At 58.8% G+C, this 57,671-nt stretch carries 55 protein-coding genes (2 of these 55 cut by a window edge); 28 read left to right on the top strand and 27 right to left on the bottom strand.

The annotated features are described in order from the left end of the window. Both SLH49_RS18320 and SLH49_RS18315 read right to left on the bottom strand, forming a co-directional pair. A protein-coding gene (locus tag SLH49_RS18320; RefSeq protein ID WP_320270605.1) for a calcium-binding protein crosses the window boundary here: on the bottom strand, positions 1-1,426 show its 5' portion. 794 nt of this gene lie to the left of the window's left edge; 1,426 of the gene's 2,220 nt are visible here — the first part of the coding sequence; its start codon is at positions 1,424-1,426; its stop codon lies beyond the left edge, outside the window. 36 nt (positions 1,427-1,462) lie between these two features. Further along, positions 1,463-1,606 (bottom strand): hypothetical protein, encoded by a 144-nt coding sequence (locus SLH49_RS18315; RefSeq protein ID WP_320270604.1) that lies wholly within the window; start codon positions 1,604-1,606, stop codon positions 1,463-1,465. Positions 1,607-1,624: 18 nt separating this feature from the next. On the opposite strand from SLH49_RS18315, the gene SLH49_RS18310 reads away from it, so the two are divergent. Next, entirely contained in the window at positions 1,625-3,001 is a 1,377-nt protein-coding gene (locus SLH49_RS18310; protein WP_320270603.1) for a phosphomannomutase, read from the top strand. Between the two features lie 164 nt (positions 3,002-3,165). Here the strand turns inward: SLH49_RS18310 and galE are convergent, their stop codons facing one another. The 5 genes from galE to gmd form a co-directional block, all read right to left on the bottom strand. Then, complete coding sequence (gene galE / locus SLH49_RS18305; RefSeq protein ID WP_320270602.1) at positions 3,166-4,185, bottom strand: UDP-glucose 4-epimerase GalE; 1,020 nt, start codon at positions 4,183-4,185, stop codon at positions 3,166-3,168. A gap of 65 nt (positions 4,186-4,250) precedes the next feature. Continuing rightward, positions 4,251-5,732: a M10 family metallopeptidase gene (locus SLH49_RS18300; protein WP_320270601.1), complete on the bottom strand. Its 1,482-nt coding sequence runs from the start codon at positions 5,730-5,732 to the stop codon at positions 4,251-4,253. 371 nt (positions 5,733-6,103) lie between these two features. Further along, positions 6,104-7,516 carry a mannose-1-phosphate guanylyltransferase/mannose-6-phosphate isomerase gene (locus SLH49_RS18295; RefSeq protein ID WP_320270600.1) on the bottom strand — a complete coding sequence of 471 codons (1,413 nt, stop codon included), beginning with the start codon at positions 7,514-7,516 and terminating at the stop codon, positions 6,104-6,106. 10 nt (positions 7,517-7,526) lie between these two features. Then, positions 7,527-8,495: a GDP-L-fucose synthase gene (locus SLH49_RS18290; protein WP_320270599.1), complete on the bottom strand. Its 969-nt coding sequence runs from the start codon at positions 8,493-8,495 to the stop codon at positions 7,527-7,529. 2 nt (positions 8,496-8,497) lie between these two features. Next, positions 8,498-9,619, bottom strand: a complete 1,122-nt coding sequence (gmd, locus tag SLH49_RS18285) for a GDP-mannose 4,6-dehydratase (RefSeq protein ID WP_320270598.1) — start codon at positions 9,617-9,619, stop codon at positions 8,498-8,500. 157 nt (positions 9,620-9,776) lie between these two features. On the opposite strand from gmd, the gene SLH49_RS18280 reads away from it, so the two are divergent. Then, entirely contained in the window at positions 9,777-10,538 is a 762-nt protein-coding gene (locus tag SLH49_RS18280) for a DUF2793 domain-containing protein (RefSeq protein WP_320270597.1), read from the top strand. Here the strand turns inward: SLH49_RS18280 and SLH49_RS18275 are convergent. Continuing rightward, positions 10,535-11,410 carry a LysR family transcriptional regulator gene (locus tag SLH49_RS18275; protein WP_320270596.1) on the bottom strand — a complete coding sequence of 292 codons (876 nt, stop codon included), beginning with the start codon at positions 11,408-11,410 and terminating at the stop codon, positions 10,535-10,537. The genes SLH49_RS18280 and SLH49_RS18275 overlap by 4 nt on opposite strands. Before the next feature lie 96 nt (positions 11,411-11,506). Here SLH49_RS18275 and SLH49_RS18270 point away from each other — a divergent pair, with 96 nt between their 5' ends. From SLH49_RS18270 to SLH49_RS18240, 7 genes are all read left to right on the top strand, one after another. Next, positions 11,507-11,671 (top strand): hypothetical protein, encoded by a 165-nt coding sequence (locus tag SLH49_RS18270; RefSeq protein ID WP_320270595.1) that lies wholly within the window; start codon positions 11,507-11,509, stop codon positions 11,669-11,671. 325 nt (positions 11,672-11,996) lie between these two features. After that, positions 11,997-12,557 (top strand): F0F1 ATP synthase subunit delta, encoded by a 561-nt coding sequence (locus SLH49_RS18265; RefSeq protein ID WP_320270594.1) that lies wholly within the window; start codon positions 11,997-11,999, stop codon positions 12,555-12,557. Further along, positions 12,558-14,096, top strand: coding sequence for a F0F1 ATP synthase subunit alpha (gene atpA, locus SLH49_RS18260; protein ID WP_320270593.1), 1,539 nt, complete (start codon positions 12,558-12,560; stop codon positions 14,094-14,096). It abuts the gene before it with no gap. 22 nt (positions 14,097-14,118) lie between these two features. Then, positions 14,119-14,991 carry a F0F1 ATP synthase subunit gamma gene (locus SLH49_RS18255; RefSeq protein WP_320270592.1) on the top strand — a complete coding sequence of 291 codons (873 nt, stop codon included), beginning with the start codon at positions 14,119-14,121 and terminating at the stop codon, positions 14,989-14,991. 18 nt (positions 14,992-15,009) lie between these two features. Then, positions 15,010-16,434, top strand: a complete 1,425-nt coding sequence (gene atpD, locus SLH49_RS18250; RefSeq protein ID WP_320270591.1) for a F0F1 ATP synthase subunit beta — start codon at positions 15,010-15,012, stop codon at positions 16,432-16,434. A gap of 12 nt (positions 16,435-16,446) precedes the next feature. Continuing rightward, entirely contained in the window at positions 16,447-16,854 is a 408-nt protein-coding gene (locus SLH49_RS18245; RefSeq protein ID WP_320270590.1) for a F0F1 ATP synthase subunit epsilon, read from the top strand. Between the two features lie 110 nt (positions 16,855-16,964). Further along, entirely contained in the window at positions 16,965-17,741 is a 777-nt protein-coding gene (locus tag SLH49_RS18240; RefSeq protein ID WP_320270589.1) for a class I SAM-dependent methyltransferase, read from the top strand. Between the two features lie 43 nt (positions 17,742-17,784). Here SLH49_RS18240 and SLH49_RS18235 read toward each other — a convergent pair whose 3' ends face one another. After that, a complete protein-coding gene (locus tag SLH49_RS18235) occupies positions 17,785-18,492 on the bottom strand; it encodes a hypothetical protein (protein ID WP_320270588.1) in 708 nt (235 codons plus the stop codon). Positions 18,493-18,675: 183 nt separating this feature from the next. Between SLH49_RS18235 and SLH49_RS18230 the strand changes: the two genes are divergently transcribed. Then, entirely contained in the window at positions 18,676-19,026 is a 351-nt protein-coding gene (locus SLH49_RS18230; protein ID WP_320270587.1) for an H-type lectin domain-containing protein, read from the top strand. A gap of 6 nt (positions 19,027-19,032) precedes the next feature. Here the strand turns inward: SLH49_RS18230 and SLH49_RS18225 are convergent, their stop codons facing one another. Next, positions 19,033-20,052: a ribose-phosphate pyrophosphokinase gene (locus tag SLH49_RS18225; RefSeq protein WP_320270586.1), complete on the bottom strand. Its 1,020-nt coding sequence runs from the start codon at positions 20,050-20,052 to the stop codon at positions 19,033-19,035. Positions 20,053-20,177: 125 nt separating this feature from the next. Between SLH49_RS18225 and SLH49_RS18220 the strand changes: the two genes are divergently transcribed. Next, positions 20,178-20,774: a 2-hydroxychromene-2-carboxylate isomerase gene (locus SLH49_RS18220; RefSeq protein WP_320270585.1), complete on the top strand. Its 597-nt coding sequence runs from the start codon at positions 20,178-20,180 to the stop codon at positions 20,772-20,774. After that, a complete protein-coding gene (locus tag SLH49_RS18215) occupies positions 20,774-21,559 on the top strand; it encodes an alpha/beta hydrolase (protein ID WP_320270584.1) in 786 nt (261 codons plus the stop codon). The genes SLH49_RS18220 and SLH49_RS18215 overlap by 1 nt, the downstream gene beginning before the upstream one ends. Here the strand turns inward: SLH49_RS18215 and SLH49_RS18210 are convergent. The 6 genes from SLH49_RS18210 to SLH49_RS18185 all read right to left on the bottom strand — a co-directional run bounded on the left by SLH49_RS18210 (position 21,528) and on the right by SLH49_RS18185 (position 26,443). Beyond that, a complete protein-coding gene (locus tag SLH49_RS18210; protein ID WP_320270583.1) occupies positions 21,528-22,574 on the bottom strand; it encodes a threonine aldolase family protein in 1,047 nt (348 codons plus the stop codon). The genes SLH49_RS18215 and SLH49_RS18210 overlap by 32 nt on opposite strands. Continuing rightward, complete coding sequence (locus SLH49_RS18205; RefSeq protein WP_320270582.1) at positions 22,575-23,039, bottom strand: YcgN family cysteine cluster protein; 465 nt, start codon at positions 23,037-23,039, stop codon at positions 22,575-22,577. Beyond that, positions 23,032-23,970, bottom strand: a complete 939-nt coding sequence (locus tag SLH49_RS18200; protein WP_320270581.1) for a bifunctional riboflavin kinase/FAD synthetase — start codon at positions 23,968-23,970, stop codon at positions 23,032-23,034. Before SLH49_RS18200 ends, SLH49_RS18205 begins: the two co-directional genes overlap by 8 nt. Positions 23,971-24,063: 93 nt before the next feature. Further along, positions 24,064-24,507: a MaoC family dehydratase gene (locus SLH49_RS18195; protein WP_320270580.1), complete on the bottom strand. Its 444-nt coding sequence runs from the start codon at positions 24,505-24,507 to the stop codon at positions 24,064-24,066. Positions 24,508-24,597: 90 nt separating this feature from the next. Then, the gene (locus SLH49_RS18190; protein ID WP_320270579.1) at positions 24,598-25,473 is read right to left on the bottom strand and encodes a TIGR01459 family HAD-type hydrolase; all 876 of its coding nucleotides are present in this window, start codon (positions 25,471-25,473) and stop codon (positions 24,598-24,600) included. 52 nt (positions 25,474-25,525) lie between these two features. After that, positions 25,526-26,443 carry a manganese-dependent inorganic pyrophosphatase gene (locus SLH49_RS18185; protein WP_320270578.1) on the bottom strand — a complete coding sequence of 306 codons (918 nt, stop codon included), beginning with the start codon at positions 26,441-26,443 and terminating at the stop codon, positions 25,526-25,528. A gap of 543 nt (positions 26,444-26,986) precedes the next feature. Between SLH49_RS18185 and SLH49_RS18180 the strand changes: the two genes are divergently transcribed. Further along, the gene (locus tag SLH49_RS18180; protein ID WP_320270577.1) at positions 26,987-27,640 is read left to right on the top strand and encodes a DUF2161 domain-containing phosphodiesterase; all 654 of its coding nucleotides are present in this window, start codon (positions 26,987-26,989) and stop codon (positions 27,638-27,640) included. Positions 27,641-27,665: 25 nt separating this feature from the next. Here SLH49_RS18180 and SLH49_RS18175 read toward each other — a convergent pair whose 3' ends face one another. From SLH49_RS18175 to SLH49_RS18155, 5 genes are all read right to left on the bottom strand, one after another. Next, a complete protein-coding gene (locus SLH49_RS18175; protein ID WP_320270576.1) occupies positions 27,666-28,658 on the bottom strand; it encodes a TraB/GumN family protein in 993 nt (330 codons plus the stop codon). Positions 28,659-29,016: 358 nt separating this feature from the next. Continuing rightward, positions 29,017-29,733: a Crp/Fnr family transcriptional regulator gene (locus SLH49_RS18170; RefSeq protein ID WP_320270575.1), complete on the bottom strand. Its 717-nt coding sequence runs from the start codon at positions 29,731-29,733 to the stop codon at positions 29,017-29,019. Between the two features lie 189 nt (positions 29,734-29,922). Beyond that, positions 29,923-30,903 carry a hypothetical protein gene (locus tag SLH49_RS18165; RefSeq protein ID WP_320270574.1) on the bottom strand — a complete coding sequence of 327 codons (981 nt, stop codon included), beginning with the start codon at positions 30,901-30,903 and terminating at the stop codon, positions 29,923-29,925. Positions 30,904-31,069: 166 nt separating this feature from the next. Continuing rightward, positions 31,070-32,710 (bottom strand): FAD-binding dehydrogenase, encoded by a 1,641-nt coding sequence (locus SLH49_RS18160; protein WP_320270573.1) that lies wholly within the window; start codon positions 32,708-32,710, stop codon positions 31,070-31,072. A 44-nt stretch (positions 32,711-32,754) separates the two neighbouring features. Continuing rightward, a complete protein-coding gene (locus SLH49_RS18155; protein WP_320270572.1) occupies positions 32,755-34,407 on the bottom strand; it encodes an AMP-binding protein in 1,653 nt (550 codons plus the stop codon). A 375-nt stretch (positions 34,408-34,782) separates the two neighbouring features. On the opposite strand from SLH49_RS18155, the gene SLH49_RS18150 reads away from it, so the two are divergent. The 5 genes from SLH49_RS18150 to SLH49_RS18130 all read left to right on the top strand — a co-directional run bounded on the left by SLH49_RS18150 (position 34,783) and on the right by SLH49_RS18130 (position 38,623). Then, a complete protein-coding gene (locus SLH49_RS18150; protein WP_320270571.1) occupies positions 34,783-35,028 on the top strand; it encodes a hypothetical protein in 246 nt (81 codons plus the stop codon). 143 nt (positions 35,029-35,171) lie between these two features. Next, a complete protein-coding gene (locus tag SLH49_RS18145; RefSeq protein ID WP_320270570.1) occupies positions 35,172-35,504 on the top strand; it encodes a hypothetical protein in 333 nt (110 codons plus the stop codon). Between the two features lie 63 nt (positions 35,505-35,567). Beyond that, positions 35,568-36,230 (top strand): response regulator transcription factor, encoded by a 663-nt coding sequence (locus SLH49_RS18140; RefSeq protein WP_320270569.1) that lies wholly within the window; start codon positions 35,568-35,570, stop codon positions 36,228-36,230. Further along, the gene (locus SLH49_RS18135; RefSeq protein WP_320270568.1) at positions 36,227-37,576 is read left to right on the top strand and encodes a HAMP domain-containing sensor histidine kinase; all 1,350 of its coding nucleotides are present in this window, start codon (positions 36,227-36,229) and stop codon (positions 37,574-37,576) included. Before SLH49_RS18140 ends, SLH49_RS18135 begins: the two co-directional genes overlap by 4 nt. A gap of 54 nt (positions 37,577-37,630) precedes the next feature. Then, positions 37,631-38,623 carry a DUF2125 domain-containing protein gene (locus SLH49_RS18130; protein ID WP_320270567.1) on the top strand — a complete coding sequence of 331 codons (993 nt, stop codon included), beginning with the start codon at positions 37,631-37,633 and terminating at the stop codon, positions 38,621-38,623. Here the strand turns inward: SLH49_RS18130 and SLH49_RS18125 are convergent. The 3 genes from SLH49_RS18125 to SLH49_RS18115 are packed head-to-tail and all read right to left on the bottom strand — an operon-like array spanning position 38,620 to position 41,452. Then, entirely contained in the window at positions 38,620-39,609 is a 990-nt protein-coding gene (locus SLH49_RS18125; protein ID WP_320270566.1) for a TIGR01620 family protein, read from the bottom strand. The genes SLH49_RS18130 and SLH49_RS18125 overlap by 4 nt on opposite strands. After that, entirely contained in the window at positions 39,606-40,043 is a 438-nt protein-coding gene (locus SLH49_RS18120; RefSeq protein ID WP_320270565.1) for a GNAT family N-acetyltransferase, read from the bottom strand. Before SLH49_RS18120 ends, SLH49_RS18125 begins: the two co-directional genes overlap by 4 nt. After that, entirely contained in the window at positions 40,040-41,452 is a 1,413-nt protein-coding gene (locus tag SLH49_RS18115) for a YcjX family protein (RefSeq protein ID WP_320270564.1), read from the bottom strand. The genes SLH49_RS18120 and SLH49_RS18115 overlap by 4 nt, the downstream gene beginning before the upstream one ends. Before the next feature lie 95 nt (positions 41,453-41,547). On the opposite strand from SLH49_RS18115, the gene truA reads away from it, so the two are divergent. The 4 genes from truA to SLH49_RS18095 all read left to right on the top strand — a co-directional run bounded on the left by truA (position 41,548) and on the right by SLH49_RS18095 (position 49,755). Then, on the top strand, positions 41,548-42,324 hold the full coding sequence (gene truA / locus SLH49_RS18110; protein ID WP_320270563.1) for a tRNA pseudouridine(38-40) synthase TruA: 777 nt from the start codon (positions 41,548-41,550) through the stop codon (positions 42,322-42,324). Positions 42,325-42,455: 131 nt separating this feature from the next. Then, on the top strand, positions 42,456-44,204 hold the full coding sequence (locus SLH49_RS18105) for an autotransporter assembly complex protein TamA (RefSeq protein ID WP_320270562.1): 1,749 nt from the start codon (positions 42,456-42,458) through the stop codon (positions 44,202-44,204). 44 nt (positions 44,205-44,248) lie between these two features. Continuing rightward, positions 44,249-48,457, top strand: coding sequence for a translocation/assembly module TamB domain-containing protein (locus tag SLH49_RS18100; RefSeq protein WP_320270561.1), 4,209 nt, complete (start codon positions 44,249-44,251; stop codon positions 48,455-48,457). Positions 48,458-48,633: 176 nt separating this feature from the next. Further along, entirely contained in the window at positions 48,634-49,755 is a 1,122-nt protein-coding gene (locus SLH49_RS18095) for a Hint domain-containing protein (RefSeq protein WP_320270560.1), read from the top strand. A 559-nt stretch (positions 49,756-50,314) separates the two neighbouring features. Here SLH49_RS18095 and SLH49_RS18090 read toward each other — a convergent pair. The 3 genes from SLH49_RS18090 to SLH49_RS18080 form a co-directional block, all read right to left on the bottom strand. Then, entirely contained in the window at positions 50,315-50,713 is a 399-nt protein-coding gene (locus tag SLH49_RS18090) for a hypothetical protein (RefSeq protein WP_320270559.1), read from the bottom strand. A 156-nt stretch (positions 50,714-50,869) separates the two neighbouring features. Then, the gene (locus SLH49_RS18085; protein WP_320270558.1) at positions 50,870-51,919 is read right to left on the bottom strand and encodes a Gfo/Idh/MocA family oxidoreductase; all 1,050 of its coding nucleotides are present in this window, start codon (positions 51,917-51,919) and stop codon (positions 50,870-50,872) included. Next, entirely contained in the window at positions 51,916-52,698 is a 783-nt protein-coding gene (locus SLH49_RS18080) for a ThuA domain-containing protein (RefSeq protein ID WP_320270557.1), read from the bottom strand. Before SLH49_RS18080 ends, SLH49_RS18085 begins: the two co-directional genes overlap by 4 nt. Before the next feature lie 251 nt (positions 52,699-52,949). Here SLH49_RS18080 and chlG point away from each other — a divergent pair, with 251 nt between their 5' ends. The 6 genes from chlG to SLH49_RS18050 form a co-directional block, all read left to right on the top strand. Continuing rightward, the gene (gene chlG, locus SLH49_RS18075) at positions 52,950-53,855 is read left to right on the top strand and encodes a chlorophyll synthase ChlG (protein ID WP_320270556.1); all 906 of its coding nucleotides are present in this window, start codon (positions 52,950-52,952) and stop codon (positions 53,853-53,855) included. A 2-nt stretch (positions 53,856-53,857) separates the two neighbouring features. Next, positions 53,858-55,138 carry a BCD family MFS transporter gene (locus SLH49_RS18070; RefSeq protein ID WP_320270555.1) on the top strand — a complete coding sequence of 427 codons (1,281 nt, stop codon included), beginning with the start codon at positions 53,858-53,860 and terminating at the stop codon, positions 55,136-55,138. Positions 55,139-55,141: 3 nt separating this feature from the next. Then, positions 55,142-56,323: a geranylgeranyl diphosphate reductase gene (locus SLH49_RS18065; RefSeq protein WP_320270554.1), complete on the top strand. Its 1,182-nt coding sequence runs from the start codon at positions 55,142-55,144 to the stop codon at positions 56,321-56,323. Beyond that, positions 56,320-56,853 carry an isopentenyl-diphosphate Delta-isomerase gene (idi, locus tag SLH49_RS18060; protein ID WP_320270553.1) on the top strand — a complete coding sequence of 178 codons (534 nt, stop codon included), beginning with the start codon at positions 56,320-56,322 and terminating at the stop codon, positions 56,851-56,853. Before SLH49_RS18065 ends, idi begins: the two co-directional genes overlap by 4 nt. Before the next feature lie 61 nt (positions 56,854-56,914). Beyond that, complete coding sequence (locus SLH49_RS18055) at positions 56,915-57,445, top strand: gamma-glutamylcyclotransferase (protein ID WP_320270552.1); 531 nt, start codon at positions 56,915-56,917, stop codon at positions 57,443-57,445. A gap of 155 nt (positions 57,446-57,600) precedes the next feature. After that, positions 57,601-57,671 carry the 5' portion of a biopolymer transporter ExbB gene (locus SLH49_RS18050; RefSeq protein ID WP_320270641.1) on the top strand. Its footprint extends 1,012 nt past the window's final position, so 71 of the gene's 1,083 nt are visible here — the first part of the coding sequence; the start codon lies at positions 57,601-57,603; the stop codon falls past the right edge of the window.

Genomic DNA, 57,671 nt, shown 5'->3' with positions numbered 1-57,671 from the left:
GGGTTTCGTCACCATAGCTGATCAGCATCCCATCACTGCGGATCGAAATTGTCAGTTGGCTGATATCGCGCAAAAGCGGCCAAAGGGAGAGGTCAATGCTGTCCTCGCCCACGGTAAAATCCGTGATCGTGTCGGTTTCCCCATCCTGAGACAGGATAAAGACATCGGCGCCCGCCCCACCAGAGAGCGTATCACTGCCAGCGCCGTCGCGAATGATATCGGCGCCAGCGCCCCCTTCGATCACATCGTCACCCGCAAGGCCTTGCAAAACATCGACTCCAGCCGTCCCTGCCAGCAACCCACCAACGAGCGCGGCGGTGCTCGTCACACCCGCGGGGCCGGTATCAAAGCGAAGCTGGGTGATCCCGGGCTCGCTACTGCTGGCAACAAAGATATCAAGCCCGTCGCCTCGACCACGTGCGGTTACCGCGCTGGCATTGTCGAGACCCATATCAACGGTATCCTCGATCGTGGCGCGCGCCACCAATTGCCCGCCTTCCAGCAGGACAAAGATCGTCAGGCCATCATCCGCACCGCCCGCGATGACGTAGGTTTGCCCCGCATGGGTCACGGTATCGAGCGTCGTGACCCCCGCAAAGCGCGTGTCCCGCGTGTCCAAAATATGCTCGCGGATGATCAAACTGCCATCCGTCGCGATCTCTAATACGCTGAGCGTGCCGCTACCTGCAGCGGCAAGCACGGCGTAGGTGTTGCCGCCGACTTCCGCGACGGCCATGGCGGTGGGTGCGCTGACCCAAAGCCCATCCTCTGTGCCAAGCGTAACCATTTCGGTCAGGTTGCCATCCCCGTTGACCTGCCAATTCGTCACTGCGTTGCCGCTACTGCCGGTGCTCAAGAGGTAAGTCGTGCCGCTGACCTCGGCAGAAATGATTGCGCTGACCTGCGCGGTTGCAGTACCGGAAGGTGCGGGCAAGACGACTTGCCCCGTCAAAGCGCCATCCGCATCAAAATCAAGCCGGCCAATCCCGACCGCGCCAACCACACCGCCATAGACCGCCTGCGCACCCGACCCAAGCGTGACCATCACCTCAGGCTGAAACCCACCGCGAATGGGCGCAGCCGTGCCAAGTGCCGAACTGCCAGAAAATGAACCACCAGGGGCAAGGGAGACGATTTGCAGATCGCCGCCAGCGCCGCCACCAGTCAACAGCGCGGTATCGCCCCCTTCATTCAGCGTCGTCAACGCGCCGGTCACGCCGGGCAAGAGATCTCCAGCAAAGGCGAATGTGTCGGTAGCGGCCAAGTTACCGCCCGCCAGCGCCCAGCTTTGCAACACGCCATCATAGCGCGTCGCCCCAACAAGAAATTCCGCGCCACCGATGGTGACGATATCCAGCGCCGTGATCCGTGAATAAGTCAGATCATCCGGCACCGTCAGATACGTAACAAACGTCAATTCTGTCATGAAAGCCCACCCCTGAACTTACGCTCTTAGCGTCAGTCAGGCCTGCGGCGCATCCGTGGTATGATTGTGGCGGCGCGATGTCTCTTTCATCAGAATTTCTTCAACGGCAGCCTGTATTTGCGCCGTTTTTTCTGCAATTGCTTTGGGGTAAGGTAAACGCGGCACGAGGCGTGCGCGCATTGGTCAAAAGGATCATCCATGGCTCCAAAATTTGGCACCAGCGGTCTGCGCGGACTTGTGACGGAATTGACATCGGCCTGCGTGACCGATCACGTGCGTGCCTTCGCTGCAGCTTGTCCGACGGGTACTGGACTTTTTGTTGCGCATGATCTGCGCCCGTCATCACCCGATATCGCTGAGATGGTCATGCTGGCCGGTCGCGAAGCCGACCTTCAGGTGACGATGTGCGGTGCCGTCCCAACGCCTGCGCTTGCTCTTGCGGCCATGACCGAGGGTGCGGCGGCCGTCATGGTGACGGGCAGCCACATTCCGGCGGATCGCAATGGTCTGAAATTTTACACGCCAAACGGTGAGATTACCAAGGCGCATGAAGCCGCCATTCTCGACGCTCTCGGCAAGGCCGACACAGTGCCGCCTAGCCCTGCGCCGCGGACCAATGACACCGTCAGCGCAACTTACATCGCGCGCTATGTAGAGGCCTATGGCGCTGCATTGGCGGGGCGGCACATTGGCGTTTATGGCCACAGCGCTGTTGGGCGCGACCTTTTGGTGAACCTTTTGTTGGCATTGAGCGCGCGCGTCACGAGGCTTGGGTGGTCAGACACCTTTGTACCCGTCGATACCGAGGCGGTCGCCCCCGCCTTGCGTCAACAACTGAAAGAATGGGCCAACGCGCATCATTGCGACGCCATCGTCTCAACCGATGGGGATGGTGATCGCCCGCTTGTTGCAGATGAAGCTGGCGAGGTCATTACTGGTGATATCTTGGGGCAGATTTCAGCTGCCGCATTACAGGCGGACCATGTCGTCACGCCGGTTTCGTCGAATTCCGGGGTTGAACGCGGCGGTCAGTTCCAGTCGGTCACGCGCACGCGGATCGGCTCACCTTATGTCATTGCGGGAATGGAGGCGAGCGAGGGCCGCGTTGTCGGGTATGAAGCCAATGGCGGCTTTCTTCTGGGGTTCTCTGCAGATGGTCCTGCAGGCCTCTTGGCACCCTTGATGACCCGCGACGCGGTCTTGCCCATCATCGCGACCCTTGTTGCAGCCGGGGATCAGGGTCTTTCCGCACGTGTCGCTGCAGAGCCCGCGCGCTTCACCGCCGCCGACCGCCTGCAGGAGGTACCAATACAAAAGGCGCAGGATCTTGTCGCGGAACTGTCACGCGATGCGGCACGGCGCGCACAGTTTCTTGAGCGTTTGGGCGGGACCGAAAGTGCCCACAACACCATCGACGGGCCACGCATGACACTCACCGACGGGCGGATCGTGCATGTCCGCCCTTCTGGCAATGCGCCAGAGCTGCGGCTTTATGTAGAAGCGGATAGCATCGACGCAGCGAATGACACCCTGAAACGCGGCCTAGCCGAACTGGCATCAGCGCTTGACATGTAGATTTTCCCGAAATTCTCGGTGAAATTTTCGAAAAGTCTATCAATTGTGACAAAACGCACAGAGCCGTCGGCGACTTTCCGCTACACGCTTATATAGGGGCTAAGTTTTTATAGTTTGTTTTGAGTACCAACACTCCTCGTGCGATGAGCACGGGGAGTTTTTTCTTACTCTGTGTCGCGATAGCCGCTGGGATTGGCGCTTTGCCATTCCCAGGTACTGCTGGTCATGGCGTCAAGATCGTGGGTCGCCTGCCAGCCCAGTTCTGCTTTCGCCCGATCGGCATTCGCTTGCATCTCTGCAATGTCCCCCGCACGCCGACCGGCGAGCTTTGTGGGGATTGCCCTTCCGCTTGACCGCTCAAACGCCGCCACCATGTCACGCACGCTGTAGCTTTCGCCAGTGCCAATATTGAAGGGCCGTGCGCCGGTATTTTTGACGGCATAGTCGAGTGCCGCAACATGCGCGCGCGCCAGATCAACCACGTGAATATAGTCGCGTTTGCCGGTGCCATCGGGTGTATCGTAGTCGTCACCGAACACAGTCAAGGCGTCGCGCTTGCCCACGGCGACCTGGGCGATGAACGGCATCAAATTGTTTGGGATATCCTTTGGGTCTTCGCCAATCCGGCTGGAGGCATGGGCGCCCACCGGATTGAAATAGCGCAGTAGAACGGCTGACGTGTCTGGCTGCGCGCTGGTCCATGCGGTCAGCATCTGTTCTGCGATCAATTTCGTCTGCCCGTAAACTGATGTTGGATTGGTCGGGTGGGCCTCGTCATAGGGCAGATAAACCGGGTCGCCATAGACGGTAGCGGACGACGAAAAGATGATCTTCCGGCAGCCGGCACGATCCATCGCATGCAAGAGAGCCAATGTGCCCGACACGTTCACATCGTAGTAGAGCAGAGGTTTTTCGGTGCTTTCGCCCACCGCCTTTAGCCCAGCGAAATGGATAACAGCCTCAGGCGCGAAGTTTTGCATGACCTCGTCGAGCTTGGCCGGGTCGCGCACATCGCCAGTGACATCCGAGACATTGCCATTTGACAAGGCACGCACACGCGCCAGCACCTCGGGTGTTGCGTTGCTGTAATTGTCGAACACGCAAACCTCATGGCCCTGCGCCATCAGTTCCAGCAATGTGTGGCTGCCGATATAGCCAGCGCCGCCTGTGACCAGTACACGCATTTGCGAATGTCCTTAGCTTTTGCACGTGCTTAGGGCGTCATCTGGCCGACCGCAATGCACTTATGCTAAAGGAGAAAGTCGCCCTGGCTGAGATTTGTGACGCCGGTCACAAAAATCTCCATGTCGTCTACATCATCGCCATTCACATCAATGCCGACCACTGTATTGCCGCCGCTAGTCGAGAGCGTAATGTCATCCGTAAAGTTGAGGCCAACGAAGGCGCTCAGATCGATATCATCGAGGCCGATTTCAAAATCCACGATCACATCACGATTGTCGGCGCCCACGAGGCTATCACTGATGAACTCGAAGATGAAATCGTCAGAGCCGTCACCGCCAGTCAACGTGTCCTGACCCAAACCGCCCGTTATGAAGTCGTTGCCAGCGCCACCGTCGATATCGTCGTCACCGCGTCCGCCGAAGATGGTATCGACATCTCCATTCCCATTGACAACATCGTCGCCACTGCCCGCATAGATCGTATCGCGCCCTGTGCCGCCGGTTATGTTGTCTCCGCCAGAACCGCCGTAAATTGTGTTGGTGCCATTGGATGTCTGGATTTGATCTGCGCCTGAGTCTCCGTCGACAGTATCATTACCGGAGCCTGCGTCGATCTCGTCGTCTCCAGAGCCGCCCGACGCATCATCGTTACCGCTGCCAGCGTCGATATCATCGTCGCCGGCCCCACTTTTGATGACGTCGTTGCCGCCATTGCCGGTCAGCTCATTGTCTGCGTCATTGCCAGTAAGCGTGTCGTCGCCACTGCCGCCAATTGCGTTTTCGATGACCACACCGTTGGCGATTGTGTAGCCTCCCGAAATCCCTGACGCATTTGAGATGAAGCCGCCACCGCCGGCCTCGTATTGCAGAGTAGCGGCGCGCAGATCGATAACCACATCGGCCGAGCCGCTATAGCGAATCGTGTCCGAACCGCCTGCGTCCCAAATCGATTTCCAGGCGGAACCGTCACTGTTTGACCCATCAAGCTCGTAGATATCATCGCCCGTCGCATGCGACATGTTGGCGCCGTAGATGTCCTGGAGCGCCGCAATGTCAAAAGCCATTGGCCCGGCTTCAGAACCACGGATGAAATTCGGGGTGCCATAATAGCCAGAATTGTACGACATCGTCGAATAAACGCCCTGGTTCAGGTCATTGTTACCCAAACTGTTGAAAGGGCTTGTCACACCTTGAAGAACGCTTCCCCCGTCATGGGGATGCGCAAGGCCGAGACCATGAAGCAATTCATGCACAATGGTTGTGTAGCCGGTACCACCTTCGCGTAAACCACTTGTATCCCAACCAAAACCGTCAGAGTTGAAGACACCGACGCTCTGACCCGTGAAGTTCGGCAGATAGAAATAGCCAAGGCTGCCAGCGCTTGAGAACGGATCATCGCTTTTGACAAGCTGAAAATCTGCGTTCGGATTTGACGTGATTGTAAAGGTGACATTTGCCACTGCCGCGATTGAGGCCAATGCTGCCTCGACACGTGTGCGTTCGTAGGATGACCAACCCTCGGATATTGTGTTGTCGAATGAGGCCACGGAATCTTGGCCCGCCCCAACAAAGTGGACAGAGATGTTCGTATCAGTCCGCACAGAGCCCGAAAACACCGACTCAACGGGACTGTTTGTAGGTATCTCGGCGGAGAGTGGAGTCTGGCCTGACGATTGTTGCTGATCCGCAAACACTTGTTGCGCCGACAACGCTTGGCATATTTCACACAATTGAACTGACTCCCGATCGGCAGGTGATGCCCGCGATCTTCACTACAAAACTGTGGCAGAATTCAGAACAAAAAAGGACAACCCCGGAGAGGTTGGCGCAAATTCGCCGAACATGCGCGACCCGATCGTTGGGGTGCGATCATCCTTGGCCGCATTTAAAATTCGGCTTTCGGCCCCGAATCTTAGCCCTATTCACGCGCATATATGTCTTCGTAGCGTATGATGTCATCTTCGCCCAAATAGCTGCCCGTCTGCACCTCGATCAGCACCATGGGCAGTTTGCCGGGGTTTTCCATACGGTGTTTTGCGCCGAGCGGGATGTAGATGGATTGATTCTCGGTCACCAGCCTGACCTCTTCATCAACTGTAACCTTCGCCGTGCCCTGCACGACAATCCAATGTTCGGCGCGGTGCACATGCGATTGCAGCGACAAAGCCGCGCCAGCATTCACAACAATCCGCTTGACCTGAAACCGGTCGCCGATCACGAGGCTTTCAAACCACCCCCATGGCCTGTGGTCTTTGGGAAAGCTCTCGGCCTGGATCGCTTCGGCAGATTTGAGTTGCGCGACTGCCTGTTTGACGTCTTGCGCGTGGTCCTTGTGACTGACAAGAACCGCATCCGGCATAGCGACAGCGACAATATCTTCCAGCCCGATACCTACGACGTGCTGGCCCTCGACCTCTGACCGCAGAAGGGTGTTTTTGCACGAAATCGCAGTTGTTTCAGGCGTCTGGGCCATCCCATCCGTTTCGGTTTCGCGCCAGACGGCAGCCCAATCGCCCAGATCGGACCAGCGGCCGGTATAGGGCACAACAGACAGGTTTGTCGCCTTTTCCATGACCGCGTAGTCAACCGAGATTGCGGAGGCCTCAGCCCACGGATCTGCTGCTAGACGTAGGAAACCCAGATCTGCCTTCGCATCGGCCACGGCGGCCCGTACGGCTTGAACCATATCGGGTTCGTTTTGTTCAAACGCGGCGAGGATCGCCTTGACCGAGAACAGAAAGATACCCGCATTCCAGAGATATCGCCCGGCATCCAGCATCTCCGCGGCGCGTGCACTATCTGGTTTTTCGACAAAGCTTTTGAGAGGGATCGGCTTCGCCGTCTCGTCCGGTGCGGCATCGAGTTCCAGATAACCGTAACCTGTTTCGGGCCTATCGGGCGTGATGCCAAAAGTCACCATTTGCCCGGCTTGGGCGGCGGGTAAAGCGGCCTCAACCGTGGCTGCAAAAAGTGCGTTGTCGGGGATCACATGATCAGAAGGCGCCACAAGCATCATCGCGTCAGGGTCCGCGTCCTGCAGATAAAGCGCAGCGGCGAGGATCGCTGGTGCCGTGTCACGCCCCGTGGGTTCGATCAGCACCGCAGCCGGATCAACCCCAACCTCTTGCAACTGCTGAACGGCGATAAAGCGGAAATCGTTGGCCGTCACGATCACTGGCGCCTTGAACAAAGGGCCTTGCAGCCTTTTGGCGCTGGCCTGAAACAGGCTTTCCGCGCCGATCAGCGACGAAAACTGTTTCGGGTAGCTTTTGCGCGACAATGGCCAGAGGCGGGTGCCAGACCCACCGCACAAAACAACCGGAGTAATCATCGCATTCCTCTTAACTGGCGCGGAGCGTGCTGCCTAAATCACATTGTCCAATATACCAGTCATAGGTCGCGGTGATCCCCGCGCGCAAGTCGATTTTGGGTGCCCAGCCCAGCTCACGCATCTTGCTGACGTCCAACAATTTGCGCGGCGTGCCGTCCGGCTTGCTGGGATCAAAGCGGATTTCGCCGCCAAAACCGGTCACTTCAGCGATAAGGCCCGCCAGTTCGCCAATCGCGATGTCCTTGCCGCAGCCGACATTCAGATGGCTTTGCATGGGCCTTGAGTGCCGCAGATAATCGGAGCGCCGCAAGTTCATGACGTGCAGTGCCGCCGCGGCCATGTCGTCGACATGCAGAAACTCGCGCCGGGGCGTGCCGGTACCCCAAATAGTGACATGATCTTTGCCTTGCTCTGCTGCCGCATGAAACCGTGCCAACAAGGCGGGCAGAACATGGGCGTTTTCGGGATGAAAGTTGTCACCCGGCCCATAAAGGTTGGTCGGCATGATCGATCGGTAGTCCGTGCCGTATTGCCGGTTATAGCTTTCACAGAGTTTGATCGCCGCGATTTTGGCGATGGCGTAAGGCTCGTTGGTGGGCTCCAACGCACCTGTCAGCAGCGCATCCTCGGTGATCGGCTGCGGGGCATCGCGAGGATAGATGCAGGATGATCCCAGTTGCAGGAGCTTTTCCACACCCGTGGCTTGCGCCGTCTGAATCACGTTAGTTGCAATCATCAGATTTTCGGAGATGAAGGTCGCGGGGTAGGTTTTGTTCGCCATGATCCCACCAACCTTGGCCGCAGCGAGGATCACGGCATCAGGGCGTTCGTGGCGGATAAACGTCCAAACCGCAGCCTGATCGGTCAGGTTCAACTGGCTGCGCGGGGCGGTGATGACATCATGCGTGCCCTCAGCGATCAGTTGCCGCAGGATCGCGCTGCCTACCATGCCGGTATGACCTGCAAGATAGATACGCATCGCTACGCCTCAACCGCGATTGGCAGGCTCATGCCGTGTTCTTTGAGCAGCGCCTGCCTGTGGGCATCCTTAAGGTCTTCCGCCACCATCTCTGCACACATCGCCTGCGCACTAATTCGGGGTACCCAGTTAAGATCGGTTTTGGCGCGCGTCGGGTCACCCAACAGCGTTTCTACCTCTGCGGGGCGGAAATAGCGTGGATCAACCCGCATCACGACGTCACCCGGTTTCACCGCTGGGGCGCGGTTATTGCTGACAGCTGTCACCGTCGCGATCTCGTCAACGCCCCTGCCGCTGAATTCCAAAGTCATGCCCAGCTCTGCGGCTGTCCAGATGATGAAATCCCGCACGGAATGCTGCGCGCCGGTGGCGATCACGTAGTCCTTCGGTGTGTCCTGCTGCAGCATCATCCACTGCATCCGTACGTAGTCCTTGGCATGCCCCCAATCACGCAGCGCATCGATATTGCCCATGTAAAGGCAATCCTGCAGGCCTAGCGCAATCTGCGTCAGCCCACGCGTGATCTTGCGGGTCACAAAGGTCTCACCCCGCCTTGGGCTTTCATGATTGAAAAGGATGCCGTTGCAGGCGAACATCCCGTAAGCCTCGCGGTAATTCACGCAGGTCCAATACGCGTAGAGCTTGGCCACCGCATAGGGGCTGCGGGGGTAAAACGGCGTCGTTTCGGTTTGGGGCGATTGCTGGACGAGGCCGTAAAGCTCGGATGTGGAAGCCTGATAGAACCGCGTCTTGTCCTGCAATTTCAGAAAACGGATCGCTTCAAGCAGGCGCAAGGTACCCAGGGCGTCAACGTCTGCGGTATATTCGGGTGCGTCAAAGCTGACCGCCACATGCGACTGCGCGCCGAGATTGTAGACCTCGTCAGGCTGCACCTCTGCGATAATACGGGTGAGATTCGAACTGTCGGTCAAGTCGCCGTAATGCAGCCTGAAGCGCGCATTGTCGGTCTGCGGATCCTGATAGATGTGATCCACCCGATCCGTGTTGAATGAGGATGCGCGGCGTTTGATGCCGTGCACTTCGTACCCTTTTTCCAGCAGGAATTCCGCCAGATAGGACCCGTCCTGCCCCGTCACCCCGGTGATCAATGCCCGTTTCGCCATGAAAATCCCTTACGATTCGTAAAGCTGCTGTTAACCAACAGATGCCCAGCAAATCGTTGACGATGCGTTAACCACCGCACGGCGCACAAAGGGGTCGTCAAGCAAGCGAGATGAATATTGCGCGCGATTTCACTTTAGTCCGGAAGGCGTCATTCCTATGCCAGATCAAACACCCAACCTGTCACTGCCATTCATCATGCCTGCGCAGGCGCAAAAGCATGTCACCCACAACGAGGCCATCGAATTGCTCGACATGATCGTGCAACTGACGCTTGAGGCGACGGATGCAACGGCACCGCCTGCCAGCCCCAATGAGGGCGAGGCTTGGGCAGTCGGCACCGGCGCCACCGGTGATTGGGCGGGTCAGGACGGGATGATCGCCACGTGGCGCGGCGGCGGGTGGCTCTTTGTTACGCCGCGCGACGGTTGGCTGGCCTGGGTGCGCGATGTTGCGGAGCTTCAGGTGCTGACAGGGGGGGCATGGGTTACGCAAGGCGAACCTGATCTGCAGAACCTGCCCAGCGTTGGCATCAACGCCACCGCCGACGCCACCAACCGCCTAAGCGTGAACGCGGACGCGACATTGCTTAACAATGATGGCGCTGGGCATCAGGTCAAAATCAACAAGGCGGCGGTATCCGACACGGCCTCACTTTTGTATCAGACCGGTTTTTCGGGCCGGGCTGAGATGGGCCTTGCTGGGAATGATGACTTCAGCATCAAGGTCACCGCCGACGGCGCGACATGGTTCACGGCCCTCACAGCGCGCGGCGCCGATGGGCATGTGCAGATTGATCAGGTCCTGCGCCTGGCTCCCGGGCCTGTGCCAGCCAGCCCTGCCGCGGGTGAGATCTACTTCGACGATACGGCGTCTGTCTTGCGCTGCTTTGACGGCACAGCATGGCAAGATCTGTTCTAGACAGCGTCGCAGGACAGGAGCCAGGATTTGAGCGTCTTCACACGCTCTGACAACGCGCCGGGCGGATGGATGATATAGTAGCCCAGCCCCTCAATCTGGTGCTGCATCAGGGCAACCAGCCGTCCGGTGGCGATATCATCCTCGATCAGCGCGCCCGCAATAACGCCAACCCCAGCGCCAGCCCGTATTCCTGACAATAGCATGCTGCCTGTTGCCACCTCATGCGCTTGGCAACAGGCGAGGTCTAGGCCCGATTCCTCGACCCATTTCTGCGCCTCGCGCCCATCGGTCTGAAACAGCCAGGGCAAATCGTAGAGATCGCTGAAATCCTTCACATCGCGCCCATCGACAAGGGACGGCGTCGCGGCGACCGTGTAGTTTGCCGGGACCAGATGCGTGGCCTCGACCCCCGGCCAGGACCCGCGCCCATAGCGGATCGCCAGATCGAATCCATCGCGGCGCAGGTCCACCAGTTCCATGCCCGGATGAACCGACAGGGAAAAACCGGGATACGCAGCCCAGAATCGCGTCAAGCGCGGCATCAGCCAGTTTTCGGCAAAACTGGGTGTGACGGAAATCGCCAAAGGGCGTTCAGCCACGTCCTGGCTGGCCGTCTGCACCCCCGCAACGATCTGACGAAAGCCTGCCGAGAGTTCTGCCGCCAAGGCAGCGCCAGTTTCAGTGGGCGCCATCCCGCGCCCTTCGCGCACCATCAAAACGGTATCAAGATGGGTTTCCACCGTGCGGACATGCTGTGCGATGGCGGCATGTGTGACATTCAATTCCTGCGCCGCAGCGGAATAGGAGCCCGTGCGCGCCGCAACCTCAAAAGCACGCAATGAGGCGAGAGAGGGGATCTCACGCCAATTCATTTGTAAGTTTTTCTAACATTTCAAAAATCATAAAAACTCGGCCTGTCTCGCTCATGCTGGTACTCTCAACACATCAATAGCAAGAAAGGACAAGTCATGCTAACAATCATTGCAGATGCTATGCTGACAGCAACGCGGCAGGAAAAGTGGCCCGCACCCGATCACTGGAAAGCCGGACGGCCCGCACGTGGCGAAGGGCACCACGACCGCGAGGCGGCCTATTGGCGTCGGAGACTGCAACGCGACAGCGAATTGTGGTAGCCGGCGGGCACATCGAAAACAGCAAAAAACGCGCGTGATCCCGGATGATCACGCGCGTTTTTGACGTGCATCAGTGACGTATCATCACCCCCTGACGAATGCACAAAAAGCAAGCGAAAATCCCAAGACCGATGATCGGCGGAGAGAGGTGCGAGGAATCTTGTCGCAGTCGGGCCGCAGAACGCTTGCGACCCTATAGCGCCTCTGCTACATCCGCCGAGATTTTGGCGCTCTCGCAAGTGCGAGGGCCCATCAACTTGTCCTGTCGCTGGCCTGGGGACCATAGGGGTGGCGATCTTGGACCCAAGACATCGGAAGGCGACACGTGTCCGAAACTGCTGGTATTTCAACAGGCATCGCCGCGCGCTATGCGACTGCCGTTTTCGAAATCGCCAAAGAAGGCAAGGCGATCAAATCTCTCGAATCAGATGTGGCAGCACTGGACAGTGCGATTGCAGAAAGTTCGGACCTGCGCACCCTGCTCACCTCACCGCTTTACAGCCGCGAAGAACAATCCGCCGCCATGACGGCCGTTGCGCAAAAGATGGCGCTGTCGGATACAACAAGCAATGTTCTGGCACTGCTTGCCAGCAAACGCCGCCTGTTTGTATTGCCGCAGCTTCTCGCGGTTCTTGAGGGTATGCTTGCGGATGAACGCGGTGAAGTGACCGCCGAAGTGACCACTGCCAAAAAGCTGACCAAGACTCAGGCTGACAAATTGGCAAAAACGCTCAAAGCCCAGATGGGCAATGACGTCACCATCAAAGAAACCGTCGATGAAAGCATCATCGGCGGTCTTATTGTTAAAGTGGGCTCAAAGATGATCGACACGTCGATCGCCTCCAAGCTCAACGCACTCCAGAACACTATGAAAGAGGTCGGATAAATGGCGATCCAAGCGTCTGAAATCTCTGCGATCCTGAAGGACCAGATTAAAAACTTCGGTCAGGAAGCCGAAGTGGCCGAGGTTGGCCGCGTACTCAGCGTCGGCGACGGGATCGCCCGGGTTTACGGTCTGGACAATATTCAGGCAGGCGAAATGGTCGAGTTTCCCGGTGGCATCCGGGGCATGGCCCTGAACCTCGAATCCGACAATGTGGGTGTGGTGATCTTCGGCTCTGACCGGGACATCAAGGAAGGCGATACCGTCAAGCGCACCAAGGCGATTGTGGACGTGCCTGTGGGTGATGAGCTTTTGGGCCGTGTTGTGGATGGTTTGGGCAACCCGCTGGACGGCAAGGGGCCGATAAAAACAAAAAACCGCGCCGTTGCAGACAGCAAGGCTCCTGGCATCATCCCCCGCAAATCGGTGCATGAGCCAATGGCGACCGGCCTGAAATCCGTTGACGCAATGATCCCCATTGGCCGCGGTCAGCGTGAGTTGATCATCGGCGACCGTCAGACCGGCAAAACGGCTGTGGCGCTCGACACGATCCTCAACCAGAAGTCCTACAACGACGCAGCTGGCGATGATGAATCGAAGAAGCTGTATTGTGTCTACGTGGCTGTGGGCCAGAAACGCTCTACCGTCGCACAGCTGGTGAAGCGCCTCGAAGAATCCGGTGCGATTGAGTATTCTATCGTCGTGGCTGCGACTGCCTCCGATCCTGCACCAATGCAGTATCTGGCCCCATATTCTGCGACGGCGATGGCAGAGCATTTCCGCGACAATGGTCGCCACGCGCTAATCATCTACGATGATCTGTCCAAGCAGGCCGTGTCCTATCGTCAGATGTCCCTGCTGCTGCGCCGCCCACCAGGCCGCGAAGCTTATCCGGGTGACGTTTTCTACCTTCACTCCCGCCTTTTGGAGCGTTCGGCCAAGCTGAATGAAGACAATGGCGCCGGGTCTTTGACCGCTTTGCCGGTCATCGAGACACAAGGCGGCGACGTGTCGGCCTTTATTCCGACCAACGTGATTTCGATCACCGATGGTCAGATCTTCCTTGAAACGGAACTCTTCTACCAAGGCATTCGCCCCGCCGTGAATACCGGTCTGTCGGTGAGCCGTGTGGGCTCATCCGCCCAGACGAACTCCATGAAGTCAGTGGCCGGTCCGGTCAAACTGGAGCTTGCCCAGTACCGCGAAATGGCGGCCTTTGCGCAGTTTGGTTCTGACCTTGACGCTGCCACCCAGCAGCTTCTGAACCGTGGCGCCCGACTGACCGAGCTGATGAAACAGCCACAATACTCGCCGCTGACCAACGCAGAAATCGTCTGCGTGATCTATGCGGGCACCAACGGCTATCTTGATAAGATCGACGTTAAGGATGTGGGCCGGTTCGAAGCCGGGCTCTTGAAGCACCTGCGCACCAATGCATCTGACGTGCTGGATTACATCACCAAGGAAGACCCCAAGGTCAAAGGTGAGGCCGCTGACAAGATTAAGGCCGCTATCGAAGCCTTCGCCAAAGACTTCGCCTGATACTTGGACATAGGAGACCCTTATGCCCAGTCTTAAGGACCTGAAAAACAGGATCGAGTCGGTCAAGTCGACCCGCAAGATCACCAAGGCGATGCAGATGGTCGCGGCCGCAAAACTGCGCCGCGCCCAGGATGCCGCAGAGGCGGCGCGCCCCTATTCCGAGCGTTTCAATGCGGTGATGGCCGGTTTGGCCGCGTCAGTCGGCGGATCCGATTCTGCGCCAAAACTGCTCGCCGGGACAGGCAGCGATCAGGTGCATCTGCTTGTTGTCATGACGGCGGAACGCGGCCTTTGCGGTGGCTTTAACAGCAACATCGCCAAGATTGCCCGCCAACATGCGCAAGAGCTTTTGTCCAATGGCAAGACCGTGAAGGTCATCACCGTTGGCAAGAAAGGCCGCGATGCGATCAAACGTGAGCTGAGCGACTATTTCGTCGGCCACGTGGACCTGACCGACGTCAAGCGCGTGGGCTATGCCAACGCTCAGGACATCGCCAAGGACGTGCTTGGCCGTTTCGATGCGGGCGAGTTCGATGTCGCGACGATCTTCTACGCGCGGTTCGAAAATGTCGTGACCCAGCACCCGACAGCGCAGCAGATCATTCCTGCCAAGTTCGAGATGGCCGAGGACGCAGAAGCCACGCTTTACGACTACGAGCCGGGTGAAGAGGAGATTCTCGCCGATCTGCTTCCGCGCGGTGTGGCCACAGCGATCTTCAGCGCTTTGCTCGAAAACGCGGCGTCTGAACAGGGCGCCCGCCAATCCGCGATGGACAACGCGACCCGCAACGCTGGCGAGATGATCGACAAGCTAACCATCGAGTTCAACCGCTCACGTCAGGCCGTGATCACCAACGAGCTGATTGAAATTATTTCGGGCGCGGAAGCGCTCTAGAGACCCGGAGAAACCAATATGGCAAATGCTAAAGGCAAAATCACGCAGGTCATCGGCGCTGTCGTTGACGTGCAGTTTGACGATTACCTGCCTGAAATCCTCAACGCGCTGACCACCGATAACAACGGCAAAGAGCTGGTGTTGGAAGTGGCCCAGCACCTTGGCGAAAACACCGTTCGCGCCATCGCGATGGACTCGACCGAAGGTCTGGTGCGCGGTCAGGAAGTGACCGACATGGACACCACCATCACCGTGCCCGTGGGCGATGCCACGCTGGGCCGCATCATGAACGTGGTGGGCGAGCCTGTGGACGAAAAAGGTGCGATTGGCGAGAAAGAGCGTCGCTCCATCCACGCGGATGCGCCTACATTTGAACAGCAATCAACCGCCTCTGAGGTGCTTGAGACCGGGATCAAAGTGATCGACCTGCTCGCCCCTTATGCGAAGGGCGGCAAGATCGGCCTTTTCGGCGGTGCCGGTGTGGGCAAGACGGTTCTGATCCAGGAGCTGATCAACAACATCGCGAAGGTGCATTCAGGCTTCTCCGTTTTTGCTGGTGTGGGTGAGCGGACACGTGAAGGGAACGACCTTTACTACGAATTTATCGAATCCGGCGTGATCAACGCCGAAGACCTGACGAAGTCCAAAGTGGCACTGGTCTACGGCCAGATGAACGAGCCTCCAGGTGCACGTATGCGTGTGGCGCTGTCCGGACTGACCATGGCGGAATCCTTCCGCGACCAATCGGGGACGGACGTTCTGTTCTTCGTCGACAACATCTTCCGCTTTACCCAAGCCGGTTCCGAGGTGTCCGCGCTTCTGGGTCGTATTCCATCCGCTGTGGGTTACCAGCCGACGCTGGCCACCGACATGGGTGCGATGCAGGAACGGATTACCTCCACCAAGAACGGTTCGATCACATCGGTGCAGGCCATCTACGTGCCTGCGGACGACTTGACCGACCCTGCGCCAGCGACCTCGTTCGCGCACCTTGATGCGACAACGGTTCTGAACCGGGCGATTTCGGAAAAGGGCATCTATCCTGCCGTTGACCCGCTCGATTCCACATCGCGCCTGCTTGACCCTGCTATTGTGGGTGAGGAGCATTATCAGGTTGCAGCCGACGTGCAGAACATGTTGCAGCGCTACAAGTCGCTTCAGGACATCATCGCGATCCTCGGCATGGACGAGCTCAGCGAAGAAGACAAACTGACCGTGGCCCGCGCGCGCAAGATCGAACGCTTCCTGTCGCAGCCCTTCGACGTGGCCGAGGTGTTCACAGGTTCACCTGGCGTTCAGGTTAAGCTCGAAGACACAATCGCGTCGTTCAAGGCAGTGGTTGCCGGTGAATATGATCACCTGCCCGAAGCGGCCTTCTATATGGTCGGCGGCATTGAAGAAGTGAAAGCCAAGGCCGAAAAGATGGCCGCAGAGGCCGCATAAGGAGCTGCCGATATGGCAAATCTACAATTCGATCTGGTCTCGCCCGAGCGTCGTTTGGCCTCGGTCACCGCATCCGAGGTGCAGATCCCCGGCACCGAAGGCGACATGACGGCCATGGCCGATCATGCGCCCACCATCACCACATTGCGCCCCGGTATCCTGACCGTGGTGCATGATGGCGGTGCGGATACATACGTGGTGTCTGGCGGCTTTGCCGAGATAACAGCGGCCAGCGTGTCGGTTCTGGCCGAGCAGGCGCTGCCGACGGGTGAAATGACGCAAGAAGTCTATGACCAGATGATCGCCGATGCCAAAGAGGCCGCAAGCAATGCTGCGGCGGATGTGCAGGACGATGCCGCCAAGCTTTTGTCGGATATGGAGGCGATTGGCGGACAGATCGGTCTGACGCCTAAGGGCTGAGCAACCAAATCTATTGTGACCAAAAGCCCCGCCGACGCGGGGCTTTTTGCTTTGGGAGTGTGGCCCTGTTCGATACGACATCCATACAAGCAACTGGCGGGGTCATCGACATGCACGACATTTCGGGCCGATCATTTCAGTCAGCAGAGCTGTCAGACAACTATGTTCACCGCCCACCCTATGCACCACAGATCTACGCCTGCATTGCGGAGCACGCCGCATCAACCAAGCGGCTTCTGGACCTGGGTTGTGGAGAAGGCAAACTGGCGCGTCCGCTGGCGCGCTTGTTTGACAACGTGGTCGCAGTTGACCCATCAGAAAAAATGCTCGCCCTTGGGCAATCGTTGGAAAATGGGGATGCCCCAAACATCGACTGGATCGCCGCAAATGCCGAAGATGCGCCGCTGTCAGGCCACTTCGACATGGTCACCTTTGCGTCGAGCATCCACTGGATGGATTGCGACCGCCTGTTTCCAAAGCTCAAACCGCATCTGAACCCCCAGACGCTTTTGGCATTTGTCGAGGGCGATCAGGCATTTGAACCACCTTGGGAGGCGGAATGGCGCGCGTTTCTGGCGAAATGGGTGCCAATGGTGACGGCGTGGTCACTCGATTCAGCGGAATGGCTGGCATGGCGGGACAAGCACCTTCGCCATGTCGCGATTATAGACACATTCGAATTCCTATCCCCGCCCATCCGGCAGTCCGTGGGCGATTTCATTCTATGCCAGTATTCACGAAATACGTTCTCGCCCTTGGCGCTTGGTAACCGTACCACGCAATTCGCCGACGAACTCAGGGAATTGCTGGCGGGTTATGCGAACGCGGATGGTATGCTTGAATTCCGCGTAAAAACGCATCTCACCTTCGCAAGGTCTAAGGACTAATCACCATCTCGCAGGGCAGTTTCGTGGTGCGGCCCAACTCCGCTCACTGCCGGATCGCAGAAAGCGTGCCAATCCCGACATTGCCTGACCCCGACACACCGTCAATCTCGGTTGTCATTGTCCCGTGCACGCCAGTGTTGCTGCCGATCGCATAAAGCCCTTCGGCACCATCACCGTAAAAACCGCCGATCAGGTCACCACTCACGGCGAAGTTATTCACGCCATTGTCCAGCGCGCCATCCACCTCGAACGTGATGTCGGTCGATCCGTCGTCACCTTCGACCACCCCACCCCCGAAAATGTCGATGGTGCCTTCATAGGCCACAACCTGCCGGACCATCGCCTCATCCGGGGTGACGCCCAGAAAGCCGGTGGCAAAGCCCGTGACTGGGCCACCGTCAAACCGCACTTCCAACATCGCATCGCCGATCACATTTGCGGCCACAGTCGCGTTGCCCATGATCAGTTGCATATATCCGTCATAGGTGACGGTGCCCGAAACCGCGGCCGCGTCAAAGGCCGTGGGCAAACCCGTTGTTGCAGCAGCGTTCACAGCCGAAAAGTCAGGCAGGAAGGTGTCGTAGTAAGCCAATCTTTCAGCCTCGGACACGATGTTCAGCGGGCTGACGACGGGGATGGGGTCGGGCGTGTCGCCGCCCCCACCCGTATCGCCGCCAGAGCCATCATCGCCAGAGGATGTGCCCCCACCGCCACCTCCGCCGCAGGCGGCCATGGCACATGTCGCAAGCATGCCCATCCAAACCCGTATCCGCATTCCGCCCATTGTTGCCCGTTCAACACTATTCACCTTGCGTCAACGGGTTATCAGGGATTTATTAACCAAAACTTATTTTCAAATGAGCGTGCGTTTTCACTCATCCGCCGGATTTGACATCATCATGCGCGTTAAACTGCCTTGTCGGCCAATGGGGTCATGCAGCGACTAAACAGCGGAATGATTGGGGTCGACCACGGGAATGTGGTCCTGTTCTCGGATTTCGAAGATGACGGGCAGATGTGGCGTGGCCAAGGCCCAAGGGAAGCGCGCGAGCCGGTGCGCTTTGCCGAGCCCTATCTGAACCCACCTCATGTGCAGGTCGCCCTGTCGATGTGGGACATCGCCAACACCTCAAACATGCGCGCCGATGTGCAGGCCGAAAACATCACGACTGAAGGTTTTGAGATTGTCTTTCGCACCTGGGCCGACACCCAGGTCGCCCGTGTGCGGGTGGCCTGGACCTCCTTTGGGGAACTGCCCAATGATGAGGGATGGGAGCTTTATTAGGCGAGGCTATTCAGCCGCATAGAGCCCCTCATAAATCGGACCGAGCGTCTTGTGATCAAAGAGCGATGAGACCGAGGTGCCGTTCCACGTGTTCAGGATCGCCTGCGCAAACATCGGTGCGGTCGGCACGATGCGGATATTCCTGCAGCCTTTGACGGCATCCGTGGCCTGAATTGTGTCAGTGATAACAAGACTTTTCATCAGGGATTTTGACACACGTTCCACTGCCGGGCCGGACAGGACACCGTGCGTGATGTAGGAGTGCACCTCTTTTGCGCCGTTCTCCATCAGCACTTCGGCGGCCTTGCAAAGGGTGCCAGCGGTGTCGACGATGTCGTCCACGATCACACAGACCTTGTCCTTGACCTCGCCAATAACGGTCATTTCGGCCACCTCGCCTGGTTTGCCACGGCGTTTGTCCACAATCGAAAGCGGCGCGCCGATCCGCTGGGCGAGGTCACGTGCGCGGGCTACACCACCGACATCGGGTGAGACGACCATGACCTGATCCATCCGCCCCCGGAAATTGTGCATCGCGTCCAGCGCGTAGATGGGTGAGGCATAGAGGTTATCGACGGGTATATCGAAAAAACCCTGGATCTGCGTAGCATGCAAATCCAGGGTTAAGACGCGCTCAATGCCGGCTTCGACCAGCATATTGGCCACGAGCTTCGCCGTAATCGGCGTGCGGGCCTTGGACCTGCGATCCTGTCGTGCATAGCCGAAATAGGGGATGACGCCCGTAATCCGCGCCGCTGAGGACCGGCGCAGCGCATCTGCGATAATCAATAGCTCCATCAGGTTATCGTTGGCGGGGTTCGACGTGGGCTGGACGATAAACATGTCCTCGCCACGCACATTCTCAAACACCTCGACAAAAATCTCACCGTCATTGAACCGTTCCACCCGCGCATCGCACAGGCCCACCTCCATCCCGCGATGCATCGACATGCGGCGGGCAATGGCACTGGCAAGCGGCTGATTTGCGTTGCCGGAAATCAGCTTCGGTTCAAACATCGTTGGCATGGGGGCTCGGGTCCTCTGGCAGAAGGTACGGGGCGCAACGCCTTTGTAACAGATTCGTGGCGTTGACACCTGCTAGCACAGGGTTACCGTCCGGCAAAGAATACAGTCTGTCCACGGAGCGGCAAATGCCACATATCGACTTCTACTTTGCAACTTTGTCACCCTTCACCTATCTCAGCGGCACCCGGCCAGCCGAGGTTGCGGCAAAGCACGGGGCGACGATGACGTACAAACCGCTTGATATTATGGCGCTCTTTACACGCACAGGTGGTATACCGCCGAAAGACAGACACCCGAACCGGCAGGAATACCGCCTGCAGGACCTTGTGCGTCGGGCCAAGGTTGTCGGGCTACAGTTGAACCCCAAGCCGATGTTCTGGCCGACCAATGGTGCGCCGTCGGCCTATGCGATTATTGCGGCGCAGAATAGCGGCGGTGACGTCGCCAAGCTCGTGCATGCATTCGGCTCCGCCTGCTGGGCGGAAGAGCGGGATATCAGCCTGGATGACGTGGTGCGCGATTGTCTGGAGAAGGCGGGCTTTGATCCTGCCCTTGCGGACAAGGACATGATGACGAGCGCCGATACATTCGCCAAAAACCTCGAAGACGCGGTGAGTGCAGGGGCCTTTGGCGCGCCCTTCTTTATCACCGACACTGATCAGCGTTTCTGGGGTGAGGACCGGATCGACGATCTGGATGCGTATCTTTCCGGCAAGCTCTGATGCCCGACATTTCCGGCCATGCGGTGCATGCCGTGACCGTGGGCGCCGGTGCACCGGCGGTTATGGTGCATTGCGCACTGGCGCGGCATGATCGCTTGCTGCCGCTGGCCGAGGCGATTGGCGGGCACGTCACGCTGTTCGACATGCCAGGCCATGGGAAAAGCGCCGATTGGGACGGCAAGACTGAGTATCAGGGCCTGGTGGCAGACGCTGCGGCAGCGCTTTGCGACGGCCCCACCCATTTGATCGGGCATTCCTTCGGAGCCACAGCCATGTTGCGTCTGGCGGTGACGCGTCCTGATCTGGTCAGCCGCCTGACCCTGATCGAACCGGTTTATTTCGCCGCCGCGAAGGGCACAGCGGAACATGACCAGCACGCAAAGGCCTTCCGCCCCTTCGTCATGGCAATGCTGGCGGGAGACGAAGCGCGTGCGGCGGAGGTCTTCAACAGCCTCTGGGGTGCGACGCCTTGGGAGGATGTGCCGCAACGCCTGCGCACTTACCTCACCAAGCGCATTCACCTGATCGTCGCGGGCGCTGCTGCGATTGAGGAAGATGCGGACGGCATCACCTCCTCCGAGAGGCTTGAGGCGCTGGATATCCCCGTGACACTGATCCGGGGGGCGGACAGCCAACCGGTCATTTCCGCGATCCATCAGCGTCTGGTTGAACGGATACCGCAGGCGCGCGATCACGTGGTAGCCGGTGCCGCGCACATGCTGCCGCTGACCCATATGGAAGAGGTGGCGCAGATCATCCGCGCAGCAGATCAAGGAACTGCGTAACGCCTTCCTCGGTCATCGACCAATCTGTGACCAGCCGTCCAATCAGCAGCTCATCCGAGTCACCGGTTTCTGGATCACCGCTCATCACGTAATAGACCGCACCTGCGTCGAGCATGCGTTTGTGCTCTGCACGCGACATCTGGAAGAAGATCATATTGGCCTGCGGTTCAAACAGCATCTGCACCGCATTGTGTCCCCGCAGACCCTCGGCAAGCTGAACGCAACGCGCATTAGCCGCGCGCGCCGTATCCAGCCACAGCCCATCCGCAAGGTATGCATGCATCTGGGCCGACAGATAGCGGTGCTTTGACAGCAGATGCCCGCCTCGCTTGCGGCGCAGCTCAAACTCCCAGGCAAGGTCGGGATCAAAGACCACGCAGGCCTCAACCCCCAGCGCGCCGTTCTTCGTGCCGCCAAAGCTGACCGTATCGACGCCCGCCTTCCACGTCATCTCAGCCGCTGAACAATCGAGCGCGACCAACGCATTCGCAAATCGCGCGCCATCCAGATGGGTCTTCATCCCGTATTCCCGCGCAACTCCGGTCAGCGCCCTGATCTCATCAAGGGCGTAAAGCGTGCCCTTTTCGGTCACCTGCGTGAGTGACAACGGACCGCGCTGGGGGCCATGCACACCGCGGTTTTCCTCGGCGAGCACCTTGGTACGCAGGCCATCCGCATCCATCTTGCCTTCTGCGGTCGGCACCAGCGTCAGTTTGGCCCCGGTATAGAATTCCGGCGCGTTGCACTCGTCCTCATGGATATGCGCGCAATCGCTGCAGAAGATCGTCTGCCAAGGCTGTGACATCGTGCCGAGCAAAACGGAATTGGCCGCCGTGCCGTTGATGATCAGGTAAACGGCAGCCTCCGGCGCCTCAAAAATCTCGCGAATTTGCCCGCGCACCTCCTCCATGATCGGATCAGCGCCATAGCCCATCGCGTAGCCTTGGTTCGCCTTGATCAGCGCATCGATGACATTCGGATGAGCGGGTCCTGCATTGTCAGAGGCAAAGAACATCTAAAGCGGCTCCTCGATAATATGATCTTCCCAGTCGTCTTCATCGACCTCGAATTCAGGCACCGTCATCCCCCGCACGGAAACGCCCGCGCGGTGCACGGACATGGGATCGCCTGAGATCAACGGATGCCAATCGTAAAGCGGCCGTCCCTGATAGATCAGCCGATAGGCGCAGGTTTGCGGCAACCAGTACATGTTCTTCTCAATCGTCTCAGGCGTCAGAACGATGCATTCGGGCACATATTGATGCCTGTCCCGGTAGTTGGTGCAAAGGCAGGTATCACCGTCGAGCAATCTGCACGCCACGCGGGTGAGCGCGACAGTGCCCTCTTCATCTTCGAGCTTGTTGAGACAGCATTTCCCGCAACCGTCGCAAAGCGCCTCCCACTCCCTGCGGGTCATGTTGGCCATGGGCGTGGTTTCCCAGAAGCGGGGTTTCAGGTGCTTGCGGTCGATATCAGACATGGGCGAGGATCTGGCGCGCCTGATCGCAATCGGCCTCCATCTGCGTGATCAGCGCATCCAGCCCGTCAAACTTCAACTCAGGCCGCAGGAAATCGACCAAGGCGACCGACAGGGTCGTGCCATAAAGGTCGCCCTTGAAATCAAAGAGGAATGTTTCGCAATTTGGCAGATTCTCGCCAAACATCGGGCGCACACCGATCGAGGTCGCACCATCATAAGCACCTTGATGCGGCCCATCCAGCACATCCACCTTCACTGCATAGACTCCGAATTTCGGCGGATGCAGCCCGGCAATCGACATATTGGCCGTAGGATAGCCCAGCTCGCGCCCGCGCTGATGGCCGCGAATAATCTCGCCTTCAATCCGGTGCCAATGGCCCAGCATAGCGGCGGCGTCGCGCGGTTTGCCGTCGCTGAGCGCCTGTCGGATCGCGGTGGACGATACGCTGGCCGTGTCGATGGAAACGATGGGGGCGATGGTCACGCCAAAACCCATTTCCGCGCCAAAGGCTTGCAGGTCCTGCACAGTCCCTGCGCGCCCTTTGCCGAAGCAGAAATCAGCGCCCACCACGACGTGCTTGAGACCGAGTTGGTCTGCGATGATCGTTTGCGCAAATTCGCGCGGGTTGAGACCAGCGAGGGCCTCATTAAACGGCACCTCATACAGTTTCTCGACGCCAAGCTTGGCAAGCCGGTTTGCCTTGGCTTCGGCATTCATTAAACGGAAGGGCTTGGGATCATTGGAAAAATAACTGCGCGGATGCGGCTCGAACGTCATGATCCCTAGCGGCGAGTGTGCCACTGTGGCAGCCTCACGCGTCAGGTCAATGACGGCCTGATGCCCGATATGCACACCGTCGAAATTCCCGATTGCCGCAGCTGCACCACGATCAGCGGGGTCGATAAAGGCAGTGTCTCGGATGATGCGCATGGCCTTGGGTAGCTGAGAGGGCTGACCCTTGCAAGCGGCGCTCGGCAGCCCTTTCGGGCTTTCGCGCGCAGAGAGCCGCAGGCTTGATGAGCGCTAGTCGAATTTCCGAGATGGCGCGAGAACGGTGGCATCGCCGACCAGTACCTTTTTGTCGTCGACAAGGCAGCGGGTGTTCATCGTCACGCGCCGTTTGGCATGGTCAATATCCGTCACCTCAACCTCTGCCAGCACCATATCGCCAGGGCGCACGGGGGCGAGGAATTTCAGGTTTTGGCCCAGATAAACCGTGCCGTGGCCGGGAAGCTGCTCACCAATCACCGCGCTGACAAGGCCCGCCGTGAGCATACCATGCGCAATACGACCGCCAAAGATCGTCTCTTGCGCGTAATCTTCATCCAGATGGACCGGGTTGCGGTCGGTCGAGACCTCGGCAAACAGTTGGATATCGCGATCCGTCACCACCTTGCGGAGCGACCGGACCATGCCGATTTCGATGTCTTCGATGCAGATCGTTCCGCGCGGGGCATTGTCCAGCATATCTGGCTCCATCAAGTAACAAAAATTCCAGTAGTGAATTTATATTGAAATTTTATTACTTCGCAGCTGCAGAAAAATCAAGCGATTCTTCTACCGCAGGTGGCCCATCGCATAGAGTGTGCTGATCTGGTGCGATTGCAGATAGCCCTCCAACGCGTCAGGGTCCGGTTGCCGGTCTGTCTTTGTCTCAGCCGCCGCGAGACCGCCCGAGATAAAGAGCGCGTCAATATCTTCCTGCTGCGCGCCCAGAATATCCGTACCGATCCCGTCACCGATGGCGATAATGCGCGGATCGGATGGGGCATTTGTTAACGCAGCGAGCCGACGTCGCGCCAGGTCATAGATCGGCGGGTGTGGCTTGCCGAAATAGAGGCTTTCGCCACCCATCTCAGTATAGAGCTGAGCCAAGGCCCCCGCACACCATTCACGGACATCGCCACGATCAACCACGATATCCGGATTGGCGCACAGCAGTTTCAGGCCTTTTTGCTTTGCATAAAGGAATTCCGGGCGGTTTACGGCGACATCCGCAAGCGGATCAAATGGACCGCAGCAAACGATCCCCTCCGCCTCTTCCAGCGGGACCTTTTGGATATCGGCTGGTTTTTCGATGATCTTCAGAGGCTGGAAGAAGTCATCATCCCGCGGACTTTCACCCATGAACCAGATCTTTTCACCAACAATCCCGCGATACATCGCAGCACGCGCACTGTCACCTGATGTGGCGATAGCGTCCCATGCATTGTCCGGCACGCCCAATCCATGGATTTGCCGCGCAACAGAATCCCACGGACGCGGCGAATTGGTCACAAGCACCACAAGCCCGCCATTTGCGCGATACATCTGCATCGCCCTCACCGCTTCCGGCAACGCATGCAGGCCGTTATGCATGCAGCCCCAAAGATCAACGAAAGCAGCATCATAGCTACCCGAAATCTCGGCGAAGCTCTCGATAATCTGGGTCATGCAAGAACCTGTTTGGCCAAAAAGCGTGTGCAATGACGGCCCAGTTGTGGTGTCAGACTTTGAGGGCGGGAATAATCTGCTTTTTCCGGCTCATGATGCCGGGCAGAACGACGCTGTCACCGTCCACCTGGGCTGCAAATGACTTTTGGGCAACCCCTTTGACCATGTCATTGGGGATTAGCATCGTCGCCTCTTCTTTCAGGATGTCGACAACAAAAAGCAGCACCTCGTCCACCTTGTCTTCCTTTGCGACCTTGGGCATTTCGGTCATCAGGGAGGCTTTGCGATCCAGCACGATGTTAGGCGCCGTGGTTTCCAGAACCGACACGCGGAATTTCTTGCCATCGACGCCGTATTCCTTGCTGTCCATCCGCAAGAGTTCAGCATCGGAGAAGGCAGAAACGTCCGATTTCGCCTCAAACATTTCACCGGCGTATTTCTCAATCTCAACCTTCAGATCAGCAGCAAGCTTTTCGGCCAGTTCCTTGTCCATCTCTGTGGTGGTGGGCGAGCGGAAGGCGAGCGTGTCTGACAGGATGCACGACAGCATCAGCCCCTTCACGCCTTCAGGCATATGGTCGGCATGGGTTCCCATCATCTGGTGCATGATTGTCGCGGTGCAGGCCAGCGGGCGCACGGTGATGTTGATCGGGTTCTTTGTCTCAAGCCCGCCAGCCAGCTTGTGGTGGTCGATAATCGCCAAGACGTCGGCATTGTTGATGTTGCCGGGAAGCTCGGCCGGGTTGTTGGTGTCAACGATGACGCAGGATTGGTCATCGCTCACATCCTCGATCACGTCGGGCAGTTCAAAGCCCCAGCGTTTAGCCACGAACTTCGCTTCGGTATTCGGTTCACCTAGCAGGGCCGCTTTGGCGTCAAACCCTGTGTGGTTCAGGAACCACTCCCAAATCAGGGGCGAGCCGGTGCTGTCCGTGTCGGGGGATTTGTGGCCGAAAACAAGCGTTGTCATGAGCATTACTTTCTAATGAAGCTGGATTTGCCATGTGTATACGAGGGCCGGTTGGGGCTGTCACCCCATCGTGGCGGTTTGACCATCTGTCGATAGCTGTGATATGCGAAAGCCACCAAAAGGAGGAACCTGACGATGGACCAGCACGCTTAATCCGCGCCACCTGACCCCACCCCCCTTTTGAGGAGCACCCTGACAATGGACCATATGCGTAACGCCTGAGGGCGACAACTTTGGCCGTCTCCGGCCCGAATTTCCATTTCCTACGAAGGTGCCAACCATGCCCCGTAAAACGCCCAAACCCCGCAAGCCGGGCGCAAATCTTGTGTCCAAAATCAAAAATCGTCGTGCAAACCGCCCAGATCCGTTTGGGCGCGGGACAAGTGCTTTGCCCGAAGGCCTCAACCGTGCCCGCCGCGACAGCAAACGCCCGCCCCGCTTTCCGGGCCGACAGGGCGGACGATAAATCCCGGCCCCGCCGTCCATGCGGCGGGGCTTGCCCCCGCATTGCAATTGCCATTTCTTGGCGCCAAGGGAGTTTGCATGCCGAAAGAATCCGACCTTTACCCACCCATCAAGGCCTATCTGCAAAGGCAAGGCTATCAGGTGAAAGGTGAGGTTGGGGCGGCAGATGTTGTGGCGCGACGGGGCGATGAAGACCCGGTCATCGTCGAACTGAAGCTAGGCTTCTCACTGGCCTTGTTCCATCAGGGGATTGACCGTTTGGCGATTACCGATCACGTCTATCTCGCAATCCCCGCAGGACGCAAAAGCAAAGCTCTGCAAGCCAACGTGAAGTTGGCACGGCGCGTTGGGCTGGGCGTCATGACCGTGCGGTTGCGCGACGGACATGTCGAGGTGCTAGCCGATCCGGGCGGCTACGCGCCGCGCAAATCAAAGAAGAAGGCTACCCGATTGTTGCGCGCCTTTGATCGGCTTCAGGGGGATCCAAATGAAGGCGGTGCGACCCGGCATGGGATTGTGACCGGCTACCGGCAGGACGCCCTGCGTTGCGCACGGTTTCTGGCGGTTCACGGGCCCTCCAAAGGGGCAAAGGTCAAGGCATGGGCCGAAGTCCCTGACGCCACACGCATTATGGCAGCCGACCATTACGGTTGGTTTCAGCGCGTCTCGCGCGGTGTCTATGATCTTACCGACGCCGGACGTCAGGGTATCGCCGATTTCGGCGATGTCTAAGCCCGCGCCTTGGACAAAGCGGAAGTTACTCGATCCGTGTCAGTGTCCAGCCATCATCCTGCAGGAACTGCAGAATGCCTTCCTGCCCAATCAGATGCGCGGCTCCCACTGCGACAACCAGATCATCGTGCTCGGCAACCGCATCGGCAATCACCGGCATCCAGTTGCGGTTGCGCTTGATAAGCAACGAATCCTCGATATTCGCGAACATGTCTTTCGCGGTTTGTTCATCCACACCGGGCACTTCGGTCATGGCAATGCGCGACATCTCCCACAAGGTCCCCACATCCTGCGCGAAGTAGCTGTCGAGCATGGCGACGAACATCTGCTGCTGGATAACCGGGCTTGAGAGATTGACCATCAGCATATCGATCTGCTCATCGAAAGTGCTGTCTTGGAACACCTCAAAAAGCGTCGTCATCGGCTCAAGGGCCTGCATAGGAACGCCAGCTTCAATCGCACCCTCGCTGATCATGTGATCAAGTCCCAGATCACCGGCGAGCATGTCTTGCGTCGCACAGGGCGGGATCGACAGGATCAACGACAGATACCAGGGCTGCATCTTGGCCGCCATGAAACCGGGGACGCCGCGGTCAGTCGCGGCCTTGGCAATCAGCCCCCAGGTTTCCTCGTCCAGCAGGGTCGGCAGGGTGGGCCCTTCGGTAATGAACAAAAGGTCGGGGTCGGTGATGATCAGTTCCTGTAGCTCGGCTTCTTCCTTGGGCGTGGCCTCCAGCATGATCAGGTCGGCAGCCGCGACTTCGTCGCTGATCTCATCATAGATCGGCTCAAGCCGCGGGTCGTAGATATGCATCGTACCGACCACGGTAATGGTGTCCGCACCCCTTGTGGCGGTCCACATTGTGCCCTCACTGAAAGGGAGCGCATCCGCCGCCTCGGCCAGTGCAGCGCGCCTGGCAGGATCAAGTTGGTCAAGATAACTGGCGCCCACGCATTGCGCCGCTACTGGCATGCCCAAACAAATGAGAAACGCCGCGGCGGCATGACGCAAATGCATGAATTCTCCCTCGAAACGACCTATGCGAATTCTCCCTCGAAACGACCTATGCGGCTTATGTAAGTGGTCACCGATTGGGATCAATTGCCCACAGCGGGTTCCAACAACAAAGTTACTGGGATCGCACCAGCCCTCGCCAGTCCAACTTGATTGAATACCTTGCGTGGGTCCTGACCTCTGCGGCTGCTCAGACAGGACACGCCACAATTGCGCCTTAATTCACCCTAAGATCAGGCTGATAATACCAACCGATCCGCCCATTAACATAAGCGTCACCTCGGCACCTAAAATACTGACAATTTTCATTATTTTGCTCGATACGATACCTTACCAAGCGCTTTATAGGACGAAAATGTGGCTAGGTTTTGGCCAAATCGTATTCCCTTGACATTACGTCACCCAGCTCTTCCGTGAGCGTCTCAGGATCGCAGATTTCGATGCGCTGGCGCGAGGATTTGATCGCGCCGCGTTTGGCGAATTTGCTGATTGAACGGCTCACCATCTCACGATTGGCCCCAATGGAGCCTGCGATTTCGGCATGGGTCGGTGCGTTTTCGATCACAGCCCCGGTGGTCACGCCGCCATGCTCTGCTGCAAGCCGCAAAAGATACGCGCCAACGCGCTGCTCTACGGTCAGCGTCGTCATCTCAAGGTTGCGCAAAGTCAGAATACGAATGCGTGAAACAAGTTCGAGCGCGACACGCTCTCGGATCAACGGCACTTCGTTAAAGAGCTTCAGAAAACTCTTTCGCTTCATCACCAGCACGCGCGCTTCAGTCTTGGCGACAACGGCCAATGATCGTGGGACCCCGTCAAACGCAGCCAATTCCCCGAAATAGGCGCCAATTCTGAAACGCGAGAAGACAATTTCACGGCCTTCGCTCGTCCAGAGAACTGCAAGAAGCGCGCCGGACAGCAGGAAATAGAGATCGTTCGATGCATCATCCTGGTCGAAAATGGTTTGCCAGGGTTGCAGCGATAACTCACTCAAACCAAGATCAAACCCTTCCAGGTCCGTCTCCGTAAGCCCAGCAAATAAAGGCAGATCATAGGTAAAAAGCTGGGCGGGCGTCATGGCAGTGCCCGCCTTTTTGGCCCGCATCCGGGGCTTTCAATCCATGTTTTTGGATGACGACACGCAGACAGACTCATTTCGCGCACCTCCTGACGGAGTGCGACTATAGGCCACTTTACGCAGCTTCCAAGCCGGTATTTGCAAGAGCGGCCCTCAGGTCGCCCGTACCCGGCTCGGTTATGTCGTCAGCTACATCACCTCAAACGGGCAATGCCAGGGTGCCGCAACGCTGATGGCCAGCGTCGGGTCCGCCTCTTGATGCGCGGTCATTGTCACCAGCGTATGGCGTGCGCGTCCGCCCGGTGCTTCACACCGAATGTCCATCAAATTGATGTAGGCACTGATCTCATCGCCGCCACAGGCCCGCACGCGCCGCTCAACCTCGTCATCATGTCCAAACAGATGCTTGGCCGAAAAATAAAGGTTCAGTTCCGGTGCGCCGCCAGCCTTTTTCGTGGTGTAGCTGAAACCGAGTTTTTGTGTTGGCAGCTCCGACCCTGAGGAAGCAGTTGTCATCTCGTCAATCGCCCGGGACAGCGCGTCATGAGATACCGCCGCCGGAGCCGCCAACTTGGGGAGGATGGTGCGATCTGCACCCTCGACCAACCAGTAAATCGTAATGTCTTTCGTCGTGGCATTGTAAGCCAGCATGGTTGTCTTTGCAGTTTCGCCCGCCGCTTCAAGCACCGGCTTGATCGGTGAGGGCGACATCAGGCCCAAAAGGTCACTGGCCGCAGCGGGCAATTCTGCGTAAAGGATCACCTCGCAATTGGTGCCATCATGCCGCAAACCCAGCCGCGCGCCGTAGCGTAGCTGTACATCACCTTGTGCGGCGCTGATCACATCACGCAATGCGGCCGATGGCAGTTCCGCGCCGAGATCCTGCATGATCTTGCAAACAGTATTCACGCGATTTGTCGGGTCGCTCGACGGATCGGCCACCTCAGTAATCAGTTCAAGACCCTGATCACCTTTGTGGAAAGTCAGTGTCACCGGCGCACCCGTCTCGGTCAGCGTGCTGGGCGCCCAATCCGCCCATCCGCCCGGATGCATGACGCCTATGTCGTGCAGAATCCTTTCGAGCATTTCCCCGGCTTTGCCCTGCCGACGCAGGTACCAGCACCAATCCAGGTCATTGCGCGACGGGATGGCAGGCGAAAATGCAAACATGTAAGGCTCCTGACTGGCTACGACAGATGACTTCCCGAAACGGGGTTTAAATGCGTTGCCGAGGCAGGAATGTGTGTTTTCACACATACGCCCGGAATTAGTGATTCCATTTTGAATTAATTGCTGCGGGTCGGGTTGACCGCATGGGCGGTTCCGAGGCCAGAGCCTATCCTGCTGAGCGGCCCGCTCGGCGACCGGAATGGATGCAACCGCCCAGGAACGTGCCCTCAAGCGCGTTATTGCCGTGATAGCCTCCGCCGCCAAAGCCAGCCGCCTCACCAGCGGCAAAAAGCCCATCTATTGTCCGACTGCCGGGCGCGAAGACGCGCCCGTCAAGGTCGGTATGAATACCACCCAACGTCTTGCGCGTGACGACATGCAGTTTCACCGCGATCAGCGGCCCGTTGGACGGATCGAGAATCTTATGCGGCTTGGCCGTCCGGATCAGTTTGTCCCCAAGATAGTTGCGGGCGGAATGGATCGCGGTCACTTGCGCGTCCTTCGTGAACGGATTGTCAATTTGCGCGTCCCGCGCATCAATCTGGGCACGCAGCTTTGCAGGATCAATCAGATTGCCACCCAACTGGTTCATACCGCCGACAAGCGTGTCGAAATCATTGGCAACAACAAAGTCTTCGCCCTTTTCCTTGAACGCCTCAACTGCCGCCGTTGCCCCTTTGCCGAGCCGCTCCCGTAGCACACCGCGCCATGTTCCGCCTGTCAGGTCGGGATTTTGCTCTGACCCGGATAGCGCAAATTCCTTTTCGATGATCTTTTGGGTCAGCACGAACCATGTGTGGTCGTAACCACGTCTGCAGATCTCATGCAGTGTCGACATCGTGTCGAACCCCGGCATGCAGGGTGCTGGCAGCCTATCACCGGTCGCATCAAACCACATTGATGACGGCCCCGGCAGGATGCGAATCCCATGTTTGGGCCAGATTGGGTCCCAGTTCTGCACCCCTTCGGTGTAGTGCCACATCCGATCAGTATTGATCAGTTCTCCGCCAGCCTCCTTGAGGATATCCAGCAGCAATCCGTCCACATGTTCAGGCACGCCGGACACCATCTTGTCCGGTAAAGGTCCAGATTTCGAGGCGTCCCAGTTGCGCCGGACAAGATCGAAATTCCCGCCAATCCCGCCTGATGTGACGATGACCTGATCCGCTCTGATGTCAAAACGGTCGATTACATCGCGGTTGGTTGCCGCACCGCGCACCGCATCATCGGGCGCCAGCACCTCGCCAAAGACACCAGCGACTTTTCCGTTTGTGATGTCAAAACCGGTCACGCGATGACGGAAGCCGAATTCCACCCTTCTGGCCTTCTCAGCCTCCAAAGCGCGCGCCTCAAAAGGTTTCAGCACGCCGGGCCCCGTACCCCAAGTGATGTGAAAGCGGGGGATCGAATTGCCGTGACCATTCGCAAAACTGCCGCCACGTTCGGCCCAGCCGACGATGGGAAACCAGCGCATGCCAAGGCTGTAAAGCCATGGCCGCATCTCACCTGCCGCAAAATCGAGATAGGCCTTCGCCCATTCGCGGGGCCAATGATCTTCCGGGCGGTCGAATTGCGCCGAGCCCATCCAGTCATTCGTCGCAAGCGCGTGGCTATCGTTCACGCGCATCCGCCGCTGTTCGGGCGTATCGATCATCAGGAGCCCACCCAGGGACCAGAATGCCTGCCCGCCCAGGTTCTGCCGCCCCTCCTGATCAAGGATCGTGACGGTCTTGCCGCGCAAGACCAGCTCATGCGCCGCCACAAGTCCCGCCAGACCGCCGCCAATGATCACCACATCGCTATGCATGATTTGTCCTCCCGCCGGCAGCTTTTGCCGATGCGGGGGGGTTGTCAAACGGAGGTGTCCGTTCCGTTGCGTCGCGCTTCTGCCTCGGCCCGCGCGCGCAGGTCTGCGCGAATGATCTTGCCCGTCGTGGTCAGCGGCATGTTGTCGATGAAGCGCACCACCCGCGGATATTCATATGCCGCCAGTTTCGTTTTGACATGGGCGGCGATGTCCTTGGCAAGCACGTCACATGGGGCATGACCCTTGGTCAATTGGATATAGGCCGCAACGACAGAACCCCGGATCGCGTCGGGCATCCCCACAACGCCAGCCATTTGCACGGCAGGATGGGTGATGAGACAATCCTCAATCTCCGCCGGGCCTATGCGGTAACCGCCGGAGCTGATGATATCGTCGCCGCGACCGATGAACCGGATGCGCCCAGACTCTGTCTTGGCCCCTTTGTCGCCTGTCAGCAGCCACTCATCGCCCCCAATCCGCGCGAATTTCTCGACCGTTGTGTCGGGCCGCTTCCAGTATTTCAGGAACATCACCGGGTCCGGTGCCCTGACGGCGATGCTCCCCTCTTCACCGATCTCACAAAGCCGACCCGCCGTTTCGTCGATCACGTCCACCACATGGCCCGGCACCGCAAAACCCATCACACCCGGCTCTGCAGGTTCAAGCGCCGCGCAGGATGAAACGATCATGTTACATTCGGTCTGGCCGTAGAATTCGTTGATCGTGGTGCCAAAGACCTGCTGACCCCAAGCGATCAGCTCTTTGCCCAAGGTTTCGCCGCCACTGGCCACAGACCGCATCGGTACTGGTGCATCAGGTGTCTCAAGCCGCATCAGCTTGAGCGCGGTGGGCGGCAGAAAGGCGTTGCGGATACCGTGATCGCGGATCAAATCAAACGCGGCACGTGCAGTGAACTTTTCGAACCGGCACGCAACAACCGGCACGCCGTGATGCAAGGCGGGCATGAGCACATCAAGCAATCCGCCAATCCACGCCCAATCAGCCGGGGTCCAGATACGGTCCCCTGGCTGCGGGAAGAAATCATGGCTCATCTCGACGCCGGGCAGATGGCCCAGAAGGACCCGATGGGCATGCAGGGCGCCTTTCGGTGCACCGGTTGTTCCGGAGGTATAGATCAAAAGTGCAGGATCGTCCGCACGTGTCTTGACCGGCGTGAATTGCGTTGGCTGTGCCGCACAGCGTGCGTAGAGGTTTTCCGCCCCGTCACCTTCAATCGATAGGATTGTCTGCAACGCGGGCAGCTTCTCCCGAAGCGCGGCCACTTTCTCTTGTCCCTCGGCATTGGTGATCAGAACCTTCGCGCCCGAATCCTGCAATCGGTGAAGGAGCGCGTCCGGCCCAAACAGCGTAAACAGCGGCAAGGCAATCCCGCCCATCTTGCTGATCGCGATATGGGCCACAGCCGTTTCCACACATTGCGGCAAAAGCACCGCAATCCGATCGCCCCGTTCACACTGCGCGGACAGAACATGGACCAGTTGATTGGACAGATCACGCAAAGCCGCAAAGGAGTGATTGGTCGCCGATCCGTCGGCGGCAACATCGATAATGGCAATTGCATCCGGATCGCGTGCTGCATGTCTGTCGCAGATATCGACGCCGATATTGTAGTGATCTGGGATGTCCCAGGAAAAACCGGCGCGGGTGGCAGCGATGGTCGGCATTTGACGGAGCATAGTGGCCTATCAGGACCGCTGACTTGCGCCATTGTCAATGGAGGCAGGCGAACCGATTCGGTTCAGATTCTGGTTGCTATGAAATTAAGGGCTGCATCAGATTAGTTAACACAACCTTAAACTGTGACGTGTTGCAAAAATGAGGCGCATGATACGCCACATTTACAACTCCGGAGAAGGAACAAATTCCATTTAAAATCAGAATTTTAGCATAAATACATCCACCTAAGACCAACACTTCTCCTGCATCGCGCCAAGATGAACCCAAAATGAATGGCATGTTATTACTCGGTTCATGCCTGTGTCGGCATAGTGTCAGCGGGGTTCACTGGATGTGCAGGTCAACGCACCTGTTGTTTCGGTAAAGGAGTGGAAATGTTAGACGTACGCAGGTTCTTCCAGGATGATGATGATACCTATCTGCCTTGTGCAAGCAGCGCAGGCGGCGCACCATCTTCAAAACCGCGAACTGACGACGCTGACACAAATGTCCACATGGTCGATTTTGCCCGGCCCGAGATCGCCAGATCGGATGCCCGTTTTCCGCAGGTTGACGAAATTCTGGATCGCCTTGACAACAATGCGCGTGCGGTAAATGGCGTATCGCGCCGGCCAGACTAGCGGAAAAAGGTTCTGACCGGCGATCTGTCTGTCGCTCATGAGCCAGCATATATATGAGACACAGGGTTGCTGCCACAATCATCGCGTTTTCAGCCGTTGTTTCCGCGGCAAAGGCAGATATTCAGGAACTAAACCAAGCGGAGTTGCGCCACGCAATCGCCGCCGAGCGGGCCATCGCCTCTTATCATTTGATAGCGGACGTGCAGAAACATATCGGCGGAGAAGTCCTCGATGTACGGGCGTTCGACCTGCAAGGTGCAGTGATATACCGCGTTCTCATGCGGCAAGGAGACGGGACACTCTGTCCACTCATGCTCTATGGCACCAGCGGTGAAATCATCGCGCCCACGACGGAAATCGGACGTGCAATCGTCGAATTTTCTTTAGACGCGAACGGCACAAGCGACCATGCGCAACATTCACCAGCCAGCACATTCGAAGGCAAGCTCGATATGTCGGGCGGCTCAGACAAATAGGTTGTAACGAGCCGGCCAAATTCTCGTCAAACTTCTGCCACCAGCGACTTTTACACCGTTGTCATGCGTATATTGCTTGCCGAAGACGAGCCCGTGCTCGCCGATCAGATCCGAAGTGTGATGAAGTCCGAAGGCCGCGTCGTTGACGTGGCCCCGAACGGTATCGAAGCACAATTCCTGGCTGAAACCGAACCCTATGACGTCATTATTCTGGATATCGGCCTGCCGGAGCGGGATGGCATCACCGTCCTGAAGCATTTGCGCGCGACAGGCGTTGATACGCCAGTCATTATCCTGACAGCGCGCAACGATTGGTCAGATCGCGTTGACGGGCTGGACGCCGGTGCCGATGATTACCTGACCAAGCCGTTTCACATGCCAGAGCTCTCGGCGCGTGTCCGTGCGATGATCCGGCGCAAGGCGGGGCAGACAAACCCGGTGTTCCACAAGGACGACGTGAGCTTTGACAGCCGTAACAATCAGGTGACCGTGAGCGGCATTCCCAAGAACCTTACAGCGCAGGAAGTGGCGGTGCTGTCGTATCTCTTCCACAATTCCGGGCGGCTGGTGTCGCGCACGGAACTCTCTGAGCACATCTATCAGTTCGATGGCGACAGGGATTCCAACACGATTGCCGTTTTCGTGAACCGTTTGCGCAAGAAACTCGGCAACGACTTGATCGAAACAGTACGCGGGCGCGGCTACGTTATTAAAGCGGCGGCATGATCTCCCTGCGCCGCCGTGCAGTTGCCGGCGGCATGCTATGGGCCGCGGTCACAATTGTGCTGGGCCTCGCCGGGTTATGGTCCTACACGCTCTCAGCCACAAATCAACGTTTTGCAGATCAGGTGACCAACCGGCATGTGCAGGCTCTGGTGGCGGTCGGCAATTATAGCGGCAATCCTGATGCCCTGCTGCGCCGGTTGAGCGACCCGGCCTATGCGCGGCCCTTTTCGGGGCAATATTGGCAGATTGAGAATGATCAGGGCCTGTTGCTGACATCTCCTTCGTTGGTCGAAACGCTTCTGCCACGCGCCGAAAACATCGGCGACGACACAGAAGTTGGGGAGTTTACCGCTGCAAACGGCGAAAACCTGTTTGGCATTGCGCAATGGCTGACGTTGGAGGATGGATCAAACTGGCACGTGCAGGTTGCATCAAATGTCGACGTCCTCGATGCGAATATCGCGAATTTGAGGCAAACTCTGCTGCTCGCCTTTCTGATCATCTGCACCATTGGCGTTGTCGGAGCATTGGTTCAGGTCACGGTAGTACTACAACCCCTGAATGCATTGCGGGCCGATGTGATGCGGCGGTGGGACGATGTAGACGGGATGGAGGCCTCCGCCTATCCGGTTGAAGTCGCACCATTGGTGACTGATATCAACACCTTGCTCAAGCGCAATCAGGAGATCATTGGCCGGTCGCGCAGACAGGCCGCCGACCTTGCGCATGCGATCAAGACGCCCTCCGCCATTATGCGCAACGAGCTTGGCGCGTTGCAGGCGAACGGCCAGGATGTGAGTGATGCTATGAATGCGCTGGATACGCTTGATGCGCAATTGAAGCGCTCCTTTGCCCGCATGCGCGCGGATGACACGCAGAACGCCATGCCCGTGGTCACCGAGGGGACCGAGACACTAACGCGCATGGTCCGCGCCTTTACCGCGCTGGCGCGGAATGCCGGGCGCACCTTGTCATCCGATGTTGCCCCCGGACTGCGCATCAGGATCGACAAAAGCGACCTCGAAGAGATTACCGGCAATCTGTTGGACAATGCGGTGAAGTTTTCGGGCGGCCACGTCCATCTTTCCGCGCGGCGCGACGGCGACCGAATCATGATCACCATCGAAGATGACGGACCCGGGATCGCGGAAGAGGACAAGCCGAAAGCCACCCAAAGTGGGCAGCGCCTTGATACTGCCAAACCCGGCACGGGCCTTGGCCTCGCGATTGTAGATGACCTTGTCCAGGCCTATGGCGGCAGCGTCACACTGGAGCGCTCCGCCGATCATGGGGGGCTGAGTGTCATCATTTCGCTCGAAGCAGCGGGTCGAAAGGCGACCCGGTAGCGTCGCGCCCACCATCGCGCTACATCCCTCGCAGCGCGATGATGGAGGACGCGGATGGCCCGGTTGATCATCTGGACCCTGATTTTAGTACTGCTTTACGGCGGCTACTGGTTCGGCGTGACCCGGACGCTTGATCAGGTGATCCGCAATGGCCTGACGCAAGCGCGCGCCCAGGGCTGGCAGGTTGAATTTGAAACGCTGGAGACATCTGGTTTCCCCGGCGATTTTGATCTGAAAGGCAGCGACATAGACATTGTGGCGGCCGGGAACGTATGGGCCTGGCAGGCACCCAATCTGCGCCTTTCCGCGCCGAGCCTGCAGCCAACCCGCCTTGCCGCCGAACTACCCAATACGCAGACACTGCACCTTGGTGATCAGTCCTTCCAGATTGAAAGCGATGTGCTGGAACTAACGGCAGCGACGCAATTCAACATGGCGCTGCAATTTGATGCCGCACACATCACAGCGAAAGAGACACGCATTCGCGCGGATGCCGGGTGGCAAGCCGGTCTCGACAATGCGATAGGTGCGGTCACCGCTACGCCGAACCAGGATCGCACCTATGATCTTGATGTGACAGCAAGCGGCATCACCTTCCCCATTTCCGTGGTGCAGCAAGTTGATCCAACTGGGACGCTGGCAAATGTGGTTGATCAGCTTGCGCTTGACGCCGCGGTCACATTGGACAGGACGCTGGACCGTCATGCATTTGCAGATCCAAACGACCAACCCGTGCTAGAACGGATCGTGCTGCACCAGTTCGACATGCGCTGGGGCGATATTGGTCTGCAAGCCTCTGGCGCGTTCGACGTAGATGCGACCGGCGCACCTGACGGGCGCATCACTTTCCGTACCGCTGAATGGCAGACCATCATCGACTTGTGCGTGGCGATGGGCGCGATTGACCGGGGTGTCGCCCCGACCTTATCCAACATGGCGCGCGGCATGGTTAATGCTGACGGAGTCTTGGTCGTGCCGATCAATTTCAGTGACGGCTTCATGTCCATGGGGCTGCTGCCGCTCGGACCCGCGCCGCGCTTTCACTAGCGCGACGAAAAAAGTCCCGCCAGCGCGTGCCGGACGAGCGTTGTGACCGAGGGGCGCGGTGTTGCGTGGAAAGGCAATGGGCGACAAACCTCAATCGCCGCAACGCCCACGCGCGCAGTCAGGGCGCCATTGATAACCCCCTCACCAAATCGGCGCGAGACTTTGGAGAGCATGCCACCCCCTGCCACAGACCCGATCAGATCATCGCCCACGGCCACAGCACCTGTCGCCACCAGATGGGTCAGCACCGTCCGCGTCAGCCGCCAACTGCCCAGCGTTCCCGACCGACCTCCATAGATCTCGGCCACGCGCCGGATCATCCGCAGATTGGCGGTGAGTGCCGCGAACACATCTGCAAGTGCGAGCGGCACAATCGCTGTAACGGTAGCAACCTGCCGGGCAGCAGCCTCCACTTCACGCGCCGCGCGCGCGTCAAGCGGGGCCAGCAACGCCGTCTCGGCCCGGCCAATCAGCCCGTCTGCGTCCAGCACCTCTTCCCGCGCCTGCTTTAGCTCCGCGCGACCCCAAGAGGTGTCGGCGCGATCCTTGTATAGCTGTTCCAGGGCAGTCACGACCGCGCGGGCCGCTTTCAGATCTTGGGTTTCCAGCGCGGCATTGGCCTGCCGTTGCACGGCGTCCAGTTTGCGCAACCGGCCAAAGGCGGCCAGTTCCCGTATCGCCACGATGATCAGGATCACCAGGATCAATCCAATCAGCACCGTCGCAATCCCACCCAACAGCGGCGACCGCGCGAGCAGTCCGGTGACATAGTCCCACGCCGCCAAGGACAGGACAAAGCCAGTCAACGCAAGCGCCAATGACCAGAACCATCGCGTAAGCGGCGATGCTCGGCGCGTGGCAAGTGCCGCGACCTTTTGCATCGCTTCACCTTGCGCAGCAATATCGTCATCCGGCACTGCAGGCGCCAATGCGGGCTGTGCTGCTTCTGCATCTTCTAGATCAATAAGAACGGGACCACGGCTCATGAAGATCGGCTCCACTGGTAACGGATATCGGGCTGTCGTTCGGCATTGTCCTGGCCGCCAGTCATGAATGCGATCTTGAAACCGTGCCTCTGGTAAAAACGACGCGCGCCTAGGTTCGCCTGAAAACACCACAGCGTTAGATGTGCAACACGCTCCTTCATATTCGATAACAAGGCGCTGCCAATGCCCTGCCCTCTTGCAGAAGATGTCAGGAAAAGCTGGCTGATCTCGCGATCATCTCGCGCAATGAACCCAAGCACGTCATCGGCCTTTTCGGCCACCAAAACGTCCTGAGAGGCAACAACGCCGCGGATGAAGGCGACGTCCTCTTCCCGGCTATGCAGATCGGGAATGTAAGGCGTCTCAGCCCGCCAATCCCCCATGATCCGGGCAATCGGTGCGATATCCGCCTTCATCGCAGCGCGCAGGATCACAGCCGATCCCCCAAGAGGAACTGTGCGGCCTTGTCCAGCCGAATATGTGGTGGCCCGTCGCCGGGGCGCAGGGTGAGCGGGGCGGGCGCGAAATTCATGACGCTATAATCTGCATCCAACCATTTCTGAGACCCGTTGCGGGCGGGACCCAGCAGATGCGTCGGATCATCGGGCAGTTTGCCGGGATAGAATGCCGCCTGTTTGCCGTTCTCCAAAAGCCGCCCCCGCACGACGTCCAAAGGCCCGTCGCGATGATCGACGGTTTCCTCTACCGTGGTGCGCAAAGCGGCAATCGACATCGCCGCTGTTTGCGCGCCGGCAAAATCAGCGCGATCTTTTGCCTCCCGCAAAAGGGCCTGGGTAATCGCGGTCAATTGGGCGTGCTGGCTATGATGCAGGTGGTCGGCTTTGGTCGCGGCGAAAAGGATCTTCTCCACCCGCCGCCCCTGAAAGATGCGCGTGAGAAAGGCGTTCTTGCCGGGCCGAAATGCACCAAGGATACGCGCCATCGCGCTGCGCAAATCGTCGAGGGTGGCAGGGCCTGCATGGATCGCGCCCAGCACATCGACGAGCACAATCTGTCGGTCGATCTTGGCGAAATGGTCGCGAAAGAAGGGGCGGATGATATTGCGCTTGTAGCTTTCAAAGCGCCGCTCAAACTCCCGCCCTAATGATCCGCGCGGCGTGCGCGTATCAGGCAAGGGCGCAAAGGTCAGCACCGGCGATCCTGCCAGATCACCGGGCAACAAGAACCGCCCGGGAGAGCAATCGGAGAAGCCCGCGGCGCGCGCCTCGCGCAGATGCGCGGTGAAGCGTTCCGCCAAGACCTGTGCCTCGGGTTCATCCAGCCTGACGGTCGGATCAACGCCCGCCACAAGAGCCACGTAATCATCGCCCCCGGGCCGCCCCCGCGCACGGTCAAGTGCCGCGACTGACCATTCGGCATAGCTTTGGTCCAACAGCCCCAGATCCAAAAGCCATTCGCCGGGATAATCGACGATATCGATATGCACCGTCCGTGGCCCGGAAAACCCCGACAGCATGCCGCTGGGCTGTACGCGCAGCGACAAACGTAATTCGCTGATCTGGCGCGTGCCGTCGGGCCAGGTCGGTTCTTTGGCCGTCAACCGGGCAAGATGACTTTCGTAGTTAAAACGCGGCACCGTATCGTCGGGCTGCGGCTGCAAGTAGGCCGTTTGGATTGCACCATTTGCCGCCGCCTGAAGCTGCGGCATGCGCCCCCGATCCATCAGATTAGCCACAAGCGAAGTGATAAACACAGTCTTGCCCGCCCGGCTCAGCCCCGTCACACCCAACCGGATCACCGGATCGGAAAACGGGGCAGTCAGCGTGTCGCTGACCCCTTCCACCGTCCGGGTAATCTGGTCGGCAATTGTCGTGATAACCAAAGATGCGCCTTTCGCCTGCTTTGCGGCAAGATAGGCGCGCCAGCGGGTGATGTGTAGGGATTGATTTCACGTCAGACGCCCCCTAATCGGATCAGATGCCCCGTTACGCTTTACTTGTCGAATATCACGGCGCCCCGTTTTCCGGCTGGCAGAGGCAGAGCCATCGCCCCTCCGTCCAGGGCGCGATTGAGCAGGCATTGGCCAAGCTGGAACCGGGCGAGCACACGATTGCGGCAGCTGGTCGAACAGATGCGGGCGTACACGCAACCGGTCAGGTGGCCCATTGCGATCTGACGCGGGATTGGGATCCGTTTCGCCTGTCCGAAGCGCTCAATTACCATCTGAAGCCCGATCCAGTGGCGATCCTTGACTGCGCAATCGTGTCTGAGGATTGGCATGCCCGTTTTGATGCGGTCGAGCGGGAATACCTCTTCCGCCTGATATCGCGCCGGGCACCACTGACATCCGAGGCCGGGCAGTTGTGGCGCGTCAATCACACGCTTGATGCCGCAGCCATGCAGGCGGGCGCGGACCAGTTGATCGGTCAACATGATTTCACGACCTTCCGGTCCTCGATTTGCCAAGCCAAGAGCCCCGTCAAAACGCTTGATGAGTTGCGGATTGAGGTGGTGCCGCGCTCCATCGGCACCGAATACCAGTTTCACGTGCGCGCGCGGTCGTTCCTGCACAACCAGGTCCGCAGCTTTGTCGGCACCCTTGAAAGGGTCGGTGCCGGTGCGTGGCATCCTGATGATGTGAGCGCGGCTCTCGCTGCTAAGGATCGCGCGGCTTGCGGCCCCGTCAGCCCGCCCCAAGGTCTCTATCTGGCCGCTGTGCGATACCCGACAGACCCCTTTGCCGCCACCGTTTGAGACGCTCCGCTGGCTCTGAGAAGTGAATGGCCATCACCCTTCGCCTTGGGTAGACAGGGCAAAACAAATGCGAGGGTGCGGTGGGATCACAAACGCCAAAACGGGCAAGGCCAGCGATATGGCTGTCGTGCATGGCCGTTCTTTTGGCGGGCGCCGCCTCTGCGCAAGACGTGCGACTGATCGCGGACAATGCCCGTGATGCGCTAGATACCGCATCGCTTTTGCGCGCCCTGGATGACGACGCCGACCCGCAGGACTATGTGGCCGCAGCCCGCGCCGATTACCGACGCCTGCTGACCGCGCTTTATGCAGAAGGGCGTTATGGCGGCACAATCTCGATCACCGTGAACGGTGTTGAGGCCGCAAATATCGATCCGCTTGATGCGCCCGTGACCGTGGATGAGGTTGTGATCCGCGTGGATGCGGGCCCGCGTTTCTCCTTCGGTGACGTGGTCATTGCACCTCTACCCCCGGGCACGAAACTGCCCGCCGATCTTGGCCCTCGGCGGACTGCCCGCACGGAACGGGTCGAGGCAGCCGTCAGTGGCGGTCTAAGCGCATGGCGCGATCTTGGCTATCCAAAGGTGGAAGTGGCGGGCCAGCGCGTTATCGCGCGGCACGATGACCGGAAGCTTGATGTAAATGTTACCCTTGATACCGGCCCGCGCCTGCGGTTTGGCGCACTGAATATCAGCGGAAATGACGATGTGCGCACCGAGCGCATTGAAGAAATCGCAGGATTGCCAACGGGCGAGGTTTACTCGCCTGAAGAGATCGCGAAGGCCGAGCAGCGCTTGCGCCGCGCTGGCGCCTTTGACAGCGTTGCCCTTCGCGAGGCTGACGAAGCTAACGCAGACGGCACGATTGATATCAATGCCCAAATCAGGGAATCGCGGCCGCGCCGCAACGGTCTGGGGATTGAAGTCTCAACGATTGACGGATGGACCCTTTCGGCATTCTGGATGCACCGGAACTGGCTGGGCGGTGCAGAACGTCTGCGCATCGATGGTGAGATTGCAGGGATCGACGGAGAGACCGGCGGCGCCGATTACCGGTTGCGCGGCACGTTCAGTCGCCCGGCCACGTTCGACCCCGATACCGATTTCTTCATCCGGTCCGAGCTCGCGCGCGAGGATGAGCCGGAATTTCTACTCGACAGTGCCTCGGTCGAGGTCGGTTTCTCACGCCGCGTGACCGACGATCTGACCGCCAGCGCGGCACTGGGCATCCTGACTGCGCGCGAGGAGACGGATGCGGGCACCCGCGAATATACCTTGCTGACCTTGCCCCTGGAGGCCACGTTGGAACGCCGCGATGAACCGGCCGATGCCACCTCCGGATACTTCCTGAATACCGCGCTCACGCCATTTGTCAGCGTTGTCGGTGATGTTGACGGTGCAAGGTTCTTTGCCGACGCGCGCGGCTATTACAGCTTTGGCGAAGAGGCAGGCGTGACGCTCGCCGCGCGCGGACAGTTTGGCAGCGTGATAAATGCGGGTATTGAAGAAGCACCGGCCGATTTCCTGTTCTACTCCGGTGGCGGCGGTACGGTCCGGGGCCAACCCTACAACGACTTGGGGATCGACCGCGTCGAGGATGGCGAGACTATCACCTCGGGGGGGACGTCTTTTGCCGGGCTGCAGCTCGAAGCGAGGTTTCGCGTGCGGCCCAACATCTCGCTTGTGACGTTTTACGACATTGGCCAGGTGGGCGACACATCGCTACCCTTTGAAACAGGCGAATGGCATGCCGGGTCAGGCTTTGGTCTGCGCTATGATACAGGCATCGGCCCGATCCGGCTGGACCTTGCCACACAGGCCAGCGGCGACGACGTGGGCGAGGATTTGCAAGTCTATGTGGGGATTGGACAGGCATTTTGAGGGTTCTGGCGATCATATGGCTTCTCTTTTGGCCACTTCATCTGATGGCGCAAAGTCAGGAAGAGCAGGACAAAAGCTATCTGACCAGCCTGATCGAAGATAACCTCTCCGGCGTCAGCCGCGAGGTCAGCATAATCGGTTTTCAGGGCGCGCTGAGTTCACGCGCAACTATCGATGTGCTCACAGTGGCCGATACCGAAGGGGTCTGGCTGACACTCGAAGACATCGTGCTCAGCTGGAACCGCGCAGCGCTTTTTCGCGGGGCCATTGATGTGCAGGAACTCAGTGCCGAACGCATCGTCGTGGCCCGCCCTCCATTGCCGGAAGACACGGGGCCATCGCCCGAGGCACAACCTTTTTCGTTGCCCGAACTGCCGGTCAGCATATCGCTTGATGTTCTGAACATTGACCGGATCGAACTGGGCGAAGGGTTCCTTGGCGAAGAGATCGCAGTCAGCCTGACCGGCACCGCGCAACTGGGCGGCGGCGAGGGGGCGGCCAATGTCACAGCGCTCAGGCTTGGCGACAAGCAGGGCCGGTTTGAGATTGACGGCACCTTTGCCAATGCAACCCGTAACCTCGATATCCTGCTTGATCTCGACGAAGGGCCAGACGGCATTGCCGCCCGGATCATCGGCTTACCGGGGCAGCCAGCCGTTGGGCTCTCAATCGCGGGTAACGCCCCGCTGGATAATTTTGCCGCCACATTAGCCATCGCGACCGATGGGCAGGACCGGCTGAATGGTGACTTCCAACTGACGGAAACCGAGGCGGGTCGCGATGTATCGCTGGATGTGGGCGGCGATATCTCACCGCTCTTCGCGCCAGCTTACCGGGACTTTTTTGGCACCGATGCACGCCTGATTGTCCGCGCGCTGCAAAACATTGACGGAAGCGTCGATATTCCAGAACTGGATCTGGATGCCGGACGGGTCACACTGTCAGGCGCGCTGCAATTCGGCGCGCAGGGTTGGCCAGCGCTGATCGATGTAACCGGCGCAATCACACCTGACGGCAATGCACCGGTGCTCCTTCCGCTCTCTGGCCCGCAGACTTTCGTAGACGGGATGGATTTGGCCGTCACATATGACAGCCGCATCTCGGACGATTGGCGCGCCGATGTAAGTATTGACGGCCTTGACCGCCCCGGCCTTTCCATCGATCAGCTGCGCCTTGCCGGTGGCGGTATCTTGCGTCCCGGCGAAGGCACCCAGATCGGTGCGGTAGCGGCCAATCTGCAATACGGTGCCGACGGTCTGCAACTTGATGATGCTGGCGCGGCAGAGGCTTTCGGCAGCGCCATTACCGGTGAGTTCGTCGCCTCGCGTACAGAAGGCGGTGAGACCGAGATCAGCCGCCTCACGCTGCAGGGTGCAGGCCTTGATGCGACCGCCGTTGCGACCATCGCGGGCCCCAATGCAGGCTTTCGCACCAACGCCACGCTCAACGCGCGCATTGCGGGGCTGGACCGGTTTTCGACCCTCATCGGGCAAGAGATCGGTGGTGGCGCCGAACTTGGCATTCTCGCCAATGTCACCCCGCTTGAGGGGCTGTTCAGTGTGGTTGCGACAGGCCAGACAAATGATTTGCGCATCGGCATCCCCGAGGCTGACCGCGTTCTGGCAGGTACTGGCGACATCAGCGCGTCTCTAGTGCGCGACACGGAGGGCACGCGGCTCGAAGTCCTGAACATCCGCACCGATGCGGCCACATTGGACGCGAGTGCCGACATCACGAATGACAGCATTGCCGGAGAGATTGACGCCAATGTGGTCGAGCTTGGCCAGGTTGTGCCCACCCTCTCCGGCCCAGCACAGGTTCAAGGACAGGTTGAGACGTCTGAAACCGGAGACATCACCTTTGCCCTAAACGGGAACGCCGTCGCATCTGATTTCACTACCAGCGGCATCGTCAGCCCGACCGAGACCGGCCAGAACGTTAATCTGGAGATGGACATGAACGCGCGCGACCTCAGCCGGTTCGCGGCGCTGACCGGGCAACCGCTGGCGGGTTCCGCCAATCTGGGCATCAACGGGGTCGTGCTGACCGATGGCCAGCGTTTTGATCTCAACATCGCGGGCCGGACCCGCAATATCGTGACAGGGATCGACCGGCTCGATCCGTTCCTGCGTGGCGTGACGCTTTTGAGCGCCGAGATTGCACGCCCGAGGGATGACAGCTTGCGGCTCAGCAATCTCTCCCTGCGCTCCCCGGCCCTGACAGCGACGGGTGATGCGGCAGTCAGCCTGGAGGGCGAAAACAGCGCCGATCTTACGTTTCAGATCAACGATGCGGCCTTGCTCGACCCAACTCTGTCAGGCCCCATTCGCCTGACATTGGCGGCGTCTCCTACGGCGGAGGAGGCCACACAGACGGCGTTGCGTTTGACTGGCCCTGAAACCGACGTGGTGTTCGACGGGACAATCGCACATGAAAACTACCGGATCGCCGGTGATCTAACCGCTCAGATGGCAAACCTTGGCGCCTACGCACCACTGATCGGCCAACCCGTGGATGGCGCGGTTGATCTGACAGCCAGTGGCGAAACGCTCCCCGATCTGAGCAGTTTTGATGCGCAGATCCGGCTGCAAAGCACGGATCTTTCCATCGGGAACGCCTCTGTCGATCCGCTGCTTGCCGGGACAGGTCGCATCAATGCGCAGCTTGGCCAATCAGACGGCACGCTGGCTGTGCGCACATTGGAAATCTCAACGCGCGAAGTGTCTATCGTTGGCGCGCTGAATGGCGCGGCAGGCTTTGGCGAAGGGCGGTTCAACGCCAGTTTACGCAATATCGGCGTGCTGACCGATCAGTTGAGCGGGCCGATCCGCGCGACGGGCAGCGCCTCATTGGATGAGGCCGGCAATTGGGGCGTGGATGCCACGGCCACAGGCCCTGGCGGCCTATCCACAAGCGTAGCTGGCCAGCTTCTGGCAGACGGAAACCTTGATCTGAACGTTGATGGCAGTGTCCTTCTGGCGCTTGCCAACCGCATCCTTGATCCGCGCCGCCTGAGCGGCCTCGCCAATTTCGATTTGCAGGTTGTCGGTCCACCATCACCTGAATCGCTGCGCGGACAGATCACGTTCACCGATGGACGGCTGGCCGCACCCAATCTGGGCGAGGCGCTAGAGAACATCACGGGTCAGATCGGGCTCAATGCAGGCAGCGCCCAGATTGACCTGCAGGCCCGCGTCGAAAGCGGCGGCGGCGTCACCATCGACGGCCCCATCGCGATGGCCGCGCCGAATAACGCGGATCTGACGCTGCGACTGAACAACATGATCCTGCAGAACCGGCAGCTCTATCGCAGTTCCATCGATGGCACCGTAACCCTGAACGGACCGCTGCAAGGCGGCGCGCGGGTCGTGGGGCGCCTGGAACTGGGCGAGACGAATGTCCGTGTGCCATCCTCCGCCATCAGTACCTTGGGCGAACTGCCCGAGGTGATCCATCTTGGTGCGAACAGTGCCGTGCGCCAAACACTGACCCGTGCTGACGCCATTGTCAGCGCGAACGGGAATGGTGAAGAGCGTGCGGAGCGGCAGGGACGGCGAGCCTACCCGCTGGACATCCGCATAGAGGCGCCTGGTCGGATCTTTATCCGTGGGCGCGGCGTAGATGCGGAACTTGGCGGCAATCTGCGGATCGGGGGCACCTCGTCGAATGTGATCCCCGTTGGGCGATTCTCACTGATCCGCGGCCGGATCGATATCTTGCAGCAACGCTTTGAACTGACCGAAGGCACCGCCACGCTGGAAGGGGATTTCAACCCGTTTCTGAGACTGGTTGCGACAACTGAAACGGATAGCGGCACCGTCATCAACATCATTGTCGAAGGACCGGCGGGTGCGCCAGAAGTGAGGTTTGAATCGGTCCCAGAGTTGCCGCAGGACGAGGTGTTGTCACAACTGATCTTTGGCCGCGATCTGTCCAGTATCAGCCCTTTGCAGGCGGTCCAGCTTGCCTCAGCCATCAGCACATTGGCCGGGCGGGGTGGCGGCGCTTTTGATCGGTTGCGCCGGAATGTGGGACTCGACGATCTGGACATCACGACCGATGAGGAAGGCCAGACCGCCGTGCGTGCGGGCCGCTATATCTCGGACAACGTCTATACCGACGTGACCGTCACGAGCGAAGGCGACACAGAGATCAACCTCAACCTGGATTTGACGCGCGACATCAAGGCGAAAGGCAGTGTAGATCAGGATGGTGAGACCAGCTTAGGCATCTTCTTTGAGCGCGACTATTGACCAACTTGTCATTGCTTGCAGCAAGCGCGCAAATATGGAGAGGAGGAGAGGAGTGATAGCTTCGAACTCTATACCATCGTGCAAGCGTCACATTTCTAACTCGAACCTGCCCTTTTGACTCCTTTTCAATACTGTTTGTTGCACATAGTAAAACGTGAGTTTTTTGCGAGTGCGGCATGCCATTCACTGATGTCATTGATGACTACACAAACGGGGCAACGGGTACGCTGACAACAAGCGACGGGCAAAGCGTCGGGTACACCGTCACTGCGAATGTCAATACGATCAGCCGGCCTGGTACCGATCTAGGCGCGCAGGTCACGGGCGATGGCTCCGAAACCGTGACAGTGGATTTTGACGAAACGATTCACGGCATGACCGTAAGCGTCAATCGCAGCACTCCGGGCGAGGTTTACTATCTCGTGGTTGACGGCGCTCAAGTCGACTTGAACCAGGCGATTGCAGATGGCACCGTCGAATTCACGATGTCAGGTGCCGCTACCCAGATCATCACGCCAGATGGGGGAATCAGCAGTACCGGAACATCGTTTGATGGCAGCCTCGCCTCGCTGCATTTTCAGTCCCCCGTCAACACTATCACCATCTTTGGTGCGGGAGGCAGCAGCGGCAATTGGGACCTTTTTGAAATCGGGATCGATTCAGAGGATTTTCGGATCGTTTGCTTTGCCGCCGATACGCTTCTGGACACGCCCAAAGGGCCAATTCGCATCGCGGAGATTAATGCTGGCGACCTGGTCTGCACGTACGACGCTGGACCATGTCGGGTCTTGCAGACAAGCACGCGTCGGTTCACGCCCCTGCAATTGCTGCAAGAAACCCGTTTGCTTCCGGTGCGGATTAAAGCGGGAGCACTGGGTCATGGTCTACCCAGATCAGATCTGATCGTGTCGCGCCAACATCGCATACTTGTCGCATCACGCATCGCTGCGCGCCTTTTGGGGACAGCGGAAGTTCTGATCCCTGCAATCCGCCTCGTTGGCTTACCGGGTATCGACATTGACCGATCAATGCAGCCGGTCACCTACCACCATATCCTGCTTCAAGAGCACAATGTCGTACTGGCGCATGGCGCACCTGCCGAAAGCCTGTTTTTGGGACCCATCTCGGTGCAGACGCTTGATGATGCGCTACCTGAAGTTACAATCGATATCACGGCTACGCCGTCGCGAATGACACCGGTGCGCCCGTTTCCCGATGCAAAGCAGTGTAAAAAGATCATTGCAGCCCACAGGCGCCATGCACGCGCTTTACTGGAGGAGATCACCTGCATCGCATGAACCGCAAGCGGAAGAGTGGAAAGTAACAACTTATTCTTGCTTTGGCCCCTATTGCGCAGTCGCCTACGACTCCACAGGTCGCCATCACTGAACTCCAATATGGTTTCATTGTTCAGCCGTACGCATTCAGAAAGATCGACGCTAGGCCTGATCGAAAGGCCGATACCTGTAAAATCAGCTCTGATGGTGCACAAATTGGGGTCAAATCGACATGTGTCATGACAGAAACTGGTTCCAGCAAAGAATTTGGCGGTCTCAACGTCTTTGGACCCTAATGCACCTTCGCCCAAGACTAGGCAGGCAGATGACTCGTCGGATGCCTAGTGCTTCAAATAAACACATCAGCCTTCCTGCCCTTAGAAGCAAGGTCTGCGCATTGACCATCACGCGCAGCCTGTTGCTATAGGCGCTGCACGCGGAACAAATCTTTTACATAATGAACCAATAAACCTAACCCAGCCCGGTGGCAGCTTTATACGTTACCCAAGGCGAGATTGCGGGCCTACAAACGGCATCCGGCACCATTAGTCAAAATATTGGGCGACAGGCAGATCATGTCTTACAAATGCCGATCACCTTGACCACCCGCGCTTGCTCTGTCGATCAGTGTCGGGCTGATTGCCGCATCAAAAGCACGCTTCTGCTCTACAAGCGTTGCCCGCGCATCAAGATAGGCGCGGGTCAGTGCAACAAAACCGACACCAAAGTCAGACCTTGCCTCACAGGCGCGCATATCTGCTTCGAGTTGCAGCAAATCCGTGCGCGCCGAAGTGACACCCGCGGCAGAAGGATGCGCATTTGGCGGCAAGAGTTCTGCAGCAAGTGTTTCCATCTGTGAAAGACGTCTGCTGTAGATCGCGCTTGACGAGGCATCCTGCGCTTCTGCGGCCAGCGTCTGCACAACCACCATCTGATCCACCAAATCTGCCGGACTTGCAGGAATAAAGATATCGGGCATATGCATCCTCCGCTTCTGCCAGCAGTTATCGATCCAGACACTAGGCCGATATTCTTTACAGAATATGTGTGCCCTTCGGTGCCGATGAACACATCGCGCCTAGCAAAGCGGATGCTTGATGCGAAGTCAAAGGACCCACCGTACGGTGGTCGGGCGCTAGACCACTTGATCGCGCGCGCTTTGTGTGTCTGAGACGACCGCGAGATCAAGGACCCTTTGCAGGTCCGCACCGCGCTGAAAGTCGGGTGCAACAGGCGCACCATCCCGGATTGCTGCAATAAAACGAGAGTAGTTCGTTTCCACCTCAGGGGTTGGAATGTCGACCCAGGTGCCGCTGACAAGATGGTCACCAAGGCAGGCGCGCAAGGTGCTGCGCCATTGCTCGAACCGCACATCCAGCCCGCCCTTGGTTCCAAAAAGCCGCAAGCGCAGATCGTTGATATGCCCACCGGCAAAGCGGCTGGCATGGATCACGCCGACGGCCCCATTCTGCAATTCCAGATGCATCGCCATACTGTCATTTGCATCCAAGATGTAGTCGCCGATCTTGCCGCCTTCGGCCTTGTCAAAGGTCTTGAGGCGGCAAGACACCCTTGCCGTATCCGCACCCGCAGCAAAGGTGGCATAGTCGAGGATATGGACCCCCACATCCCCCAAGACGCCCATGGATCCATGGGCAGTCGAGAGGCGCCAGAGCCACTGATCCTCGGTCCGCCAATCACCCCAGGACGCCTGGTTGAGCCAGCTTTGCAGATAGGATGCCTCAAAATGCCGGACATCGCCAATCTGGCCCTCGGCAACGATGGCGGCGGCTTGCATCAGGGCGGGCACGTTGCGGTAAGTCAGGTTGACAATGTTCACAACGCCCGCATCCTTCGCCGCCGCCGCCATTTCACGGGCATCAGCGGTATTTGTCGCAAGTGGTTTTTCACACAAGACATGCTTGCCCGCTGCCAGAAACGGCATGGTCGTGCGGTGATGGATACCGTCGGGTGTGACCACGGAGACCGCGTCGAATGCGTCCCAGGCCAGTGCCTGATTGACGCTGTCGAAAGCATGTTTGATGCCGTATTTGGCATTGAAGCTATGCAGGTTGTCAGGGTTGGGATCAACGCTGCCAACGACACTTACGCCATCCATCGCCACAAAGGCATCGGCGTGATCATTGGCCATCGTACCGGTGCCGACGATCAGAACACGGATCATCGGAACCCCTCTTCCCCGTCCTGATGCAGGCGGGGGCCGCGCTCTTCGATGGGTTCCAATGCCTGGTCAACCGGCACATTGGGCGCGTCCCCTACGCCAATCACACGCGGCGCCGGGTTGTAGGCCCAGCGCACCGCGTTCTGCAGCACCTTCTGGACATTGGCGTCGTGATAAGTCGGGTAGGTCTCGTGCCCCGGGCGGAAGTAAAACACGTTGCCCGCGCCACGCTTGTATGTAAGGCCCGAGCGGAAGACCTCGCCGCCCTGAAACCAGCTGACAAACACGGTCTCAAGCGGTTCTGGCACGCCAAAGGGCTCGCCATACATCTCTTCGTGTTCCAGTTCGAAATGGTTGGGAAGCCCCGCAGCAATCGGATGGTTGCGGGAGGTCACCCAAAGCCGCTCACGCTCCCCCGCCTCGCGCCAGGTCAGGTCGCAAGGCGTACCCATCAGCCGCTTGAAGATTTTCGCGAAATGCGCTGAATGCAGCAGGATCAGCCCCATGCCCGCATGGACGTGTGCGGCGACCCTGTCGACAACCGCATCCTCCACATCGCCATGGGCCGCATGGCCCCACCAGAGCAAAACGTCCGTTTCTGCCAAACGGGCATCGGGAAGCCCATGTTCAGGCTCTTGCAAGGTTGCGGTAGTCGCATCGATGCCATCCTCCCTCAGGCAAGCGGCAATGGTGCTGTGCATACCGTCAGGATAGAGCGATGACACAACTTCATTCGTCTGCTCATGCACGTTTTCACCCCAAACTACAGCACGAATCGTCATGTAGACCCCTCCATCCAAAGCGCTTTGAACGGCACGTTGCGACCATCCTGAGACGAACGCAAGAGGCGAAAGAGCATGCCGCCTCACAAACCGAAAAGTTTTGGCTGCGGTCAGTTTTGCATCATTTTGCAGGAACTTTTTGCCTATACGCTTTCTCAGCGCTGACCAAACCTGTCAGAGCGACAACTTGGCACAGTGTCACAGCGGCTTTACACTTGCCCTCTGCCGTACTGTCACAATAGACTGACAGAATGAGTGTCACGTCTGATTTACACATAGATCAACCGACGCGCCGCTGGCCCGAACCGCGTGCGACACTTACGCTGCTCAAACCACATACATGGTTTCCACCGATGTGGGCGTATCTTTGCGGCGTGGTCTCTGCCGGGGTCAGCCCGGCGGACAACTGGTTTCTGATCATTCTGGGTGTTGTCCTGGCGGGCCCGATCGTCTGCGGGATGAGCCAGGCCGCCAATGATTGGTGCGACCGGCATGTGGATGCGATCAATGAACCTGACCGCCCAATCCCGTCGGGGCGCATTCCGGGGCGGTGGGGATTTTACATCGCGCTCGCCATGACCGCGCTTGGCCTGATTGTCGGTTACATGCTTGGCCCTTGGGGTTTTGGCGCGACTATTTTGGCCGTGATCGCCGCATGGTCTTATTCAGCAGAGCCGATCCGCGCCAAGAAATCCGGCCTTTGGGGGCCCGGCCTCTGCGGTCTCGCGTATGAGACGCTGCCATGGATCACCGGGGCCGCCGTGATCAGCGCAGGCGCGCCCAGTGCGCAGACCATCCTGATCGCCGTGCTTTACGGCCTCGGCGCGCACGGGATCATGACGTTGAACGATTTCAAGGCCATCGCAGGAGACCGCGCGATGGGCCTGCGGTCCCTGCCCGTGACGCTTGGTCCGGACCGCGCAGCGCGCGTTGCCTGTTGGGTCATGGCGGTGCCGCAAGCGTCGGTGATTGGGCTTTTGACCGTCTGGGGTCATCCGTTCCATGCGCTGGGCGTCGCAGCCATGCTTGCCGTGCAACTGGGCGCGATGCGTGTCCTGCTGCGCGATCCGGAAGGCAAGACGCCCTGGTATCAGGGCATGGGCATCCTTTTTTACATCAGCGGCATGATGATCACCGCGACAGCCTTGGGGGGCTGAAGATGACATTATCCTGGTTTCAAATTTTCCGGCTTGGCCTTGTGCAGATGGCACTTGGCGCGATTGTGGTACTGACAACATCGACCCTGAACCGGTTGATGGTGGTGGAGCTTGCATTGCCCGCAATCCTGCCGGGCCTGCTGGTTGGTCTGCATTACGGCATCCAACTGACCCGCCCGCATTGGGGGTTCTATTCTGACACTGGCGGCCATCGCACACGCTGGATCATCGGCGGGATGGTGGCCCTCGCCATCGGTGCATTCCTCGCCGCGTGTGGCGTGCTGGCGTTTGAAACGTCATTTGCCGCAGGTCTGACCGTATCGCTCATCGCCTATACGCTGATCGGGTTGGGCGTTGGTGCGTCGGGCACGTCGCTGCTGGCCCTGCTTGCCACGACCACAGCACCTCACCGACGGGCGGCCGCCGCGACGATCACTTGGCTAATGATGATCCTTGGCATTGCCGCCACCGCAGGCATAGTTGGCCAGTTCATTGACCCTTACACCCCGCAGCTTTTATTGCGGATCGTGGGTATCGTCGTGACCTCGGCGACATTGGTAACCTGCCTCGCCGTATGGCGCATCGAGCGGAACCTGATCGCCATCCGCGAACCCGATCCGACCCCGTTCATGGAGGGCCTGCGCGAGGTCTGGGGCGAGCGTAAGGCACGCAGCTTTACCATCTTCGTCTTCCTGTCCATGACCGCCTATTTCATGCAGGAACTGATCCTTGAACCTTACGCGGGCCTCGTCTTTGGGTTCACGCCGGGCGAATCCACCTCCCTCTCGGGCGCGCAGAATGGCGGTGTCTTCATCGGTATGCTGACCGTTGGGATCATGGCGACCGGCCTCAAGATCGGGGCACTGCGCAATTGGGTTGTGGCGGGCTGCCTTGGCTCTGCCGGATCGCTGGCGCTGATCACGTTCCTCGGCCCAATGGGTGCTGGCGCGCCGATCACCTACGCCGTCATGCTGCTCGGCTTCTTCAACGGCATGTTCGCCGTCGCGGCCATCGGATCAATGATGGCGCTGGCCGCGCAAGGGAAAGAGCGGCGCGAAGGCACGCGCATGGGCCTTTGGGGGGCCGCACAGGCGATTGCCGCCGGTTTCGGCGGCCTCATCGGTGCTGGCATGGTCGACATCCTGCGCACCAGCATGACCGACACGCAGGCCTTTGGCAGCGTCTTTATCGCCGAGGCCGCCCTATTCATCGCCGCCGCCGCGATGGCCGCAAAAATCATGGACCGCAAAATGCCCAAAGCCACCCTCGTTCCGGGAGAGTAAGAGATGCAATATGATGTTGTTGTTGTGGGCGCAGGCCCGTCCGGGGCCACAGCCGCCGAAGACCTTGCAAGGTCCGGGCACAAGGTGGCTTTTCTCGACCGCGAGGGGCGGATCAAACCCTGTGGCGGGGCGATCCCGCCGCGGCTGATTACGGATTTCCATATCCCCGACGATCAGTTGGTGGCCAAGGTCAACACCGCCCGCATGATCTCACCGACCGGGCGGCAGGTGGATATCCCGATCGAGAACGGCTTTGTCGGGATGGTCGACCGGGAGCATTTTGACGAGTTTTTGCGGGTGCGGGCGAAGGAGGCAGGCGCGCATCGTTACAGCGGGACCTTCACCAAGATCGTCCGCGATGAGGACGGCACGCATGTTGTTTACCGCGACAAGATCAGCGGTAATGAATTGCAGCTGGACACAAAGCTGGTGATTGGCGCCGACGGCGCGCGGTCAAACGTCGCACGGGCCGAGGTGCCGGGCGGCGATACGATCCCTTATGTGATCGCTTACCACGAGATTATCGAGGCGCCCGCGCCGAACGCCACCTATGATCCGAAGCGCTGTGACGTGGTCTATGACGGCAGGATTTCGCCCGACTTTTACGGCTGGGTTTTCCCCCATGGTTCGCAAGCGAGCGTCGGCATGGGGTCCATGGTCAAATCCGTCGATGTCAAACAGGCCACGGCTGATCTGCGCGCCGCATCCGGCCTCACCGAATGCCCGACAATCCGCAAGGAGGGCGCCCCTATCCCGTTGAAACCATTGGATAGATGGGACAATGGCAAAGATGTCGTGCTGGCCGGGGATGCGGCGGGCGTCGTTGCGCCATCATCGGGCGAAGGCATCTATTACGCGATGGTCGGCGGGCGGGTCGCCGCCACTGCAGCAGCGGCCACTTTGGCATCAGGGCGCGTAAAAGACTTGCAACTGGCGCGGAAACTTTTCATGCGCGAACACAAGCAAGTCTTCCGGGTGTTGGGCGCCATGCAAAACGCCTATTACCGCAGCGACGAACGGCGTGAGCGGTTTGTCTCCCTGTGTCATGATGTCGACGTGCAAAAGCTGACCTTTGAGGCGTATATGAACAAAAAGCTCGTAAAGGCACGACCCATGGCGCATCTGAAAATCGGCATTAAAAACATCGCGCATCTGACGCGCCTTGTTTCGCCGATGCGCACATGAGCATCATGATCCCGGCCTGGGAAAACGGCGTGCTGAAACCGGTCGAAAAGCTTGAAGCGCATCAGCGCGGACTCAAGCACAAGGCCGTGAGTGTCTTTGTGATGAACAAGGGCCGCGTGCTGATCCAGCAGCGTGCGATGGGCAAGTATCACACACCCGGATTGTGGGCGAATACGTGCTGCACCCATCCTGAATGGGATGAGGACCCGGCCGATTGCGCGATACGTCGCCTGCGCGAAGAATTGGGGATCAAGGGCCTTTATCCCAGCTATCGCGATCAGATCGAATACCGCGCCGATGTCGGCGGCGGGATGATCGAACATGAGGTGGTTGAGGTCTTCGTGGCCGACGCGCCCGGCGGCGTGAAGCTCGACCCCAATCCTGATGAGGTCATGGCGACAAAATGGGTCGATTTTTATGATCTCTCTGCAGATGTCGCGCGCCATCCGGGGCAATACACGCCCTGGCTGCGCATCTACCTCGAAGAGCATCAATCGGCCATCTTCGGCAACATGATGCGCGTCGTCTGACCCCTCCCGCGTGACAAGACCGCCCCGGCTTTGTAAGACGCCGGGCGAAAGGGAATTTGTCATGTCACTTTGGGTTTTCGGGTATGGGTCTCTCTTATGGGACCCCGGCTTTACGCCTGTGCGGCAGGTCAAGGCACGCCTGCACGACTATCACCGCAGTTTCTGCATGTTGTCGATCCACCATCGCGGGTCCGAGGCCGAACCGGGCCTTGTGCTTGCATTGGACAAGGACCCCGGTGGCCAATGCACCGGCATCGCCTTTCAGGTGGCCCAAGATGAGGAAGAGAGCGTCCTCGCCAGCTTGCGCGAACGCGAACTAATCTCCTCTGCCTATTATGAAGACCACGTCAATCTGGTCTCGGATGCTGGGGAGGATATCGAAGCGCTGGCCTACATCATCAACCGCGACCATCGCCAATACTGCCAGTTCGATCTTGAGAAACAGGCCCAGATGATTGCCCATGCAGTGGGCGGGCGTGGCCCGAATACCGAGTACCTCTACAACACCACCGCCCATCTGACCGAGATGGGTATTCGCGACGACGATATGGCCTGGCTGACAGAGCGCGTGCGTGCCCTCACAGCAACATGATGCAGACCTTAAATTATTTGGGTTTGCCGCCAAGCGTCTCTATGATGCTATCGGGGCAAAGACAAAACACCATATAAGGATGCCCTCCCTTGTCGGAAAAACGGGTACGTAAGGCACAACCGCAGTTCTCACAACCGATCCGCCAAATCCTGTTCATGCTGACAGTGCTTGGGCTGGTGGGGGCGGGGCTCTATCTGGGGCAGGCCCAGATCATCGCGATCTACAA

It is taken from the genome of Cognatiyoonia sp. IB215446 (assembly GCF_033963825.1).
Lineage (GTDB): Bacteria > Pseudomonadota > Alphaproteobacteria > Rhodobacterales > Rhodobacteraceae > Yoonia.
This window is presented reverse-complemented; position numbering and strand designations above follow the sequence as displayed.

Bases quoted from the DNA above. Each gene is read 5' to 3' on its own strand.
- idi (WP_320270553.1), top strand. From the start codon at position 56,320: ATGAGCATCATGATCCCGGCCTGGGAAAACGGCGTGCTGAAACCGGTC.
- SLH49_RS18315 (WP_320270604.1), bottom strand. From the start codon at position 1,606: ATGCGCGCACGCCTCGTGCCGCGTTTACCTTACCCCAAAGCAATTGCA.
- SLH49_RS18080 (WP_320270557.1), bottom strand. From the start codon at position 52,698: ATGACGATTCGTGCTGTAGTTTGGGGTGAAAACGTGCATGAGCAGACG.
- SLH49_RS18275 (WP_320270596.1), bottom strand. From the start codon at position 11,410: ATGAATTGGCGTGAGATCCCCTCTCTCGCCTCATTGCGTGCTTTTGAG.
- SLH49_RS18100 (WP_320270561.1), top strand. From the start codon at position 44,249: ATGGCGCAAAGTCAGGAAGAGCAGGACAAAAGCTATCTGACCAGCCTG.
- SLH49_RS18230 (WP_320270587.1), top strand. From the start codon at position 18,676: ATGCAGCGACTAAACAGCGGAATGATTGGGGTCGACCACGGGAATGTG.
- SLH49_RS18055 (WP_320270552.1), top strand. From the start codon at position 56,915: ATGTCACTTTGGGTTTTCGGGTATGGGTCTCTCTTATGGGACCCCGGC.
- atpD (WP_320270591.1), top strand. From the start codon at position 15,010: ATGGCAAATGCTAAAGGCAAAATCACGCAGGTCATCGGCGCTGTCGTT.
- SLH49_RS18125 (WP_320270566.1), bottom strand. From the start codon at position 39,609: ATGAGCCGTGGTCCCGTTCTTATTGATCTAGAAGATGCAGAAGCAGCA.
- SLH49_RS18165 (WP_320270574.1), bottom strand. From the start codon at position 30,903: ATGTTTGCATTTTCGCCTGCCATCCCGTCGCGCAATGACCTGGATTGG.
- SLH49_RS18180 (WP_320270577.1), top strand. From the start codon at position 26,987: ATGCCGAAAGAATCCGACCTTTACCCACCCATCAAGGCCTATCTGCAA.
- SLH49_RS18170 (WP_320270575.1), bottom strand. From the start codon at position 29,733: ATGACGCCCGCCCAGCTTTTTACCTATGATCTGCCTTTATTTGCTGGG.
- truA (WP_320270563.1), top strand. From the start codon at position 41,548: ATGCCCCGTTACGCTTTACTTGTCGAATATCACGGCGCCCCGTTTTCC.
- galE (WP_320270602.1), bottom strand. From the start codon at position 4,185: ATGCGTGTACTGGTCACAGGCGGCGCTGGCTATATCGGCAGCCACACA.
- SLH49_RS18150 (WP_320270571.1), top strand. From the start codon at position 34,783: ATGTTAGACGTACGCAGGTTCTTCCAGGATGATGATGATACCTATCTG.
- SLH49_RS18210 (WP_320270583.1), bottom strand. From the start codon at position 22,574: ATGTTCTTTGCCTCTGACAATGCAGGACCCGCTCATCCGAATGTCATC.
- gmd (WP_320270598.1), bottom strand. From the start codon at position 9,619: ATGGCGAAACGGGCATTGATCACCGGGGTGACGGGGCAGGACGGGTCC.
- SLH49_RS18220 (WP_320270585.1), top strand. From the start codon at position 20,178: ATGCCACATATCGACTTCTACTTTGCAACTTTGTCACCCTTCACCTAT.
- SLH49_RS18280 (WP_320270597.1), top strand. From the start codon at position 9,777: ATGCCAGATCAAACACCCAACCTGTCACTGCCATTCATCATGCCTGCG.
- SLH49_RS18225 (WP_320270586.1), bottom strand. From the start codon at position 20,052: ATGCCAACGATGTTTGAACCGAAGCTGATTTCCGGCAACGCAAATCAG.
- SLH49_RS18085 (WP_320270558.1), bottom strand. From the start codon at position 51,919: ATGATCCGTGTTCTGATCGTCGGCACCGGTACGATGGCCAATGATCAC.
- SLH49_RS18195 (WP_320270580.1), bottom strand. From the start codon at position 24,507: ATGCTGGACAATGCCCCGCGCGGAACGATCTGCATCGAAGACATCGAA.
- SLH49_RS18175 (WP_320270576.1), bottom strand. From the start codon at position 28,658: ATGCATTTGCGTCATGCCGCCGCGGCGTTTCTCATTTGTTTGGGCATG.
- SLH49_RS18135 (WP_320270568.1), top strand. From the start codon at position 36,227: ATGATCTCCCTGCGCCGCCGTGCAGTTGCCGGCGGCATGCTATGGGCC.
- SLH49_RS18090 (WP_320270559.1), bottom strand. From the start codon at position 50,713: ATGCCCGATATCTTTATTCCTGCAAGTCCGGCAGATTTGGTGGATCAG.
- SLH49_RS18245 (WP_320270590.1), top strand. From the start codon at position 16,447: ATGGCAAATCTACAATTCGATCTGGTCTCGCCCGAGCGTCGTTTGGCC.
- SLH49_RS18255 (WP_320270592.1), top strand. From the start codon at position 14,119: ATGCCCAGTCTTAAGGACCTGAAAAACAGGATCGAGTCGGTCAAGTCG.
- SLH49_RS18190 (WP_320270579.1), bottom strand. From the start codon at position 25,473: ATGACCCAGATTATCGAGAGCTTCGCCGAGATTTCGGGTAGCTATGAT.
- SLH49_RS18105 (WP_320270562.1), top strand. From the start codon at position 42,456: ATGGCCGTTCTTTTGGCGGGCGCCGCCTCTGCGCAAGACGTGCGACTG.
- SLH49_RS18270 (WP_320270595.1), top strand. From the start codon at position 11,507: ATGCTAACAATCATTGCAGATGCTATGCTGACAGCAACGCGGCAGGAA.
- SLH49_RS18215 (WP_320270584.1), top strand. From the start codon at position 20,774: ATGCCCGACATTTCCGGCCATGCGGTGCATGCCGTGACCGTGGGCGCC.
- SLH49_RS18155 (WP_320270572.1), bottom strand. From the start codon at position 34,407: ATGCTCCGTCAAATGCCGACCATCGCTGCCACCCGCGCCGGTTTTTCC.
- SLH49_RS18200 (WP_320270581.1), bottom strand. From the start codon at position 23,970: ATGCGCATCATCCGAGACACTGCCTTTATCGACCCCGCTGATCGTGGT.
- SLH49_RS18310 (WP_320270603.1), top strand. From the start codon at position 1,625: ATGGCTCCAAAATTTGGCACCAGCGGTCTGCGCGGACTTGTGACGGAA.
- SLH49_RS18235 (WP_320270588.1), bottom strand. From the start codon at position 18,492: ATGCTTGCGACATGTGCCATGGCCGCCTGCGGCGGAGGTGGCGGTGGG.
- SLH49_RS18290 (WP_320270599.1), bottom strand. From the start codon at position 8,495: ATGCGTATCTATCTTGCAGGTCATACCGGCATGGTAGGCAGCGCGATC.
- SLH49_RS18130 (WP_320270567.1), top strand. From the start codon at position 37,631: ATGGCCCGGTTGATCATCTGGACCCTGATTTTAGTACTGCTTTACGGC.
- SLH49_RS18070 (WP_320270555.1), top strand. From the start codon at position 53,858: ATGACATTATCCTGGTTTCAAATTTTCCGGCTTGGCCTTGTGCAGATG.
- atpA (WP_320270593.1), top strand. From the start codon at position 12,558: ATGGCGATCCAAGCGTCTGAAATCTCTGCGATCCTGAAGGACCAGATT.
- SLH49_RS18140 (WP_320270569.1), top strand. From the start codon at position 35,568: ATGCGTATATTGCTTGCCGAAGACGAGCCCGTGCTCGCCGATCAGATC.
- SLH49_RS18065 (WP_320270554.1), top strand. From the start codon at position 55,142: ATGCAATATGATGTTGTTGTTGTGGGCGCAGGCCCGTCCGGGGCCACA.
- SLH49_RS18295 (WP_320270600.1), bottom strand. From the start codon at position 7,516: ATGATTACTCCGGTTGTTTTGTGCGGTGGGTCTGGCACCCGCCTCTGG.
- SLH49_RS18205 (WP_320270582.1), bottom strand. From the start codon at position 23,039: ATGTCTGATATCGACCGCAAGCACCTGAAACCCCGCTTCTGGGAAACC.
- chlG (WP_320270556.1), top strand. From the start codon at position 52,950: ATGAGTGTCACGTCTGATTTACACATAGATCAACCGACGCGCCGCTGG.
- SLH49_RS18185 (WP_320270578.1), bottom strand. From the start codon at position 26,443: ATGACAACGCTTGTTTTCGGCCACAAATCCCCCGACACGGACAGCACC.
- SLH49_RS18095 (WP_320270560.1), top strand. From the start codon at position 48,634: ATGCCATTCACTGATGTCATTGATGACTACACAAACGGGGCAACGGGT.
- SLH49_RS18240 (WP_320270589.1), top strand. From the start codon at position 16,965: ATGCACGACATTTCGGGCCGATCATTTCAGTCAGCAGAGCTGTCAGAC.
- SLH49_RS18160 (WP_320270573.1), bottom strand. From the start codon at position 32,710: ATGCATAGCGATGTGGTGATCATTGGCGGCGGTCTGGCGGGACTTGTG.